This window comes from Streptomyces sp. NBC_01092, assembly GCF_045039535.1.
In the GTDB taxonomy this organism is placed as follows: Bacteria; Actinomycetota; Actinomycetes; order Streptomycetales; family Streptomycetaceae; genus Streptomyces.
On record NZ_CP108659.1, the window covers coordinates 7,801,830 to 7,859,500 of the forward strand.

41 protein-coding genes (2 of these 41 cut by a window edge) are annotated in these 57,671 nt (G+C 70.1%); 29 read left to right on the forward strand and 12 right to left on the reverse strand.

The window, feature by feature from the left end:
• On the reverse strand, positions 1 to 113 hold the start of the coding sequence (locus tag OG254_RS35505) for a hypothetical protein (RefSeq protein WP_405590050.1). Its footprint begins 178 nt before the window's first position; 113 of the gene's 291 nt are visible here — the first part of the coding sequence; its start codon is at positions 111 to 113; its stop codon lies off the left edge, out of view.
• Between the two features lie 182 nt (positions 114 to 295).
• Between OG254_RS35505 and miaA the strand changes: the two genes are divergently transcribed.
• The 6 genes from miaA to hflX all read left to right on the forward strand — a co-directional run bounded on the left by miaA (position 296) and on the right by hflX (position 8,738).
• Complete coding sequence (gene miaA, locus OG254_RS35510; RefSeq protein ID WP_405590053.1) at positions 296 to 1,234, forward strand: tRNA (adenosine(37)-N6)-dimethylallyltransferase MiaA; 939 nt, start codon at positions 296 to 298, stop codon at positions 1,232 to 1,234.
• Between the two features lie 108 nt (positions 1,235 to 1,342).
• Complete coding sequence (locus OG254_RS35515; RefSeq protein WP_405595377.1) at positions 1,343 to 1,846, forward strand: hypothetical protein; 504 nt, start codon at positions 1,343 to 1,345, stop codon at positions 1,844 to 1,846.
• Positions 1,847 to 1,992: 146 nt separating this feature from the next.
• Positions 1,993 to 2,862 (forward strand): diaminopimelate epimerase, encoded by an 870-nt coding sequence (gene dapF / locus OG254_RS35520; protein WP_405590055.1) that lies wholly within the window; start codon positions 1,993 to 1,995, stop codon positions 2,860 to 2,862.
• A 297-nt stretch (positions 2,863 to 3,159) separates the two neighbouring features.
• On the forward strand, positions 3,160 to 5,331 hold the full coding sequence (locus OG254_RS35525; protein WP_405590058.1) for a RelA/SpoT family protein: 2,172 nt from the start codon (positions 3,160 to 3,162) through the stop codon (positions 5,329 to 5,331).
• A 129-nt stretch (positions 5,332 to 5,460) separates the two neighbouring features.
• Entirely contained in the window at positions 5,461 to 7,056 is a 1,596-nt protein-coding gene (locus tag OG254_RS35530) for a M1 family metallopeptidase (protein WP_405590061.1), read from the forward strand.
• A 188-nt stretch (positions 7,057 to 7,244) separates the two neighbouring features.
• Positions 7,245 to 8,738, forward strand: coding sequence for a GTPase HflX (hflX, locus tag OG254_RS35535; protein ID WP_351200415.1), 1,494 nt, complete (start codon positions 7,245 to 7,247; stop codon positions 8,736 to 8,738).
• A gap of 120 nt (positions 8,739 to 8,858) precedes the next feature.
• On the opposite strand, the gene OG254_RS35540 is transcribed toward hflX, so the two are convergent.
• The 3 genes from OG254_RS35540 to OG254_RS35550 form a co-directional block, all read right to left on the reverse strand.
• Positions 8,859 to 10,082: a trypsin-like serine peptidase gene (locus OG254_RS35540; RefSeq protein ID WP_405590064.1), complete on the reverse strand. Its 1,224-nt coding sequence runs from the start codon at positions 10,080 to 10,082 to the stop codon at positions 8,859 to 8,861.
• A 229-nt stretch (positions 10,083 to 10,311) separates the two neighbouring features.
• Entirely contained in the window at positions 10,312 to 11,532 is a 1,221-nt protein-coding gene (locus tag OG254_RS35545; RefSeq protein ID WP_405590066.1) for a trypsin-like serine peptidase, read from the reverse strand.
• Between the two features lie 342 nt (positions 11,533 to 11,874).
• Positions 11,875 to 12,888 (reverse strand): GlxA family transcriptional regulator, encoded by a 1,014-nt coding sequence (locus OG254_RS35550; protein ID WP_405590069.1) that lies wholly within the window; start codon positions 12,886 to 12,888, stop codon positions 11,875 to 11,877.
• Between the two features lie 73 nt (positions 12,889 to 12,961).
• On the opposite strand from OG254_RS35550, the gene OG254_RS35555 reads away from it, so the two are divergent.
• The 5 genes from OG254_RS35555 (at position 12,962) to OG254_RS35575 (ending at position 22,582) form a co-directional block, all read left to right on the forward strand.
• A complete protein-coding gene (locus OG254_RS35555; protein ID WP_405590072.1) occupies positions 12,962 to 14,341 on the forward strand; it encodes an APC family permease in 1,380 nt (459 codons plus the stop codon).
• A gap of 737 nt (positions 14,342 to 15,078) precedes the next feature.
• Complete coding sequence (locus OG254_RS35560) at positions 15,079 to 16,815, forward strand: diaminobutyrate--2-oxoglutarate transaminase family protein (protein WP_405590074.1); 1,737 nt, start codon at positions 15,079 to 15,081, stop codon at positions 16,813 to 16,815.
• A gap of 266 nt (positions 16,816 to 17,081) precedes the next feature.
• A complete protein-coding gene (locus OG254_RS35565; protein ID WP_405590077.1) occupies positions 17,082 to 19,175 on the forward strand; it encodes an IucA/IucC family protein in 2,094 nt (697 codons plus the stop codon).
• A 39-nt stretch (positions 19,176 to 19,214) separates the two neighbouring features.
• The gene (locus OG254_RS35570; protein WP_405590080.1) at positions 19,215 to 20,087 is read left to right on the forward strand and encodes a GNAT family N-acetyltransferase; all 873 of its coding nucleotides are present in this window, start codon (positions 19,215 to 19,217) and stop codon (positions 20,085 to 20,087) included.
• A gap of 512 nt (positions 20,088 to 20,599) precedes the next feature.
• Entirely contained in the window at positions 20,600 to 22,582 is a 1,983-nt protein-coding gene (locus tag OG254_RS35575; RefSeq protein WP_405590083.1) for an ATP-dependent DNA helicase, read from the forward strand.
• A gap of 200 nt (positions 22,583 to 22,782) precedes the next feature.
• On the opposite strand, the gene lexA is transcribed toward OG254_RS35575, so the two are convergent.
• Entirely contained in the window at positions 22,783 to 23,562 is a 780-nt protein-coding gene (lexA, locus tag OG254_RS35580; protein ID WP_093911680.1) for a transcriptional repressor LexA, read from the reverse strand.
• 564 nt (positions 23,563 to 24,126) lie between these two features.
• On the opposite strand from lexA, the gene nrdR reads away from it, so the two are divergent.
• Together nrdR and OG254_RS35590 are read left to right on the forward strand one after the other, a co-directional pair.
• Positions 24,127 to 24,696, forward strand: coding sequence for a transcriptional regulator NrdR (gene nrdR / locus OG254_RS35585; RefSeq protein ID WP_147994168.1), 570 nt, complete (start codon positions 24,127 to 24,129; stop codon positions 24,694 to 24,696).
• A 166-nt stretch (positions 24,697 to 24,862) separates the two neighbouring features.
• A complete protein-coding gene (locus OG254_RS35590) occupies positions 24,863 to 27,757 on the forward strand; it encodes a vitamin B12-dependent ribonucleotide reductase (protein ID WP_405590087.1) in 2,895 nt (964 codons plus the stop codon).
• A gap of 164 nt (positions 27,758 to 27,921) precedes the next feature.
• Here the strand turns inward: OG254_RS35590 and OG254_RS35595 are convergent, their stop codons facing one another.
• The gene (locus tag OG254_RS35595; RefSeq protein WP_405590090.1) at positions 27,922 to 28,455 is read right to left on the reverse strand and encodes a TerD family protein; all 534 of its coding nucleotides are present in this window, start codon (positions 28,453 to 28,455) and stop codon (positions 27,922 to 27,924) included.
• 156 nt (positions 28,456 to 28,611) lie between these two features.
• On the opposite strand from OG254_RS35595, the gene OG254_RS35600 reads away from it, so the two are divergent.
• From OG254_RS35600 to OG254_RS35610, 3 genes are all read left to right on the forward strand, one after another.
• On the forward strand, positions 28,612 to 29,217 hold the full coding sequence (locus OG254_RS35600) for a YdbC family protein (protein ID WP_405590092.1): 606 nt from the start codon (positions 28,612 to 28,614) through the stop codon (positions 29,215 to 29,217).
• Between the two features lie 119 nt (positions 29,218 to 29,336).
• Positions 29,337 to 29,996 carry a histidine phosphatase family protein gene (locus OG254_RS35605; RefSeq protein WP_405590095.1) on the forward strand — a complete coding sequence of 220 codons (660 nt, stop codon included), beginning with the start codon at positions 29,337 to 29,339 and terminating at the stop codon, positions 29,994 to 29,996.
• A gap of 12 nt (positions 29,997 to 30,008) precedes the next feature.
• A complete protein-coding gene (locus tag OG254_RS35610; protein WP_405590098.1) occupies positions 30,009 to 30,920 on the forward strand; it encodes an ADP-ribosylglycohydrolase family protein in 912 nt (303 codons plus the stop codon).
• A 405-nt stretch (positions 30,921 to 31,325) separates the two neighbouring features.
• Here OG254_RS35610 and OG254_RS35615 read toward each other — a convergent pair whose 3' ends face one another.
• Entirely contained in the window at positions 31,326 to 32,873 is a 1,548-nt protein-coding gene (locus OG254_RS35615; protein ID WP_405590101.1) for an MFS transporter, read from the reverse strand.
• 186 nt (positions 32,874 to 33,059) lie between these two features.
• Between OG254_RS35615 and OG254_RS35620 the strand changes: the two genes are divergently transcribed.
• From OG254_RS35620 to OG254_RS35630, 3 genes are all read left to right on the forward strand, one after another.
• The gene (locus tag OG254_RS35620; protein WP_405590104.1) at positions 33,060 to 33,683 is read left to right on the forward strand and encodes a TetR/AcrR family transcriptional regulator; all 624 of its coding nucleotides are present in this window, start codon (positions 33,060 to 33,062) and stop codon (positions 33,681 to 33,683) included.
• An 82-nt stretch (positions 33,684 to 33,765) separates the two neighbouring features.
• Entirely contained in the window at positions 33,766 to 34,467 is a 702-nt protein-coding gene (locus OG254_RS35625) for a ribonuclease HII (protein ID WP_405590107.1), read from the forward strand.
• 68 nt (positions 34,468 to 34,535) lie between these two features.
• A complete protein-coding gene (locus tag OG254_RS35630; RefSeq protein WP_405590109.1) occupies positions 34,536 to 35,177 on the forward strand; it encodes a hypothetical protein in 642 nt (213 codons plus the stop codon).
• 393 nt (positions 35,178 to 35,570) lie between these two features.
• Here the strand turns inward: OG254_RS35630 and OG254_RS35635 are convergent, their stop codons facing one another.
• Together OG254_RS35635 and OG254_RS35640 are read right to left on the reverse strand one after the other, a co-directional pair.
• A complete protein-coding gene (locus tag OG254_RS35635; RefSeq protein ID WP_405590112.1) occupies positions 35,571 to 36,206 on the reverse strand; it encodes a hypothetical protein in 636 nt (211 codons plus the stop codon).
• Positions 36,207 to 36,519: 313 nt separating this feature from the next.
• Positions 36,520 to 38,685 (reverse strand): RecQ family ATP-dependent DNA helicase, encoded by a 2,166-nt coding sequence (locus OG254_RS35640; RefSeq protein WP_405590115.1) that lies wholly within the window; start codon positions 38,683 to 38,685, stop codon positions 36,520 to 36,522.
• A gap of 152 nt (positions 38,686 to 38,837) precedes the next feature.
• Between OG254_RS35640 and OG254_RS35645 the strand changes: the two genes are divergently transcribed.
• The 7 genes from OG254_RS35645 (at position 38,838) to OG254_RS35675 (ending at position 50,274) form a co-directional block, all read left to right on the forward strand.
• Entirely contained in the window at positions 38,838 to 40,532 is a 1,695-nt protein-coding gene (locus OG254_RS35645; protein ID WP_405590117.1) for a DUF4192 family protein, read from the forward strand.
• 659 nt (positions 40,533 to 41,191) lie between these two features.
• Entirely contained in the window at positions 41,192 to 43,108 is a 1,917-nt protein-coding gene (locus OG254_RS35650; protein ID WP_405595379.1) for a glycogen debranching N-terminal domain-containing protein, read from the forward strand.
• Positions 43,109 to 43,386: 278 nt separating this feature from the next.
• Positions 43,387 to 44,145 carry an NUDIX domain-containing protein gene (locus OG254_RS35655; RefSeq protein ID WP_126395568.1) on the forward strand — a complete coding sequence of 253 codons (759 nt, stop codon included), beginning with the start codon at positions 43,387 to 43,389 and terminating at the stop codon, positions 44,143 to 44,145.
• Between the two features lie 162 nt (positions 44,146 to 44,307).
• A complete protein-coding gene (locus OG254_RS35660; RefSeq protein ID WP_405590120.1) occupies positions 44,308 to 46,290 on the forward strand; it encodes an ATP-binding cassette domain-containing protein in 1,983 nt (660 codons plus the stop codon).
• A gap of 163 nt (positions 46,291 to 46,453) precedes the next feature.
• Entirely contained in the window at positions 46,454 to 47,341 is an 888-nt protein-coding gene (locus OG254_RS35665) for a FadR/GntR family transcriptional regulator (RefSeq protein ID WP_405590123.1), read from the forward strand.
• 424 nt (positions 47,342 to 47,765) lie between these two features.
• On the forward strand, positions 47,766 to 49,307 hold the full coding sequence (locus tag OG254_RS35670; RefSeq protein ID WP_405590125.1) for an RNA polymerase sigma factor: 1,542 nt from the start codon (positions 47,766 to 47,768) through the stop codon (positions 49,305 to 49,307).
• Positions 49,308 to 49,452: 145 nt separating this feature from the next.
• Positions 49,453 to 50,274, forward strand: a complete 822-nt coding sequence (locus tag OG254_RS35675) for a S1 family peptidase (RefSeq protein WP_405590128.1) — start codon at positions 49,453 to 49,455, stop codon at positions 50,272 to 50,274.
• A 136-nt stretch (positions 50,275 to 50,410) separates the two neighbouring features.
• On the opposite strand, the gene OG254_RS35680 is transcribed toward OG254_RS35675, so the two are convergent.
• Positions 50,411 to 50,641: a hypothetical protein gene (locus OG254_RS35680; protein ID WP_351186805.1), complete on the reverse strand. Its 231-nt coding sequence runs from the start codon at positions 50,639 to 50,641 to the stop codon at positions 50,411 to 50,413.
• Positions 50,642 to 51,084: 443 nt separating this feature from the next.
• Between OG254_RS35680 and OG254_RS35685 the strand changes: the two genes are divergently transcribed.
• From OG254_RS35685 to OG254_RS35695, 3 genes are all read left to right on the forward strand, one after another.
• Entirely contained in the window at positions 51,085 to 53,208 is a 2,124-nt protein-coding gene (locus OG254_RS35685; protein WP_405590130.1) for a type IIA DNA topoisomerase subunit B, read from the forward strand.
• A 230-nt stretch (positions 53,209 to 53,438) separates the two neighbouring features.
• Positions 53,439 to 53,900, forward strand: a complete 462-nt coding sequence (locus tag OG254_RS35690; RefSeq protein WP_405590136.1) for a DUF485 domain-containing protein — start codon at positions 53,439 to 53,441, stop codon at positions 53,898 to 53,900.
• Positions 53,897 to 55,489, forward strand: a complete 1,593-nt coding sequence (locus OG254_RS35695) for a cation acetate symporter (protein WP_405590139.1) — start codon at positions 53,897 to 53,899, stop codon at positions 55,487 to 55,489. The genes OG254_RS35690 and OG254_RS35695 overlap by 4 nt, the downstream gene beginning before the upstream one ends.
• A 134-nt stretch (positions 55,490 to 55,623) precedes the next feature.
• Here OG254_RS35695 and OG254_RS35700 read toward each other — a convergent pair whose 3' ends face one another.
• Both OG254_RS35700 and OG254_RS35705 read right to left on the reverse strand, forming a co-directional pair.
• Entirely contained in the window at positions 55,624 to 56,304 is a 681-nt protein-coding gene (locus OG254_RS35700) for a response regulator (protein ID WP_147994188.1), read from the reverse strand.
• A protein-coding gene (locus OG254_RS35705; protein ID WP_405590142.1) for an ATP-binding protein crosses the window boundary here: on the reverse strand, positions 56,301 to 57,671 show its 3' portion. The gene runs 306 nt beyond the window's last position; 1,371 of the gene's 1,677 nt are visible here — the last part of the coding sequence; its start codon lies off the right edge, out of view; its stop codon occupies positions 56,301 to 56,303. The genes OG254_RS35700 and OG254_RS35705 overlap by 4 nt, the downstream gene beginning before the upstream one ends.

Below are 57,671 nucleotides of genomic sequence, written 5' to 3' on the forward strand. Positions count from 1 at the left end.
GCCGCCGCTTCCTCCGCTGCCGGCTCGGCCGTTTGTGTGTCGGCCTGGGCCTCGACAGTTGACGCCTCCTCCGTGGTCTTCGACCGCCGGAAAAGCCGTGCGAAAACGCCCATATCCACTCCATACGTTACTAGTGCGGGTGAAATCCCGCGTCGTCCGGTGCGTCCGTTCGCGCCCCCGGATGGCCGCCTCCGTGAAACCGGCGGCGAAAACCTCGCAACACGCAACGACCCCGCGCGCGTGCCGTCACGTAACTCGTTCGAGACCACCGCGTGAGGTTTGCGAGACTGGGGCGGTGAGCAGTGCACCCCCCTCCCCGCGCGTCATCGCCGTAGTCGGACCCACCGCGGCCGGAAAGTCCGATCTGGGCGTCTTCCTGGCCCGGCAACTCGACGGCGAGGTCGTCAACGCCGACTCCATGCAGCTCTACCGAGGGATGGACATCGGCACCGCCAAGCTGACGCCCGAGGAGCGCGCGGGAGTCCCGCACCACCTCCTGGACATCTGGGACGTCACCGTCACGGCCTCCGTCGCCGAGTACCAGCGGCTCGCGCGTGAACGCATCGACGCGCTGCTCGCCGAGGGACGCTGGCCGATCCTGGTCGGCGGCTCGGGGCTGTATGTCCGCGGGGCCGTCGACAACCTGGAGTTCCCCGGCACCGATCCCGAGGTCAGGGCCCGGCTGGAGGAGGAGCTCGCGCTACGCGGCTCCGGGGCGCTGCACGCCCGCCTGGCCGCCGCCGACCCCGGGGCCGGACAGGCGATCCTGCCCAGCAACGGCCGTCGTATCGTCCGGGCCCTCGAAGTGATCGAGATCACCGGCCAGCCCTTCACGGCCAACCTCCCCGGCCATGACTCGGTCTACGACACCGTCCAGATCGGCGTCGACGTGGCGCGCCCCGAGCTGGACGAGCGGATCACGCGCCGGGTGGACCGGATGTGGGACGCCGGGCTCGTGGAGGAGGTCCGCGCACTGGAGGCGCAGGGGCTGCGCGAGGGGCGTACGGCCTCGCGCGCGCTCGGTTACCAGCAGGTGCTCACGGCGCTCGCCGGGGAGTGCACCCTCGAAGAGGCGCGGGCCGAGACCGTACGGGCCACCAAGCGCTTCGCGCGCCGCCAGGATTCATGGTTCAGGCGCGACCCGCGGGTGCACTGGCTCAGTGGGGCTGCGGCAGATCTCACAGAACTTCCGCATCTCGCACTGGCGTTGGTCGAACGACCGGTTACAGCCTGATCACGTGATGGCATCGGGACGCTCCGGCCGCCGTCCGGGCCTCCGGCGCCATGCCATCATCGAGCTTCGATCGACCAAGTGGAGTCCGAGTTGGGAGGGCGCGTGGCGATGGAGGCCGGCCCTCGCGACACCGCACAAGGCACCGAGAACGTCACCACTGACACGGGTGAGCGGAATCCGGACGGCGACCGTCCGATCCCGGACGGGCTCGACGAGACCGAGGTCGGCGTCACCGACGACGGTCCCGAGCCCGAGGAGATGTACGCCGGCGGCCCGGAGGTCGAGGTCGAGCTGCGCCCGCAGCGCCGACTGCGCATCTGGCAGCTCGCGCCCATCGTCGGCCTGGCCGCGGTCGGCTCCCTGATGTTCGCCTTCCCGCTGGCCTTCGACTTCGGAGACAGCGGCGCCGTGATCGCCATGCTGGGGCTCCTCATCTGCTCCTGCGCGGCCGGCTGGGGCATGATGGCCGCCCGCCGGGTCGGCTACACCTGGCCGGGGCTGCCGCAGCGGGGCGCCGGGCGCAGGCCGGACTGGCGGGTCGTGATCGGCTACGTCGTGGTGGTGGCCGCAGTCGTCGCCCTGGCCGTGTGGCGCGTGGCAAGGCTGCGCTGAGGCGTCCGCCAGGGGCGCGTGGCTGTGTCGACATGCGGCTTCGCCGCGTGGGCGTGATCAGCCCCATCCGACCCGCGCAGACCCACCGTCCCGCACCCTCCCTCTCCCTCGGCCCCACCGGCGGAGCGCTCCCGTACGATCGAGGAATGAGCACGCGGATCGCCTTCCTCAAGGGTCACGGCACGGAGAACGACTTCGTGATCGTCCCGGACCCGGAGAACGTCATCGACCTGCCCCCGGCCGCCGTCGCCGCCCTGTGCGACCGCCGCGCGGGCATCGGCGGTGACGGACTGCTGCACGTCGTGCGGTCCGCGGCCCACCCCGAGGCCAAGGACATGGCGGCCGAGGCCGAGTGGTTCATGGACTACCGCAACGGCGACGGCTCGGTCGCGGAAATGTGCGGCAACGGCGTACGCGTCTTCGCCCGCTACCTCCAGCGCACTGGTCACGCGACCGAGGGTGACCTCAAGATCGCCACCCGCGGCGGCGTGAAGAGCGTGCACATCGCCAAGGACGGTGAGGTCACCGTCGGCATGGGCAAGGCCCGCCTCCCCGAAGGCGACGTGACGGTCGGCGTCGGCGAGCGCAGCTGGCCCGCACGGAACGTGAACATGGGCAATCCGCACGCGGTCGCCTTCGTGGACGACCTCGAGCACGCCGGCGATCTGTACTCCCCGCCGCCGTTCAGCCCGGCCTCGGCCTACCCGGACGGGGTCAACGTCGAGTTCGTGGTCGACCGCGGCCCGCGCCATGTCGCCCTGCGCGTGCACGAGCGCGGCGCCGGAGAGACCCGGTCGTGCGGCACGGGCGCGTGTGCCGTCGCTGTGGCCACCGCGCGCCGGGACGGCGTCGACCCGTCGGTGACCGGTACCCCCGCGACGTACACCGTGGATGTGCCCGGCGGCGCCCTCGTGATCACCGAGCGGCCGGACGGCGAGATCGAGATGACCGGTCCCGCGGTGATCGTGGCCGAAGGTGAGCTCGATGCGGAGTGGCTGGAAACCATCGCTCGTTGAGTGTGCGGGGGCTGGGAAGCGCGGCCCTGAGGCGTCCATGGCTGGGGAGTAGGGGTTCTGACGCCCTGCAGGCGTTGGAAATCGCGAACCGCGGCTGGTCGCGTGGCGCAAAACCGTAAACCTGCAAACCCTCGCTCGAATGGGTGATCCGTTTCACGCTCGGCGAGAGGCGGTCAGTCGCACGTGATGGGCTCGGTAGCATCAAGCACCGGCCCGGACGGGGGACAAGTCACCATCCCCTGAGCCGTGTCCGCCATGGGGTACCCCGTCCGCCGGTCCACGTAGCCGGAGGTGCCCATGAGTGCGGAGGCCGCGAATTCCGCGACGCCAGGCCCGGTAGCAGGCGCTGTGCCGCCTGTCGTGCCGCGCAGGAAGACCCGCGCCCGCATCGATCTGCGCCGCCTCGGCCGGGCGGCGCTGCTCGGCCCCGCCTCACGCGACCGGCTGCCCGACGCGATCGGCCATGTCGGCGACGCCCATCGCGCACACCATCCCGACGCGGACCTCGAACCCCTGCGCCGCGCCTACGTGCTGGCGGAGTCCTCGCACCGCGGCCAGATGCGCAAGAGCGGTGAGCCGTACATCACACACCCCCTCGCGGTGACCCTGATCCTCGCCGAACTCGGTGCCGAGACCACGACCTTGACGGCGTCCTTGCTGCACGACACCGTCGAGGACACCGATGTGACGCTCGATCAGGTCGGTGAGGAGTTCGGCGCGGAGGTGCGCTTCCTCGTCGACGGCGTGACCAAGCTGGAGAAGGTCGACTACGGCGCCGCGGCCGAGCCCGAGACCTTCCGCAAGATGCTCGTCGCCACCGGCAACGACGTCCGCGTGATGTCGATCAAACTCGCCGACCGGCTGCACAACATGCGCACGCTCGGTGTGATGCGTCCCGAGAAACAGGCCCGCATCGCCAAGGTGACCCGGGACGTGCTCATTCCGCTCGCGGAGCGGCTCGGCGTGCAGGCGCTCAAGACGGAGCTGGAGGACCTGGTCTTCGCGATCCTGCATCCCGAGGAGTACGAGCACACACGGGAGTTGATCGTCGAGAACGCCTCCCGCGCGGACGATCCGCTCGCGGAGATGGCCGAGCAGATGCGCGGGGTCCTGCGCGAAGCCGACATCCCGGCCGAAGTTCTCATCCGGCCACGGCACTTCGTCTCCGTGCACCGCGTGTCCCGTAAGCGCGGGCGGCTGCGCGGGGCCGACTTCGGGCGGCTGCTGGTGCTGGTGAACGAGGACGCTGACTGCTACGGCGTGCTGGGCGAGCTGCACACCTGTATGACGCCCGTCGTCTCGGAGTTCAAGGACTTCATCGCGGTTCCCAAGTTCAACCTCTACCAGTCGCTGCACACCGCCGTCGCCCGTGAGGACGGTCAGGTCACCGAAGTCCTCATCCGTACCCACCAGATGCACAAGGCCGCCGAGGCCGGTGTCGTCGCGCTCGGCAATCCCTACACCCCCTCCGCCGAGGAGCAGGCCCTGGCCGGTGACGGCGAGCGCGCCGACCCCACGCGTCCCGGCTGGCTGTCGCGGCTCCTCGACTGGCAGGAGGCGGCCCCGGATCCGGACACCTTCTGGTCCACGCTGCGTGAGGACCTCGCCCAGGACCGCGAGATCACCGTCTTCCGACCCGACGGCGGCACGCTCGGGCTGCCCGAGGGCGCGACCTGTGTGGACGCCGCGTACGCGCAGTACGGGGAGGACGCGCACGCGTGCATCGGGGCGCGTGTCAACGGGCGGTTGGCGACGCTCAGCACGGTGCTGCGGGACGGCGACACCGTGCAGCTGCTCATGGGGCAGGACCCGGCCTCGGAGCCGTCCAGGGAGTGGCTGGAGCACGCCCACACGCCTGCCGCCCGGATCGCCATCCAGCGGTGGCTGGCCGCGCATCCCGCGCAGGGAGCCGTGGAGGCGAAGGACGCTCGGGTGGCCTTCCGGGGTGAGGCGGAGGGGCCCACGAGCTCGGCGGCCGCCGGGGAGGGGTCGGTCGTGCGGCAGGGAGGCCGGTCCGCCGCCAACGTTCTCGTCGACCGGGCCGGTGCGAGTGTGCGTCTCGCCGGCTGCTGTACGCCCGTGCCGCCCGATGAGGTCACCGGATTCTCCGTGCGCGGGGGAGTGGTGACGGTTCATCGCGTCGAGTGCGCCGCGGTGGCACGTATGAAGGGCGCGGGGCGCGCGGAGGTCGGCGTGCGCTGGGGGGACACCGCCGAGTGCCGGGTCACGCTGGTCGCCGAATCGTTCGTTCGCCCGCATCTCCTGGCCGACCTCACGGAAGCGATGGCTCAGGAGGGCGCCGAAATCGTCTCGGCGACGGTCGAGCCGCCGACCCAGCAGCGGGTGCGCCACACCTACACGGTCCAACTCCCGGACGCGGCCATGCTTCCGGGACTGATGCGGGCCATGCGGAACGTGGCCGGTGTGTACGACGTGACCAGGGCTCAGCCGCAGACGCAGGGGGCGTGAGGGCGCGGCCGCGCGACGCGCACCTGCCTTGCACAACCGCTCGGGCGTGCACCCACCTGATATACCCGTTCGAGTGTGGCGGGCGCGCGTCGTCGACGTCCTGTGCTTGTGCGCTGATAGCCCTGGTTCATGCTGCTCAACCCCCCCAACGAGGCTCAGCGCGCCCCGCGTTCCCGTCGGCGCCGCAAGGTGCCCGCGATGCTCGCCACCGCCGTCTCCCTCTGCCTGCTCGCCGCCGGCGCTCCCGCCACGCCCCTGGGCATCGGTGACCGTCTCTACCCGCAGCTGGGCAACCCCGGCTACGACGTGGCGTCGTACGATCTCGCCTTCACCTACCCCGGCGCCAACGACAAGCCCCTCCAGGCCGTCACCACCATCGACGCGTGGACGACCGAGGATCTGGAGCGGGTCAATCTGGACTTCGCCCACGGCAAGGTCGAGTCCGTGGAGGTCGACGGGGAGCCCGCGTCGTTCCGCAGCGCCGGTGAGGACCTGGTGGTCACGCCCGGGGAGACGCTGCCCGACGGCAGCTGGATGCGGATCACCGTGCGGCACACCAGCGACCCCGTCTACGGCAAGGAACGCGAGGGGGGCTGGGTGCGGACCGCGGACGGGCTGGCCATGGCCAACCAGGCCGACGCCGCGCACGTCGTGTTCCCGTGCAACGACCACCCCTCCGACAAGGCGCTGTTCACCATCCGGGTCACCGCGCCCAACGGCTACACCGCGGTCGCCAACGGCCTCCCGACCGACGTGGACCGCGCGGGCGGCTCGACGACCTGGACGTACCGGACACGGCACCCCATGGCCACCGAGCTCGCCCAGGTGTCCATCGGCCGCTCCAAGGTGGTGCACCGCAAGGGTCCGCACGGGCTGCCCGTGCGGGACGTCGTGGCCGCCGAGGACCGCGAGCGGCTCGAACCGTGGCTGAAGAAGACCCCCGGGCAGATCGCCTGGATGGAGAAGAAGGTCGGGCAGTACCCGTTCGAGACGTACGGCCTGCTCATGGCCCATGCCTCCACGGGCTTCGAGCTGGAGACACAGACGCTGTCCCTGTTCGAGCGGGAGCTCTTCACCCAGCCCGCCTTCCCGAAGTGGTACGTCGAGTCGATCATGGTGCATGAGTTGGCGCACCAGTGGTTCGGCGACAGCGTCAGCCCGCGCACCTGGTCCGATCTGTGGCTCAGCGAGGGGCACGCCACCTGGTACGAAGCCCTGTACGCGGCGGAGACGGCGGGCCGGCCGTTCGAGGCGCGGATGAAGGCCGCGTACGCCGCGTCCGACCGTTGGCGCGCGGCCGGCGGACCGCCCGCGGCGCCCAAGGCGCCCTCGCCGGGCAAGAAGAACGGGATCTTCCGGCCCAACGTCTACGACGGTGCGGCCCTGGTGCTCTACGCCCTGCGCCAGGAGATCGGCCGAGCGGCCTTCGAAAGTCTGGAACGCACCTGGGTGAGCCGTCACCGCGACGGTGCCGCCTCGACCGCGGACTTCGTCGCGCTGGCGGAGGAGGTCTCCGGACGCAACCTCGACGGGTTCCTGCAGGCCTGGCTGTACGGCGAGAAGACCCCGCCGATGCCCGGTCAGCCGGAGTGGAAGTCGGTGGACGCCACGAAGGCGGTCAAGAAGGCACCCACGAAGACGACCGGGAAGCCTGTCGGGAAGTCGACCGGGAAGTCAGCCGGGAAGTCGAGCGGGAAGTCGGCTGGGAAATCAGCGAGGAAATAAGGCGATGACGAGACGGGCCGTGCCGTGCGACCATCTTTTGGTCGGCGCGGCACGGCCCGCGGGGAATCTCCCGGGGCGCTCGTGCGTTGTGAGCATTGACGGACCAGGTTTCGAGGTGCCGCGGATGCGTTCCGCAGCGCCGCTGCCACCGCCGCCACCAGTGGATTCCCGATCGACGTAAGGACCCAATGACCTCCTCTTCTTCCTTTTCCCAGGACGCGCAGAGCTTCACGCAGACCTATGCCGACGGCCGCCGGGCCGATGCCCTGATGGAAGAGGACGTCGCCTGGAGCCACGAGATCGACGGAGAGCGGGACGGCCATCAGTTCGACCGCTCCGAGCGTGCGGCTCTGCGCCGTGTGGCGGGCCTCTCCACCGAGCTCGAGGACGTCACCGAGGTCGAGTACCGCCAGCTCCGTCTGGAGCGGGTCGTGCTCGTCGGTGTCTGGACCTCGGGGACCTCGCAGGACGCGGAGAACTCGCTGGCGGAGCTCGCCGCCCTCGCGGAGACCGCGGGCGCTCTCGTGCTCGACGGCGTGATCCAGCGCCGCGACAAGCCCGACGCGGCCACCTACATCGGCTCCGGCAAGGCCGACGAGCTCAGGGACATCGTCCTGGAGTCCGGCGCCGACACCGTCATCTGCGACGGTGAGCTCAGCCCGGGCCAGCTCATCCACCTCGAGGACGTCGTCAAGGTCAAGGTCATCGACCGTACGGCGCTGATCCTCGACATCTTCGCCCAGCACGCCAAGTCCCGAGAGGGCAAGGCGCAGGTCGCGCTCGCGCAGATGCAGTACATGCTGCCGAGGCTGCGAGGCTGGGGTCAGTCGCTGTCCCGGCAGATGGGCGGCGGCAAGGGCGGCGGCCTCGCCACCCGTGGTCCCGGTGAGACCAAGATCGAGACGGACCGGCGGCGGATCCGCGAGAAGATGGCGAAGATGCGCCGGGAGATCGCGGACATGAAGACCGGCCGCGAGATCAAGCGCCAGGAGCGCAAGCGCCACAAGGTGCCCTCGGTCGCCATCGCGGGCTACACGAACGCCGGCAAGTCCTCCCTGCTCAACCGCCTCACCGGCGCGGGGGTGCTGGTCGAGAACGCCCTGTTCGCGACCCTGGACCCGACCGTGCGCCGGGCCGAGACGCCGAGCGGCCGTCTGTACACGCTGGCCGACACCGTCGGTTTCGTCCGGCACCTGCCGCACCACCTGGTCGAGGCGTTCCGCTCCACCATGGAGGAGGTCGGCGAGTCCGACCTGATCCTGCACGTGGTGGACGGCTCGCACCCGAACCCGGAGGAGCAGCTGGCCGCCGTGCGCGAGGTGATCCGGGACGTCGGCGCGATCGCCGTACCGGAGGTCGTCGTGATCAACAAGGCGGACGCGGCCGACCCGCTGACGCTTCAGCGGCTGATGCGGATCGAGCCGCGCTCCATCGCGGTCTCCGCCCGCACCGGCCAGGGCATCGCCGAGCTGCGCGCCCTGATCGACAACGAGCTGCCGCGGCCGTCCGTCGAGATCGAGGCGCTGGTGCCGTACACCCACGGCAAGCTGGTCGCCCGCGCCCACACCGAGGGCGAGGTGATCTCCGAGGAGCACACCCCGGAGGGCACGCTGCTCAAGGTGCGGGTGCACGAGGAGCTGGCGGCGGATCTCGCGCCGTACGTTCCGACGCCGACCGCCTGAGGCGTCGTATGCCGGCTGCCTGAGCCGTCGTATGCCGACTGCTTAGGGCGTCGTAGAACTGCTGAAGGCCCGCTCCCTGTCGCAGGGGAGCGGGCCTTCCGTGCTGTCTGCGCGCGGTGGTCAGCGGCCGCCGTACGTCTTGCTCATGTACTGGTACACCGACTCGGCACCCGTGCCCAGCTGTGGGCCTGCCAGCCAGGTGTTGTCCTCCGGGCCGATCGACGTGTTGGACACGAGCGTGGTGTTGCCGTTCAGCACCCGGAACCAGCCGCCGCCCGACGAACCGCCGGTCATGGTGCAGCCGATGCGGTACATCGTCGGCAGGGCCGGGCTCAGCGAGAGACGGCCCGGTCGGTCGGCGCACTTGAACATCTGCAGGCCGTTGAACGGCGGCGCCGCCGGGTAGCCCCAGGCGCCCATCGTGGCTACCTCCGTCGCGGACGGGGCGGAGAAGTCGACGTCCAGCGCGCCGGTGGTCTCCTCCAGGGACTTCGCGCCGGCCTCCGGCTGCACATGCAGCACCGAGTAGTCGTACGCGGCACCCGCGCCGCCCGTCTCCGAGCCGCCCTGGATCCACTCGTTCGAGGTCGAGACCCAGTCGGCCCACCAGTTGCCGTAGGGCGCGATCTCGGTGGGCGTGGCGTTGCCCAGCTCCGCCTGGGACTTGCCGAGGTCGTTGTAGGCCGGGACGAAGGCGATGTTGCGGTACCAGCCGCCGCCCTGGCCGGCGTGCACACAGTGGCCGGCCGTCCAGACGAGGTTGGACTTGCCGGGGTGGTTGACGTCCTTGACGACCGTGCCGGAGCAGACCGCCGGGCCGTCGGGGGTGTCGAAGAAGACCTTGCCGACGGGCGCGGCGTTCTCGTGGTACGGCGTCTTCTCGGCCGTGGCCTGGACGGGCGCCGGCTCCGGGTCGCTCACGCCCTGGTCGGCCGAGGCGTCCTGCGTGGTGACCGTCTTGTTGGCCTCCTTCGCGGACTGCATCCGGTCAGGCTTCCACAGGCCCTCGATGACCGGGTTGACGAAGTCCTTGGCCTCGCTGAGCCACTTGTCCTTGTCCCAGTCCTTCCAGGCGCCGTCCTTCCACTTGTCGAGGTCGATCCCGTGTTCTTTGAGCTTGTCCGCGATCTCGGCCGGGATCTGGATCTTGCCGTCGCCGGCCTCCGCGGCCTCCGCGGCCTCCGCGGCCTTCGAGGCGGCGGCGTCGGCCCGGGCGCCGGCCGAGTCGGCCGCGCCGTCACAGGCGGTCGCGGTCAGCGCCAGCGCGGCGAAGAGGCCGGTGGCGGCGGTGAGGCCGAAGCGCCGCCTGCGGCATGGAGTTGCGGGCGTAGGTGTGGAACGCATGGTGCGGAAACCCCCGTTGAAGCGTGCTGCTGCTTGGCACCTTGATGGCATGTGCGCGGCGCGCGGGGGCATCCATGGCGGGGCCGGGTGCGGCCTCTCCCGTGCGGCCCCTCGGACGCGACAACCCACTATGCCCGTGGAGTTGAGAGCGAACGGCGGTGAGGCGGTGAAGGTTTCTCCCCACCGTCCCACCGCCGTCGGTGCTGTCAACTCCGGGCTTTGGTGATCGTCACTGAGTGGCGAACTTCTCGCCCATCCCGTCGAAGACCGCCTTGGCCTCCTTGCCCAGCCGCGGACCGGCCAGCCAGCCCGAATCCACCGGACCGATGGAGGTGTTGGACACGAGCGCGGGCTTGCCGTCCGAGCCCGCCGCGATCCAGCCACCACCGGACGAACCGCCGGTCATGGTGCAGCCGATGCGGTACATGGTCGGGTCCGACGCGGTGAGCGACAGCCGGCCGGGCTTGTCCTCGCACTGGTACAGCTTCTCGCCGTCGAACGGCGCCGCGGCCGGGTAGCCGACCGCCTTCATGCTCTCCACGTCCGGGACGGCCGGCGCGTTGAACTCCACCGGGAGGGCCGAACCGACCATCTCCTCCAGGGACTTGCCGTCGCCGCCGGCCTCCGGCTTCACATGCAGCACGGCGAAGTCGTACGGCGCGCCGTCCCCGCCCGTCGGACCGCCCTGCTTGATCCACTGGTCCGAGGTCTGCACCCAGTCGGCCCACCAGACGCCGTAGGGGGCGACCTGCTCCCTGGTGGCGCCCTTCATCGCGGCCGCCCCCATGGCCTTGTCGTTGTACGACGGGACAAACGCGATGTTGCGGTACCAGCCGCCGCTCTTGCCGGCGTGCACGCAGTGGCCGGCCGTCCACACCATGTTGGACTTGCCGGGGTTGGCCGGGTCCTTTACGACCGTCGCCGAGCAGACCATCGTGCCTTCGGGGGAGTCGAAGAACACCTTGCCCGCCTCGGGGGCGTTGGCGTGGTACGTGGGCGACACGGCCTGCGCGTCCACCGGCTGCGGCGTCGGGTCGGTCACGCCCTGGTCACCGGCGAGGTCGCTTTCGTCGACGCCCCGGTCCGGATCCTCCGCCTCACGCATGCGGTCCGGGTCCCACAGGCCCTCGATGATCGGGTTGATGTAGTCCTTCGCCTCGCGCAGCCAGTCGTCGCGGTCCCAGTTCTTCCAGGCGCCGTCCTTCCACTTGTCGAGGTCGATCCCGTGTTCCTTGAGCTTGTCCTTGATGTCGTCCGGGATCGTGATCTCGCCCTCGCCCCCGGCCGCGGCGGACGCACTGGCCTCGCCGCCCGCCTCGGCGTCGCCCGAGTCGCAGGCGGTGACGGTGAGCGCCAGCGCCGCGGCGAGCGCGACCAGGGGCAGCGGGGAGGTTCTGCGGCGCGCGCTCCTCCCCCGACGGGCGGTGAACGACGGCCGTATCGATCGCATGATCTGTCTCCCCCTGAGGTGACGTGTGTGGTGCCGCGGCCGTGAGGCTTGCTGGTCGCTCGCTGGTCCGGCGTGCTGTCACGGCGCGTTGGGACGGCACCACACACTATGCGCTCGCTGTGGGGGAGTTCCGACGGAACGGCAACGGTTTCGCTACGGGGCGTCTGAACTGGCAACTTGTGTGAGGGGACGCCGAATCGGGGGCTTGGGGGACGGGATTGCGGCTGTCACGGAGTCACGGAGTTACGGATTCACGGGGCGCCGCAGTCGTGGCTCGGCGTCGTAGTCGGAGCCGGTCGCCATTCCGCATTCCGCGTCGCTCGCGCGCGGGCACGGCTCACCTCATCCGGTGCGCGCCCCCGATGAGGATGCGGACGGCCCGCGTCGCTGCTGTGCCGTCCGGTGGCGGAAGACGTGGCGGTATGTCTGCGGTGAGACGCCGGTGAGCCGGCCGAAGTGGTAGCGGAGGTTGGTCGCGCTGCCGAAGCCGGTGCGTTGCGCGACGCTCTCGACGGCGTCGTCGGTCGTCTCCAGCAACTCCTGGGCGAGCCGGACGCGTTCCTGGAGGATCCACTGCAGGGGCGTCGTGCCGAGGGCCTCACGGAACCGGCGGGCGAAGGTGCGCTCGCTCAGTGCCGCCTCGCGGGCGAGCTGCGGCACCGTCAGCTGCTCGTGCAGATGGTGGCGGGCCCACTCCAGAACGGGCGCGAGGGTGTCGCTCGTCCTGCGCACCCGGACCGGCGGCCGCGCGTACTGGGCTTGGCCGCCCTCGCGGTGCGGCGGTACGACCATGCGCCGGGCCACCTCGTTGGCCACCGCGGAGCCGAAGTCCTGACGGACCAGGTGAAGGCAGAGGTCGATGCCGGATCCGGTGCCGGCCGAGGTGAGGATCGTGCCGTCCTCGATGTAGAGGGACGTCGGGTCGAACTCGACATCGGGGAAACGGTGGCTGAAGTCCATCGCGTGCATCCAGTGCGCCGTCGCCCGCCGCCCGTCGAGCAGCCCCGCCGCGGCCAGCACATAGACGCCGGAGCAGATGGACACGATGCGCCGGCCCAGCTCATGGGCCCTGCGTACGGCTTGCAGCAGCTCGGCGGGGGGATCGAGCTGCACGGCCCGCGGACACGCGGCCACGACCACCGTGTCGGCCTCGGCCAGCTGGTCAAGGCCGTGCGAGGTGGGCACGACGAGTCCGGTCGCCGTACGCAGCGGGCCGGGCTGCGCCGCAGTCAGCCGCATCTCGTACCAGGGGTCGACCAGGTCGCTGCGGTCGATGCCGAACACCTCGCACGGAACGGCGAGTTCGAACGTCGGGGCACCGTCGGTCACGGCGACGGCCACAACATGTCGCTCCATGGCAGAAATTTAGCGCACCATGTCATTTCTGCCGCTTGTGCCCGCTGATCACGCTCGGGAACCCTTTCTTCTCATGGGCTCCGAGACGATCGAAACGAAGGCGAGCCGGCCGACGGGCCGCCTCACCGCAGTCCAGGGCACGGCGATGTACGTGGGCGCGGTCCTCGGCACCGGCGTCATCGCCCTGCCCGCACTCGCCGCCGAGGCCGCCGGCCCCGCCTCGCTGCTCGCGTGGCTCGCGCTCGTGCTGCTGTCGGCCCCGCTGGCGGCGACCTTCGCGGCACTGGGCGCACGGCACCCGGACGCCGGCGGGGTGTCCCACTACGCACGCCTGGCGTTCGGCGACCGCACGGCCGCCGTGGTCGGCTGGTGCTTCTACCTCGCGGTCCCTCCGGGAGCGAGCGCGGCGGCCCTGTTCGGCGGCGCCTACGTGTCCGCGGCGCTCGGCGGCGGACGCACCACCACCACGGTGACGGCGGTCGGGCTGATGATCGTCGTCACCGCTTCCAACGCGGTGGGCGTGCGCGTGACCGGACGGTTCCAATTCGCCCTGGCCGGGCTGCTCGTCGCGTTGCTGCTGGTGGCGGTGGCTCTGTCGCTGCCGCACGCGAGCGCCGACAACCTGCGGCCCTTCGCACCGCACGGCTGGACGGCGATCGCGCCCGCCGCGGCCCTGCTGGTGTGGAGCTTCGCCGGCTGGGAGGCGATCACCCACCTTGCGGGCGAGTTCCGCACCCCGAGCCGTGACCTGCCGCGGGCGACGACCGCCGCGGTCGTGATCGTCGGCGTGCTGTACCTGGCGGTGGCCTTCGCGGTCATCGCCGTGCTCGGGCCCGATGCCGCCCGGGCCAAAGCGCCGCTCGGCGAACTCATGGCCCAGGGGATCGGCGGCAACGCCCGCCTGCTCGCCGCGGTCGCGGCACTCCTGCTCACCCTCGGCGCGATGAACGCCTACTTCGCGGGCGCCGCCAAGCTCGGCGCCGCGCTCGGCCGGGACGGGGCGCTGCCGGCCTGGCTCACCCGCGGCAGCACGGCCGGCGAAGTGCCGCGCCGCAGCCTCAGCGTCGTCTCGTCGCTCGCTCTGCTGTCGCTGGGCGCCGTGACCCTGGCCGACGTGGGGGCCCGCCCGTTGGTGCTCCTGACGACGGGCTCGTTCGTGACGGTGTACGCGGTCGGTGTGGCCGCCGCCCTGCGGCTGCTGCCGAAGCGGGGCAAGGCCCGTGCGTCCGCGAACGTCGCCCTCGTGGCCGTGGTGATCATGCTGCTCATGTCGGGCCGGTACCTCCTGTGGCCCCTCGCGGTCACCGGCGCCGCCCTGCTCTACCTCAGGCTCGGCGACCGACGCGCCGACCGGGCGGCATCCGTCGCGCCGGCACCGGACGGCCTGCCTCCGGCTGTGGTCGCCGCCCCCTCGGTCGAGGCGTCCTCGGACGTCACGGAGAGAAACTCGTGACCGACAGACCTTTGACCAGCGTGCTCGTGGGGTCCTACGCGCCCGATCTGGAGCGGCTCCGGGCTGCCCGTCAATTTCTTCCGCCCTGCCATCGATGGTGCGGAGTTCACGCTCTCTCGTGGATGGGCTCACGGGGGCGTGACGGCATGCGGCGCTTGGCAGTGGGCTGTCCGGACCAGGGCCGTCCGGAGCCAGGATGGTCGGCGCCGGTTCGGGCCAACGCCGTATCGATCTGAGGTGTCGACGCCGCACGGGGGGTGATGACATCGCATCAGGCTGCCCATGCGGGAATGGGTGACCTTATTCGCGCAGCCTATGAACTCCGCGCTACCTCGCGGGACGGCGGGGCGCTGTCGCCGCTGAACTCGCCGGGGCGGCGGGCGACCCGCCGTCCGCAACCCCAATGGCCGCGAGGCGACCCGGTCGCGGCGGCGACGCTCGGAGCGGAACCGCCTCCGCGACAACCGCACAGCCGCCGAACCGTGCACATCGGGCGCCCCAACGACCGCGGTTGTGCCCTGACCGCCGACGGTTTCGACTCGGCAATGATCTCGAAGCAACCCGTAACCCGGTGACCGGTCCGGGGTTGGTAGCCGTGGGGGGCCTGCCGTCCGTGAGCGGCCCCCTGTGCCCAGTTCCCCGGAGTTTCGAGTGGACACTCGCGGGGCTTCGTATGTCGGGTCGGGCGAGGATGCGAAACACCTGCTCGCCCCTGGACAGCGGGAGGACAGGGAGCCATGGCCGTGACCGAATCTGTGCGCGAGGGTACGTCCGAGTCGGCGGGGGTGGGCGCCGTACACGAGGGGATCCTGCGACGGCAGTCGGCCCGCGAGTCGGCGGCGCGAACCTACGCCCGTGCCCTGCCCATCGTGCCGGTGCGTGCACGTGGGCTGACCATCGAGGGCGCGGACGGCAGCCGCTACCTGGACTGCCTCTCCGGCGCCGGGACGCTGGCGCTCGGACACAACCATCCAGTGGTCCTGGAAGCCATCCGCAAGGTCCTCGACTCGGGTGCGCCCTTGCACGTCCTCGACCTGGCGACGCCCGTCAAGGACGCCTTCATCACCGAGCTGTTCCGCACCCTGCCACCCGGCCTCGCCGACAACGCTCGCGTGCAGTTCTGCGGACCGGCCGGCACCGACGCCGTGGAGGCCGCCTTCAAGCTCGTCCGGGCCGCGACGGGACGCACCGGCATCCTCGCCTTCAGCGGCGCCTACCACGGGATGACCGCAGGCGCGCTCGAGGCATCCGGGGGCGCCTTCGACGTACGGGTCGCGCGCCTGCCCTACCCGCAGGACTACCGCTGCCCCTTCGGCGTCGGTGGCGAACACGGCGCCGAACTCGCCGCCCGCTGGACCGAGTCCGTCCTCGACGACCCCAAGTCGGGCGTCCGCCGCCCCGCCGGGATGATCCTCGAACCCGTCCAGGGCGAGGGCGGAGTGATCCCAGCCCCGGACGAGTGGATGAGGCGCATGCGGCAGATCACGGCCGACCGGTCCATTCCCCTGATCGCCGACGAGGTCCAGACGGGAGTCGGGCGCACCGGCTCCTTCTGGGCGGTGGAGCACAGCGGCGTCACCCCCGACGTGATGGTCCTCTCCAAGGCCATCGGAGGCAGCCTGCCCCTGGCCGTCATCGTCTACCGCGACGACCTCGACGCCTGGCAGCCCGGCGCCCACGCCGGCACCTTCCGCGGCAACCAACTCGCCATGGCCGCCGGCATGGCAACCCTCGCCTACGTCCGCGAGAACCGCCTCGCCGAGCGCGCGGCCGACCTGGGCACGCGGATGCTGCACCAACTCCGCGGCCTCGCCGCAGAGTTCGATTGCATGGGGGATGTGCGCGGGAGGGGGTTGATGATCGGGGTCGAGGTGGTGGAGCCAGAGGCCGAACCCGAGCGTGACGTGGAGCGGGCGGCGGCTCTGGCGGGTGAGGGCGAGAGGCTTGCCGCTCCGGACTGGCGTGGAGGAGCGGTTGACCAGGCGATGCCGGGCGCTTCGGCTGATCCCGGGCGGGCTGGGGGCCTCATGGACCTCGACCCTGTCCACACTGCGGGCGGTTCGCCGGCCGGCGTCGCCCACGTCGGCCGGACGGCAGGGACCGCACCGACGGCAGCGACGTCGATGCAAGGCCCGGATCGCCACCCTCGTCCTGCCGCCCCCGAACTCGCGGCCGCCATCCAGCGCGAGTGCCTGCGACGCGGCCTGATCATCGAACTCGGCGGCCGCCACTCCAGCGTCGTACGGCTCCTCCCACCCCTGACCATCAGCGACGAGCAGGCGACCGCGGTACTCGACCGACTCGCCGACGCGGTGGACGCGGTATCCCGCGGCCAGATCGGTCACGGCCGGTTGCAACGCCCGAACGCAGGACAGCGCCGACATGTCGACCTGGCCGGCGGCGCGGACCGGGCTGACGTCGCGGACCGAGCCGATCGCGCTGATCGGGCCGGCCAGGCCGACCGGGCGGGATAGCGCGCCCGTCGTCGTGGGCGCGTCGGCGCGTACACCGATCTGTTCTCTCGCGCCGTCGCCTGTCAGCTCCGCCTGCCTCTGACGACCGCTCGCTACAAAGCGAAGCATCACGCCCCTCGCAACCTCGCCTCCAACTGAGACACCCCCTCCACCCGTACCTCCGGAACGCGGCTCTCCAGTCCGCGCCCCCCACGCACAGCGCACCCAGCCGCTGTCGGCGCGCGAGTCAGGACCACCGCAAGAGGACCATCGCAAGAGGACCAGCTTTGAACAGCACCCCCACAACTGCCGTCCGCCGTCCCGCCGCCCCGCCGCGAGGAGACGCCCCGCAGACAGGAGACGCGCCGCAGGACCCTGCGTCGGTTGATGGAGCCGCTCCCGTGCAGGCACCGTCCCGCACGCAGACGCAAGCAGGCGCCCCACCCATCGAGCGGCTGTACGGCGCCTCCTCCGACCTCCTGGAGCACCCCGACCCGCACACCGCAGCCCAGGCCGCCGCCGTGGAGAACCTGATCCGCTGCTGGGTACGCGAGACGAACGTCCCGCCACCCGACGACGGAATCCTCCGCATCCCGCTGCCTGCCACAGGCACGGCCCTGCTTACCCCGGTCCACTACTGGTCCCCGACGGGATGGCACCGCTTCGGCCTCCCACACCTGGCCGACGCCCCGAACCAGTCCCCGCCGATCGACGCAGTCACCCTCGCCGCGCTCCTCACCAGGGAGACGCTGCCCTCTCACTCCGAGTCCACCGTCTGCGACTCCACCACCTCCCTCGCCTCAATCGACGCTCCCGCTCCATCCATCTCGGTGCCCGACGGCGTGCCCCGGGTCTCCTCCTCCGCATCGACACCCACAGCCCTCGCAATCCCCCCGACATCCGCCGCCACCGACCTCGTCGCCCGCGTAGCCGACTCCACCCAGCGAACCGTCACCTTCATCAGGGATCGCCGGGACAACCCGGCCAACAGCCCCGACCTGTTCCTCGCAGCCGAGCAAGCGCTCCTGCTCGGACACCCGCACCACCCGACGCCGAAGAGTCGCGAAGGCCTCTCCGAGACTGAAGCCCGCCTGTACTCACCCGAGTTGCGCGGCTCCTTCCCATTGCACTGGCTGGCTGTCGCCCCCTCCCTGCTCGCCACCGACTCGGCATGGACCGAACGCGGTCGCCCCGTCCCCGCGCCCCAGCTCACTGTGCGACTTGCCGGCCCTGACCTGCCGCTGCCCGCCGACTACGCAGCCCTGCCGCTCCATCCCTGGCAACTGCGCGAGGTCAGGAACCGCCCCGCAACCGCCGCCCTGCTCGATGCCGGACTGCTTGTCGACCTCGGCGACCATGGCATGCCCTGGCATCCCACCTCCTCCGTACGCACCGTCCACCGGCCCGGCGCCCCGGCCATGCTCAAGCTGTCGCTGGGCCTGCGCATCACCAACTCCCGTCGCGAGAACCTCCGCAAGGAACTGCACCGCGGGGTGGAGGTCCACCGACTCCTGCGTACCGGTCTCTCGACGCAGTGGCAGGCCGCGCACCCCGCATTCGACATCGTTCGCGACCCGGCCTGGCTTGCCGTCGACGGGCTGGACGGAGCCCCGGTGCCAGGTCTGGACGTGATGATCCGGCACAACCCCTTCCGGCCTTCCAACGATGTGTCCTGCGTATCCGGACTCGTCTCACCTCTCCCTCACTTTCCTCACTCGCAATTCGGCATCACAGCCCGACGCCCGATGGACAGGCAGCCTCATCGGTCCCGTCTTGCCGAGCTGGTCACCCGTCTCGCTGCCCAAACCGGTCGCCCCCGAGGGGCCGTTGCCGCCGAGTGGTTCCTGCGTTACCTCGAACATGTCGTTCGCCCAGTGCTGTGGCTTGACGCCGAGGCCGGCGTCGCCCTGGAGGCGCACCAGCAGAACACCCTGCTCCTACTGGACGGTGACGGTTGGCCTTCGGGCGGCCGATACCGCGACAACCAGGGTTACTACTTCCGCGAGTCACGGCGCGCAGAGCTGGTGGCCCGGCTGCCCGGCATCGGCGAGCACAGCGACACGTTCGTCTCGGACGAGGTCGCTGACGAGCGTTTCGCGTACTACCTCGCGATCAACAACGTGCTCGGTCTCATCGGCGCCTTCGGCTCCCAGCGCCTCGTCGACGAACAGCTGCTACTCGCCGCCTTCCGCCGCTTCCTCGGCGAAGTGGCCTCCGGTCCTACCCGGCTGCGGACGTCGCTGCCTGCCCGGCTGCTCGACTCACCGGTCTTGCGCTGCAAGGCCAATCTCCTGACCCGTATGCACGGCCTCGATGAACTCGTAGGCCCGGTCGACACCCAGTCCGTCTACGTCACCATCGCCAACCCCCTTCATTCCTGAGGAACATGCCCCATCCCGCTTCCTGAGAGGAGCGTCCCTGTGCCTCCCACCGACGCGAGTGCCCACGCAGGTACCGCCCCGGCCTTCGACCACGGCATCGCCACGAGCCCGACCACTCGTGAGAGCCGTATCGGCCCAGCTGCCGACGCGGGTGCAGACACTGAGGACACGCTGGACCTGCACCTGCCCCACGAATTCGTGGCGCTCTTCATGGAAGACGCCGGTGTCGGCGGGAGACGAAGCCTTGGCGCTGGCGCTGGCGCTGGCGTAGGCGCAGGCGAAGGACCAGGCCTGTGCGCGACTCGGACTACATCTCCGTCCACCTTCCCGAAGACTGACGACCTGCTCGGCACCGTCGCCGACTGGGGACCGGTCAGCACACCGGCAGGGGTGTTGCACCTCGTCCCCGTGCGGATCGAGCGAGACCTTCCGATCGTCAGCCGGTGGATGAACGACCCCGCCGTCACGGCGTTCTGGGGCCTCGCCGGACCGGAGAACGCCATCGAGGAGCATCTGCGGTCCCAGCTGTTCGGCGACGACGGACGCAGCGTCCCGTGCATGGGCCTGCTGGAGGGAACGCCGATGAGCTACTGGGAGATCTACCGAGCCGACCTCGACCCGCTGGCCCGCCACTACCCGGCCAGGCCCCATGACACAGGTGTCCATCTTCTTATCGGTGCCGTGGGCGATCGAGGGCGGGGCCTCGGCGGGACCCTTCTCCGAGCCGTCGCCGATCTCGCACTCGACAAGCGGCCCGCCTGCGCTCGCGTCGTCGCCGAACCGGACATTCGCAACACCCCTTCCGTCGCCGCCTTCTTGACCGCCGGATTCCGGTTCTCTGCCGAGATCGACCTGCCCGCCAAGCGGGCCGCCCTCATGATCCGAGACCGGAGCCTGCGTCATCTGATGTGACGCCGCGTCGCAACGTCGTCACAATTGGTACACCGCTCGCGTCGACCCGGTTCCCACTTCTGGCGAACCGAATTCAGGCCGAGTCGATCTCTCCCGAGACCGGGTCGGTTTGCTCGAATCGGCGGTGCACAGGGCGGACTCCACGGTGCAACGGTGCTCGCCACAGGCTCCCGAATCGATCTGGCCGGAGCTGACCGACCTTGATCGCAATTGGCGCCCATCCGACCGCACCGAACCGCACCCACACCCACCCCCAAGCCGACCCGGCCACCCACCCCTAAGCCGACCCGCCCAGCCACCCTCAAGCCGACCCCACACCGACCCGAACTGTTCCTGACCCCGACCGAACCATCCCTGACCTCGAACAGATCCCTCTCTGACCTCGACCGAACCAATCCCGCATCCACCCGAACCGCCCCGATCCCCGCCCGAGGCCTCCCCGGTCTTGATCCAGCCCCCGTCCCCACCGTGGTCGCTCATTTGTCAGTGCCGGGCCGTAGGGTGGTCGCGCTATGACAAAGCCCTCACTCCCCGAACTCCTGCATGCCGCCGTCACCGCCGTAGGCGGCACGGAGCGCCCCGGCCAGGTGACCATGGCCGAATCCGTCGCGGAGGCGATCGACGGCGGTACCCATCTGCTGGCCCAGGCCGGCACCGGCACCGGAAAGTCTCTGGGCTACCTCGTGCCCGCGCTCGCGCACGGGGAGCGTGTCGTCGTCGCGACCGCCACCCTGGCCCTTCAGCGCCAGCTCGTGGAGCGGGACCTGCCCCGCACCGTCGACGCGCTGCATCCGCTGCTGCGCCGCCGCCCCGACTTCGCGATGCTCAAGGGCAGGTCGAACTACCTGTGTCTGCACCGCCTGCACGAGGGAGTCCCGCAGGACGAGGAGGAGGGCCTCTTCGACCAGTTCGAGGCCGCCGCACCCACCAGCAAGCTGGGCCAGGACCTGCTGCGGATGCGTGACTGGGCGGACGAGACGGAGACGGGCGACCGCGACGATCTGGCGCCCGGCGTCTCCGATCGCGCCTGGGCGCAGGTGTCGGTGTCGTCGCGTGAGTGCCTCGGTGCTACGAAGTGCGCGTACGGCGCGGAATGCTTCGCCGAGATGGCCCGTGAGCGGGCCAAGCTGTCGGAGGTCGTCGTCACCAACCACGCGCTGCTCGCGATCGACGCCATCGAGGGCGCCCCGGTCCTCCCGCAGCACGAGGTCCTGATCGTCGACGAGGCGCACGAACTGGTCTCCCGTGTCACCGGAGTCGCCACCGGCGAACTCACCCCGGGTCAGGTCAACCGCGCCGTGCGTCGCGCCGCGAAGCTGGCGAACGAGAAGGCTGCCGACCAGCTCCAGACCGCCGCCGAGGGCTTCGAACGGCTGATGGAGCTGGCCCTGCCGGGCCGCCTGGAGGAGATCCCGGAAGATCTCGCCTACGCCCTCATGGCGCTGCGTGACGCCTGCCGCACTGTGATCTCCGCGATCGGCGCGACCCGCGACAAGTCCGTGCAGGACGAGGACGCGGTCCGCAAGCAGGCCCTGGCCTCGGTCGAGTCCGTGCACGACGTGGCGGAGCGGATCACCAACGGCTCCGAGTGGGACGTCGTCTGGTACGAGCGTCACGACCGCTTCGGGGCGTCCCTTCGCGTGGCTCCCATGTCGGTGTCGGGCCTTCTGAGAGAGAAGCTCTTCACGGACCGCTCCGTCGTCCTGACCTCTGCGACTCTGAAGCTCGGTGGCGACTTCAACGGCGTCGGTGCTTCCCTGGGGCTCGCTCCGGAGGGCACGGAGGGCGACGACGTCCCGCAGTGGAAGGGAGTCGATGTCGGCTCGCCCTTCGAGTACCCGAAGCAGGGCATCCTCTATGTCGCCAAACACCTGTCGCGCCCTGCGCGGGACGGCGACCGTGTGGACATGCTCGACGAGCTGACCGAACTGATCCAGGCGGCCGGCGGCCGCACGCTCGGCCTGTTCTCGTCGATGCGGGCCGCCCAGCTGGCCGCGGAGGAGCTCCGCTCCCGCATCCCCGAGTTCCCGATCCTCCTCCAGGGCGAGGAGACGCTCGGTGAGCTGATCAAGAACTTCGCGGCCGACCCGAAGACCTGCCTGTTCGGCACGCTCTCGCTCTGGCAGGGCGTCGATGTGCCCGGCCCCAGCTGCCAGCTGGTCGTCATGGACAAGATCCCGTTCCCGCGCCCGGACGATCCGCTCATGAGCGCCCGCCAGAAGGCGGTGGAGGATGCCGGCGGCAACGGCTTCATGGCGGTCGCCGCCACCCACGCCGCGCTGCTCATGGCCCAGGGCGCCGGCCGCCTCGTACGGGCATCGGGGGACCGCGGTGTGGTTGCCGTACTGGACCAGCGGCTGGCTACCGCGCGATACGGGAGCTATCTGAAGGCGTCACTGCCCGACTTCTGGTACACGACGGACCGTAACCAGGTCCGCAAGTCGCTGACCGCGATCGACGCGTCGGCGAAGCTGGCGGAGGCGGAGGCAGAGTAGCCACGGGCATCGGTGGTTAGCCTGTCGCGGCGCCGCGACAGGCTAACCACCGATGCAAAGACCGCCGACGCCGGGTCCCCGCGACCCTGATGCGCCCGGAACGGCACAAGCCTCGAGACAGCACAGGGCCCCGGAACCGGCGCAGGGGTCCCGGGGCCCGGTCAGAGGGCGACGCCTTTCGGGTTCGCCCGCCGCAGCCGTCACACGCGCCGCAGCACCGCCACCACCTTGCCCAGGATGGTCGCGTCGTCGCCGGGGATCGGCTCGTACGCGGAGTTGTGCGGGAGGAGCCAGACGTGGCCGTCCTCGCGCTTGAAGCGCTTCACGGTGGCCTCACCGTCGAGCATCGCGGCCACGATGTCGCCGTTCTCGGCGACCGGCTGACGGCGGACCGTGACCCAGTCGCCGTCGCAGATCGCGGCCTCGATCATCGAGTCACCGACAACCTTGAGCACGAACAGCTCGCCGTCGCCCACCAGCTGGCGGGGGAGAGGGAAGACGTCCTCGACCGACTCCTCGGCGAGGATCGGGCCACCGGCGGCGATGCGGCCGACCAACGGGACGTACGACGCGGCGGGCTTGCCGGCGGTGTCGGTGGGCTGCACGGAGGCGGCCTGGTCGGAGCCGCGCACCTCGTACGCGCGCGGGCGGTGCGGGTCGCGGCGCAGGAAGCCCTTGCGCTCCAGTGCCATCAGCTGGTGCGCGACCGAGGACGTGCTGGACAGGCCGACCGCCTGGCCGATCTCCCGCATCGACGGCGGGTAGCCACGGCGCTGCACGGAATCCCTGATGACTTCGATCACGCGGCGCTGCCTGTCGGTGAGCCCTGAGCTGTCCGCCCGGATACCGGGAGGTCGACCCGGCAGGGAGCGCTTGTGTCCCTCGGGATTCATGGCTTCGTTCATCGCATGCACCGGCTCGAGTCGGCCCTGGGAGCGGTCCTGGGCAGTGATGGTGGCACTGTCTGCGGTGGTGGTCACGTCGGCCCCTCTCGATGGTCTCCCTGCTGCACAACGGTAGTTGCTTTCGAAAGGTTGCGCCAAACACACGTTCGAGTGAAAAATCGCGGATCGGCTTACGTGATCGCGTGTCGGGGTGTATGGCTGACGAGCTGTCCGGCGGGCAAAAGGGCCCATTGTTGTACTCTTCACCGCCGGGGTGACGACCTCGTGGGTTGTTGCCCCAGTCTGCCATCCGAGATCAGCTCAACCGGGAACCGACCCCCAGTCTGTGCGGGAGTCCTACGTCCCCTCCGTGCGGCGCTCACGCTATCTCCGTATGTGCTGCAGCGATACGGCTGTGCAAAGGAGTGTGCGGCGAGCAGGTGTGGCCGTACGACACATGCCATGCCTGTGCGACACGCGCGAACGGCTTGGATGTATGAGCCAATCCCCACATCTAGTGGTTGGATTGCAGCAGCAGCCCAGAAGTTGTGGTCCCCCCGGTCTTCGGACCCTCGGAGATCGCCTATGCTTGGGGCTGCTTCGCGGGGCCCATGAGGCCCAGCGAGGCTATTGAGTCTGCTGTGAGGAGGGTTGGGAGTTATGCACTGTCCCTTCTGCAGGCACCCCGACAGCCGTGTCGTCGACAGCCGTACTACCGACGACGGCACGTCGATCCGCAGGCGCCGCCAGTGTCCTGACTGCTCCCGTCGTTTTACGACGGTGGAGACATGCTCGCTGATGGTGATCAAGCGGTCCGGAGTCACCGAGCCGTTCAGCCGTACCAAGGTCATCAACGGTGTGCGCAAGGCATGCCAGGGACGGCCTGTCACCGAGGACGCGCTCGCCCAGCTCGGCCAACGGGTCGAGGAGGCGGTGCGGGCCACCGGAAGCGCCGAGCTGACCACCCACGACGTGGGGCTGGCCATACTCGGCCCGTTGCAGGAGCTCGACCTCGTCGCCTATCTGCGATTCGCCTCGGTCTACCGGGCCTTCGACTCGCTCGAGGACTTCGAGGCCGCGATCGCGGAACTCAGGGAGACGACGGGACACCCCGCCGCGGACGACGAAGACCGCGAAGACGACGTGGACGCAGCCACGGGGGGCCAGGAGAACGACCGCGGGTCCGGAGGGACTGCACAGGTCCCCGTGCCCGCCAACGCCGCCGACTGAGGACGGGCCGGATCCGGACGTCAGACCCCGGAATCCGGTCGCGAGGGCGGCGACAGAAGACCTGCTGCGGGCGGCGATCAGAGGGTGCCCGCAGCACCAGACACAACACGTGCCACGGGGAACATCGGGGCACTTCAGGGCGTTTTAGCCCGTACAGGGAGGCGGCATGACAGAGACGGCGAGCGGTCCGGCACGGAGTTCCCGCGCCAAGGGCCCCAAGGCGGCCAAGGGACTGCGTATCGAGCGCATCCACACCACCCCCGGCGTGCACCCGTACGACGAGGTGGCCTGGGAGCGCCGTGACGTCGTCATGACCAACTGGCGCGACGGCTCGGTCAACTTCGAGCAGCGCGGCGTCGAGTTCCCCGACTTCTGGTCGGTGAACGCGGTCAACATCGTCACCAGCAAGTACTTCCGGGGCGCCGTCGGCACCCCGCAGCGCGAGGTGAGCCTGAAGCAGCTCATCGACCGCATCGTGAAGACGTATCGGAAGGCCGGCGAGGACTACAAGTACTTCGCCTCGCCCGCCGACGCCGAGATCTTCGAGCACGAGCTGGCGTACGCCCTCCTGCACCAGATCTTCAGCTTCAACAGCCCCGTTTGGTTCAACGTGGGCACCCCGCAGCCCCAGCAGGTCTCCGCCTGCTTCATCCTGTCCGTCGACGACTCCATGGAGTCGATCCTCGACTGGTACAAGGAAGAGGGCATGATCTTCAAGGGCGGCTCCGGTGCCGGCCTGAACCTCTCCCGCATCCGCTCCTCCAAGGAGCTGCTGTCCTCCGGTGGCAATGCCTCCGGTCCGGTCTCCTTCATGCGCGGTGCGGACGCCTCCGCAGGAACGATCAAGTCGGGTGGCGCCACCCGCCGCGCCGCCAAGATGGTCATCCTCGACGTCGACCACCCGGACATCGAGGACTTCATCGAGACCAAGGTGAAGGAAGAGGAGAAGATCCGCGCTCTGCGTGACGCGGGCTTCGACATGGACCTGGGCGGCGACGACATCACGTCCGTCCAGTACCAGAACGCCAACAACTCGGTCCGCGTGAACGACACGTTCATGAAGGCTGTCGAGGCGGGCGGCAAGTTCGGCCTGACGTCACGCATGACCGGCGAGGTCATCGAAGAGGTCGACGCCAAGGCCCTGTTCCGCAAGATGGCCGAGGCTGCCTGGGCCTGCGCCGACCCCGGCATTCAGTACGACGACACCATCAACCACTGGCACACCTGTCCGGAGTCCGGCCGCATCAACGGCTCGAACCCGTGCAGCGAGTACATGCACCTGGACAACACGTCCTGCAACCTCGCCTCGTTGAACCTGATGAAGTTCCTCAAGGACGACGGCAAGGGCAAGCAGTCGTTCGAGGTCGAGCGCTTCGCGAAGGTCGTCGAGCTCGTCATCACCGCGATGGACATCTCCATCTGCTTCGCCGACTTCCCGACGCAGAAGATCGGTGAGAACACGCGCGCGTTCCGCCAGCTCGGCATCGGCTACGCCAACCTCGGCGCCCTGCTGATGGCGACCGGCCACGCGTACGACTCGGACGGCGGCCGTGCCCTCGCCGGTGCCATCACCTCGCTGATGACCGGCACCTCGTACAAGCGCTCCGCCGAACTCGCCGCGGTTGTCGGCGCGTACGACGGATACGCGCGCAACGCGGCTCCGCACCTGCGCGTCATGAAGCAGCACGCCGACGCCAACACCGTGGCCGTCCGCGTGGACGACCTCGACACGCCGATCTGGGCCGCCGCCACGGAGGCCTGGCAGGACGTGCAGCGCCTTGGTGAGAAGAACGGTTTCCGTAACTCCCAGGCGTCCGTCATCGCCCCGACCGGCACCATCGGTCTGGCGATGTCCTGCGACACCACCGGTCTTGAGCCCGACCTCGCGCTGGTCAAGTTCAAGAAGCTGGTCGGCGGCGGCTCGATGCAGATCGTCAACGGCACCGTCCCGCAGGCCCTGCGCCGCCTGGGCTACCAGGAGGAGCAGATCGAGGCGATCGTCGCCCACATCGCCGAGAACGGCAATGTCGTCGACGCCCCCGGCCTCAAGCACGAGCACTACGAGGTGTTCGACTGCGCCATGGGCGAGCGCTCCATCTCCGCGATGGGCCACGTCCGCATGATGGCCGCGATCCAGCCCTGGATCTCCGGCGCGCTCTCCAAGACGGTCAACATGCCGGAGTCGGCAACCGTCGAGGAGGTCGAGGAGATCTACTTCGAGGCCTGGAAGATGGGCGTCAAGGCGCTCGCCATCTACCGCGACAACTGCAAGGTCGGCCAGCCCCTCTCCGCCAAGACCAAGGAGAAGGAGAAGGCCGAGGTCACCGCGAAGGCCGAGGAGACCATCCGTACCGCGGTCGAGAAGGTCGTCGAGTACCGCCCGGTCCGCAAGCGCCTGCCCAAGGGCCGTCCCGGCATCACCACGTCCTTCACCGTCGGCGGCGCCGAGGGCTACATGACCGCCAACTCCTACCCGGACGACGGTCTCGGCGAGGTCTTCCTGAAGATGTCCAAGCAGGGCTCCACCCTCGCGGGCATGATGGACGCCTTCTCGATCGCGGTCTCCGTCGGCCTCCAGTACGGCGTGCCGCTGGAGACGTACGTCTCGAAGTTCACGAACATGCGCTTCGAGCCGGCCGGCATGACGGACGACCCGGACGTGCGGATGGCGCAGTCGATCGTCGACTACATCTTCCGCCGCCTGGCGCTCGACTTCCTGCCCTTCGAGACGCGCTCCGCGCTCGGCATTCACTCCGCCGAGGAGCGTCAGCGTCACCTGGAGACCGGTTCGTACGAGCCCTCCGATGACGAGATGGACGTCGAGGGACTGGCCCAGTCGGCGCCGCGCGCACAGGAGCTGAGGGCTGTCGCCGCCCCCAAGGCCGAGGCTTCGGCGGCCAAGCCCGCTCCGCAGCAGGCTCACACCAGCGCCGAGCTGGTGGAGATGCAGCTGGGCATCCAGGCCGACGCCCCGCTGTGCTTCTCCTGCGGCACGAAGATGCAGCGGGCCGGCTCCTGCTACATCTGCGAGGGCTGCGGCTCGACCAGCGGCTGCAGCTGACACCGCGCGGGGCTTCGCCCCGACCGTCGAATAGCCCCTGAAGGGCACTGACGGCAAGTTGCGCACAAGAGGGGCGCCGACGACATGTCGGCGCCCCTCTTCGCTGTACGTCCGCTGGAGTCCCGCGTGTTGGCGCCACGACCACGCGCGCGTGCGGGCGACTCTCAGGCCTGACGAGTCCTGCCCATGACCGCTGTGAACGTCGCCGGGTCGTCCTCGAAACCGTGGATGCCCGGGTGGAACGCCCAACTGCTCGATCCTTCGCGCACGAACTCCGCGATCGTGGCCGCCGTAGAACCCAGCACTCCGCCGAAGTCGTCCTCGGCCATGACGGTGTAGCCCTCGCGGATCCGCAGAGCCGGCTTGACGACGCTGACGAAGGTGCGCTCAGCAGGGCGCTGCTGGATCACGACGCCGACCATCACGCGCGCGTACCGGCCGTCGAGCCGGTCGAGCTCCACGGTCATCACCTCGTCCCAGCCGAAGCCCTTGCCGTCCTTGCTGTCCCGGTTGAGATAGATGGTGCCGTCGGGAGAACGGCTGTCGAAGTGCACCACGTAGGCGGGATCGCCGTAAGGATCGCTGGTCAGATAGGTCGCAGCGACTATGTCCAGATCGGTGGGCGGCTGCCCGGCCGGACTCGGATCCCACTTGAGCGAGATCTCGACTTTCCGGATTCCCTTGTTGATGGCGTTCACCAGGCTTCCCCTTCCCCGTAACGCGAATGCTGCCGGCCCGAACTGCCCCGTGGACAAGGCCGGTTGTCCATCCTGCCACGCGCGCGGGTTCGCGCGCCGGGTACCTGTCGGGCCGACCGTGACCGGCGCCACGCTGAGTGGCCTTACCATGGCGCGGTGCTGGTCAAGTGGATTCGCTGCACCGTGGTGGACCGCCGCGGCTTCGAGCGGGGGCAGCGAAAATGGGCGGGGCTTCTGGGGGAGCCGGGATTTCGGGGGCAGGGGGGTGGCTGGAGCCGGGGGCGGCAGGGGGTGGCGCACACCTTCTCGTTCTGGGAGAGCCGTTCCTTCTACGACTCCTTCATGGCCCGCTCCCATGACCGGCTGGCAGCTGCCCAGTCGGGCACCTACAAGGACATGCAGGTCAAACTCTTCGACTACCGCTTCGACGTGAAGACCGGCTTCGAGCCGCGCTTCACCGACGCGGACCTCGTCCGGGTGGCCCACTGCCGTGTCCACGAGGAACGCGCCGAGCACTTCATGCTGATGCAGGAGAAGGTCTGGAACCCCGCCATGGCCGGCTCCCCGGGCATGGTCCGCGGACTCTTCGGCGAGGCTCCGGGCTCTGAGTTCCTGGTGCTGTCGATGTGGCGGTCGGCCGCGGAACACGGCAAATACCGCACCGAGCGCGTGGAGCGACTGGCGCTGCGAGCCCAGACCGAGGCGGATGTCGCGGCCCTTACGGGTGACATTGTGGAGCTCGAAGCGACCTGGACAGTTTGAAATCCGGACCCGCTACTCGTGCGCCTCACTGTGGCTGGTGGTGCAGGAAATGTGTGACCTACGCCGTATGGAGCCCGTACGAGTGCTCGATCGGGCGTCGGCCGATCTAGGGTTTCGGCATGGCACGACCACGGCGCATCGTCCTTGTCCGGCACGGGGAGTCAACGGGCAATGTTGATGACACCGTTTACGAGCGTGAGCCCGACCACGCGCTGGCCCTTACCGAGCGGGGCTGGAGGCAGGCGGAGGAGACGGGCAAACGGCTGCGCGAAGTGTTCGGCCGCGAGCGCGTCAGCGTGTATGTCTCGCCCTACCGCCGGACGCACGAGACGCTGCGGGCCTTCCACCTGGACCCGGAGCTCATACGGGTGCGCGAGGAGCCCCGCCTGCGGGAGCAGGACTGGGGGAACTGGCAGGACCGCGACGACGTACGACTCCAGAAGTCCTACCGGGACGCCTACGGCCACTTCTTCTACCGCTTCGCCCAGGGTGAGTCCGGAGCCGACGTGTACGACCGGGTCGGCAACTTCCTGGAGAGCCTGTACCGCAGCTTCGAGGCACCTGACCACCCGCCGAACGTGCTGCTCGTGACCCATGGACTGGCGATGCGGCTGTTCTGCATGCGCTGGTTCCACTGGACGGTCGCCGACTTCGAGTCGCTGTCGAATCCGGGGAACGCGGAGATGCGGATGCTCGTTCTCGGGGACGACGGCAAGTACACGATTGACCGGCCGTTCGAACGCTGGCGTGATCCGGAACCGTACGGGATCACCGGATAGAGTGGCAGGGCGATGACCGCTGACTCCTCTCCCGAAGGGCGCCTGGACCGCGCCCTCGCCAGTCTGCGCGCACTGGCGGTGGGTGACGCCCTGGGCTCGCAGTTCTTCGTCCCGGTGAACCATCCACTGCTGAAGCGTCGCGAGATCCCGTCCGGCCCTTGGCAGTGGACGGACGACACGGAGATGGCCTGCTCGGTGGTCGCTGTGCTGGCCGCCCACCATCGCATCGACCAGGACGCTCTCGCCCGCTCCTTCGCCGAGCGCCACGATTTCGACCGGGGCTACGGTCCCGCGGTCAACCGGCTGCTGCGCCTGGTCAGGGAGGGCGGGGACTGGCGCGAGCTGTCGGCCGCGCTCTTCAACGGTCGGGGCTCCTGGGGCAACGGCGCTGCGATGCGGATCGCACCCCTCGGGGCTTGGTACGCGGACGACCCCGAGCAGGCGACCCACCAGGCCGAGATCTCCGCCTATCCCACGCATCAGCACCGCGAGGCCGTGGTCGGCGCCATGGCGGTCGCCGCTGCTGCCGCGCTGGCCGCCGCCCCCGGCGGTCCGCCCAGCCCTGAAGCGCTCCTCGACGACGTCGTTGCACTCGTTCCGAAGAGCGCAGTCGGGGCGGGTCTGCGGCGTGCCCGGGACATGCTCGACTACGGCGACGCCGCCACGGTCGCGGCGGTGCTGGGCTGCGGGCGGCGTACGACGGCCCACGACACCGTGCCCTTCGCGCTCTGGTCGGCTGCCCGGGCCCTGGGCGACTACGAGCGGGCCTTCTGGACGACCGCGCAGGTGGGCGGTGACGTGGACACCACGTGCGCCATCGTGGGCGGCGTGATCGGCTCGGGGAAGGCCGGGTCGGTGCCGGCCGAGTGGGTGGAGCGGACCGAGGCCCTGCCCGAGTGGGTGTCGACGCCGACGTCGGCGTAGCGCGGTTCTGCTGCCCTGCCGGGTAGCTCGGGTTCTACCGCTCTGCCGGACCCCTCGATAACTTTCCGTGCAAGCCGGGAACTCTGCGTGACCGTCGGTCCGTTGTCGTGGCAGTTGGTGTGCGACCGCTGGGGCCGCATGCGCACGTGACACACGAGGGGCGCAGGGGGTGGAGTCATGGGGTTCATGTCGGTGCTGGGCGCGTTGATCGTCGCGGCAGTTGCCGCGTGGAGCGGGCTGTGGCTTTCCCGCCTCATCGGGTCCCGCCCGAGGGCGGTCGCCTTGAGGCCGGTTGCCTTGATGGCGGTCGCCTTGAGGATGGTGCGGATGGCCGGCTCGTCGTCCTCGCCGTTGGTCCCCCGGACTCGATCCGGCCATCCGCGGCCCTTCGCGGGCCCGGCCGTGTCAGCCGGCCACCGGACCCGCCGTCCCGGAGAGGGCTTCCAGATCGCTCTTGCGGACCCGGATCACCAACCACGCGGTGGCCAGGGCGAGTACCGCCATCGCGGCTGCCGCCACGAAGCCCATCGAGATGCCCTGGGTGAGCACTTCGTGTCCCCATCGGCCGGGCAGCTGGTGCGTCTGGGCGAACTCCGCCTTCTGCTCGGCCGACCCCTCCGCCATGAACTTCGGCAGCTGCTTCTCCGCCTCGTCCCTGCTGGCCGAGCCGAACACCGTCGTCAGGATGGACAGGCCGAGCGAACCCCCCACCTGCTGTGTGGCGTTGAGGAGCCCGGACGCGGCACCGGCCTCGTGCTGGGCGACCCCCGAAACCGCAGTGATCGTCAGCGTCACGAAGTTCAGACCCATGCCGAAGCCGAACAGCAGCATCGGGCCGAGCACCCCACCGACATACGAGCTGTCGGAGCTGAGGAGGGTCTGCCAGGCCAGCCCGATCGCCACGAGCGCCGACCCCACGAGCATGAACGGCTTGGGTCCGAGCACCGGCAGGAAGCGCTGCGACAGGCCCGCGCCGAGCGCGATCACGACGGTCACGGGCAGGAATGCGAGACCCGCCTCGATCGGGCTGTACTCCAGCACGTTCTGCACGAAGAGCACGATGTAGAAGAACATGCCGAACATCGCCGCAGCGAGGCTGAGCATGATCACATACGTGCCCGAACGGTTTCGGTCGGCGAACATCCGGAGCGGGGTGATGGGCTCCTTGGCCCGCGACTCAATGAACGCGAAGGCCAGCAGAAGGACCACCGCGGCGCCGAAGGACCCGATGGTCAGGCTGTCCCGCCAGCCCTCGTCCGCCGCGCGGATGAAGCCGTAGACCAGGGACGCCATGCCCGCCGTCGAGGTCACCGCGCCCGCTATGTCGAAACGGCCGGTGTGCCGTTCGGACTCGCTGATGTACAGGGGCGCGAGCACGGCTATCGCGATGCCTATGGGCACGTTGACGAAGAGCACCCATCGCCAGTCGAGCCACTCGGTGAGCATGCCGCCCGCGAGCAGGCCGATGGCGCCACCACCCGCGGAGACGGCGGCGAAGACACCGAACGCGCGGTTGCGCTCCGGTCCTTCGGGAAACGTGGTGGTGATGAGTGCCAACGAGGTCGGCGACGCGATCGCGCCACCCATGCCCTGAAGTACACGCGCGGCCAGCAACTGCCAGGGCTCCTGAGCGAGTCCGCCGAGCAGCGAGGCGAGCGTGAACAGCAGGATGCCGGTCATGAAGACCCGGCGGCGCCCCAGGATGTCACCGGCGCGGCCGCCCAGAAGCAGCAGACCGCCGAAGGTGAGCGTGTAGGAGCTGACGACCCAGGTGAGGTCGGTCGTGCTGAACTTGAGAGCGTCTTGAATGTGCGGGAGCGCGATGTTCACAATCGTCGCGTCGAGTACCACCATGAGTTGGCAGGCCGCGATGACGGTGAGCGCGATGCCGGGATGTCCCTGCCGGCGGGCCGCACCTGGTTTCTGATCTTTGATCAACTGAGAGGTTGTCACTATGGGTCCCCCACAAGTGCCTTAGTGAACGCTCGCGTTCACTGTCGCGTCAACCGTAGTGAGTCCCCAGTAGTGAACGCAAGCGTTCACTCGTATTGTCGTCACGCGGCATGTCCCCCGCAGTTGCCGTGTGGTGAGTCCCGTGTCCCCGGAATCCCCGCTTCCCCTGTTGTTGGAGACGCTCAGATGGTTACCTCGCGCTGGACGGCCGCCCCCGCTCAGGCGGCCTCCCTCCGTCGGCGCGGCGCCGTGCTCGAACGCGCGATCCTCGATGCCGCACTGGAACAACTCAGCACCGTCGGCTGGAACGGCCTCACGATGGAGGGTGTTGCCGCCGGCGCGCAGACCGGCAAGGCCGCCGTCTATCGCCGCTGGGCGTCCAAGGAGGACCTGGTCGCCGACGCGCTGCGTGCGGGACTGCCCCGTTTCGAGTCGGCCCCCGACCTGGGGAGCGTGCGCGAGGATCTGCTGGCGCTGTGCCGGCAAGCGCGTGAGGCGATGTTCTCGCGTCCAGGATTCGCCTTGCGGTCGGTGATTCACGAATGCGACACCATCCAAGCCGAGCGCTTTCATGGAGTGATCTTCGAGGGGGTCGTCGAGCCGACGATTGCACTGCTCCGCGAGGTCATCACCCGTGGCATTGAGCGTGGAGAGGTGCGAAAAGACGCGGCGAACGGCTATGTCTTCGACGCCATTCCGGCGATGATGATGTACCGCTCAAAGATGTGCGGGAGCGAATGGGGGGATCGGGATCTGGAGGAGATGATCGACCAGTTCATGCTTCCCCTGCTCCGCCCGACAAGCGTCTGACGCATCGCGGCTCCGGTGCGGAGATCACTTCGGTGAACCAGGGTGTCGAAGCGGGTTCCGGGCGGCGTAGGCTAAGGGCGCCATGCCGTACGAACCGCCTACTCACAGCGTCGAGCGCTCCCTTCGAGCCACGACCGGAGCGAAGATCATTGCCGGTGTCGACGAGGTAGGGCGCGGCGCGTGGGCCGGGCCTGTCACCGTCTGCGCAGCAGTCACCGGACTGCGTCGTCCTCCGGAAGGTCTCACGGACTCCAAGCTGCTCACCGTCAAGCGACGCACCGAGCTCGCCGCGAAGCTGAGGACGTGGGTCACGTCGTACGCCCTCGGGCACGCCTCTGCGGAGGAGATCGACAAGCTGGGGATGACTGCCTCGCTGCGGCTCGCAGCAGTGCGTGCCCTGGAAGCCCTTCCGGCCCGCCCCGACGCCGTGATCCTGGACGGGAAACACGACTACCTCGGGGCTCCCTGGAAGGTCCGTACGGTGATCAAGGGCGACCAGTCGTGCGTGGCGGTCGCGGCGGCCTCGGTGATTGCCAAGGTTCAGCGCGACAAAATGATGGCCGAACTGGGTATCGACCATGCAGACTTCGGTTTTGCGGACAACGCCGGGTATCCGTCGCCCGTGCACAAGGCCGCACTGGCGGAGCGGGGACCCACCCCGTACCACCGGTTGTCGTGGGCGTATCTTGATGCGCTGCCCCAGTGGCAACACCTCAAGAAGGTCCGCACCTGGGTGGACGGAAGGGTTCCGGAGATCGAGGGCCAGCTCGGCTTCGACTTCTGACGATTCCGCTCGCACTCTTGTGCCACCCGCCGACGCGAGCCGTACCAGCGTTTGATAGACATCAGCTCATGCCTCTCATTCCCGAGGAGCCTCAGATTCACGAGAGTGCCCAGGGTCCCCGCGCCACGCCGGCCAGCGGCCGCACCGCGCCGACCCCTCGTCCCGTACCCGGCCCGCGCCCCGCGGCTCCGTCGCGTCCCGGCCGACCCGGGCCCGTGCGGCCCGCGCCGCCGGTGCAACGTGCACCGCGGGATGCGGCCGTAGCCAAGCCCGGACAGCCGGGCCCCGCTGCTTCCACCGCCTCCGCTCCGGCGACTGCGGCCCCGCAGATCCAGTTGATCCCGGCCTCGCCCGAGGGAGCGCTCGACGCTGCCGAGGAAGCCGTCGACCTGCTGCTGGACTCGGGTCGCTCTCCCGGCGAGGTGCTGGTGATCACCACCGGCGAACAGCACCCGTGGGCCACCCACGAGCTGTCCTTCGGTGAAGCCTCCTACTGGGCGCAGCACGACGCCGGCGACGACGTGTTCTACGCCGACGCCTCCATCGTGAGCCGTGCCGCGGCGCGCCCCGTGGTCGTCGTGGCCGTCAACGGCGGTCCTGACACCGTTGCCGCCGACGCCCTGCCCTTGGCTCTCGGCCGGGCCGGTGCCCTGCTGATCGTCTGCGGTGACCCGCAGCGGATCAACTCGGTGCTGGGCGCGGGCGTCTGATCCGGTCCCCGGTTCGTCCGGGGGACATTCCGCAGGACGCCGGGGGGATGGGGCGCCGCTGATGCGGCGTCTCTGCACGGCGGGGTTCTTGCCATGCGCGGACGAGTGAAGAGCTCGCCGTGCTCAGGCCCCGTCGGTTCGGGGGAGTGGGTCCATGTACGGCTGAGCCGTCGTGGACCGTCTTCCGAGCCCAGTCGAACGGAGCCCGTCGCGTGGCCGTTCACGGTGCTCGGACAACTGGGCCGTAGGCCGCTCCGGTCAGCTCCGGTCGTCTCGTGTCTCTGCCGTCGAATCGACTGCGTCGTTCGGCGCGACCTGTGCCGACGGTGCAATGCGTACGGCGCGACCACACTGTCGGCCGAGCGCTTGCCCCCTGAACGGGCCTGCGCGTCCTCAGCGGGCAGCCGCGCGCCGAAGGACCTCGGAGGCCGCGCCGCCGGTGCGGGGCAGGGGGACCGGTGACTCGGACGTCGCGAAGGGCTCGGGCATCGAGTCGACGTTGGGGCGGCGGCCGCCGCGACCCTCGCCGAGGACCTGCCAGCCGTCATGGGTCAGCGTGATGTACGCCCCGCAGCGCAGGCCGTGCAGGGTGCAGGCGTCACGCAGACCCCACATCCAGGCGCCGTCCTCCTCCGTCCAACGGGCATCGCCGTCACGGCAGTAGAGCAGCACAGCGGTACGGACCGGGGTGCGGCGCCGCAGGTCGTGCGGGATGACCCGGCGCAACTGGGCGAGCAGCGCGTTGCGGAACATCCAGCCGTCGGCCGGGGCCGCTCGGCGGGTGAACGAGGCACTTGCCCGCAACCGCTCCTCAGCGTCGAGCACCGCGACGATCGCCGTCGCCGGTCTGGGCTGGTGCCGGGACTGCAGACCGCTGACTATCTCGCGAGGGTTGCGCAGCAGCGGAATGCCCGCGGCGGCCCATTCCGCAGGTTCGAGCATGCGGGCCAGGGAGTTGGCGGATGCGGCGGACAAGTCGGCTGACGTCGACATGGATGCTGCGGAGGACGGAGCGAATCCGAAGGCCACGGTCCTCCCTTCGGCTACGCGCCCACACTGCGGGCGAGGTCGGATTCGGGGGAGCGCACACCGCAGCAGAGCCCTTCCGGATCACGGACGAGCCGCGCGGGGAGCGGACCCCAATTCTTCCTGTCGAACCGGAATGCGGCAACGAGCAATTGGGGCCACCGACCGATATCTGATGGTGCGCGGGTTATATCCCTACCCAATGCATGACTGTGAGACTCATGGGGCGACCGTGAGCAACCAGGTCGTACCGCCTGATGGGGGTGTACGCCCTGGATGCGCTGGACTTGGCGGCCGAGGTTCGTGCCGGTCGTGATCACCCCTGGACGGCCAGAACCAATGGCATCACCCCCTGAGCACCCGCGCGGCGCAGCATGCGCGCCGCGACGGCGAGGGTCCAGCCCGTTTCCGTGAAGTCGTCGACCAGCAGCACAGGACCCGGGGTTTCGGAGAGAGCCGAGGCCAGGGCGGCTGGCACGGTCAGCGTGCCGTCGAGTGCCTTCAGCCGCTGCGCGCTGTTGCTCCGCGACATCGGGGATGCCTCTCCGATGTACTCCAGGGAACCCAGCAGCGGGAGTCTGCCGATCTCGGCGATACGCGCGCCCAGTGAGTTGATCAGCTGCGGCCGGGTGCGTGAGGCGATGGTGACCACGCCGACCGGGCGCGGTGCGGCGTCCTGTGCCCCGGAGGCCCAGCCGCCCGGTCCCTTGGCCCAGTCGACCAGGACGCCCACGACTGCTTTCGCCACGTCGTCGGGGACGGGTCCGTCCGGGGCGTGCGGCGCGAACATCGGTCGCAGACGGTTGCCCCAGCCGATGTCCGACAGTCGCCCCAAGGCCCTGCCCGGTGCGGCCTGTTCGCCGGCCGGGATACGTCCCTTGAGGTCGACGCCGATCGCCGGGAGACCGGTCGGCCACATACGGCGCGGCTCCACCTCGACTCCCGCTCGGCCGAGGTCGACCCGCGCGGCGTCCAGAGCGACGGTGGACGTATCGGCGGTGAAGCGCGCGCCCGCGCAGTTGTCGCAGCGGCCGCAGGGCTTGGCTCCCTCGTCGTCGAGCTGACGTTGGAGAAACTCCATGCGACAGCCCGTCGTCGAGGCGTACTCGCGCATCGCCTGCTGCTCGGCCTTGCGCTGTCGGGCGACCCACTCGTACCGCTCGGCCTCGTACACCCAGGGCTGTCCGGTGGCGATCCAGCCGCCCTTGACCCGGTGGACCGCGCCGTCCACGTCCAGGACCTTGAGCATGGTCTCCAGGCGGGAGCGGCGCAGCTCGACCAGGGGCTCCAGGGCGGGCAGCGACAGGGGCTTGTCCGACCGCGCGAGGACGTCGAGCGTGCGGTGCACGAGGTCCTCCGAGGGGAAGGCGAGCGAGGCGAAGTACTGCCAGATCGCCTCGTCCTCCTGTCCCGGAAGGAGGAGCACCTCGGCGTGCTTGACGCCACGGCCGGCGCGGCCGACCTGCTGGTAATAGGCGATGGGGGAGGACGGCGAACCGAGATGCACCACGAAGCCCAGGTCGGGCTTGTCGAAGCCCATGCCGAGCGCGGAGGTGGCGATCAAGGCCTTGACCCTGTTGCCGAGCAGGTCGTCCTCGGCCTGCTGGCGGTCGGCGTTCTCCGTCTTGCCGGTGTAGGAGGCGACCGTGTGTCCGCGTTGCCGCAGGAAGGCCGTGACCTCCTCGGCGGCGGCCACCGTGAGCGTGTAGATGATCCCCGAGCCCGGCAGCTCATCGAGGTGGTCGGCGAGCCAGGCCATCCGGTGGGCGGCGTCCGGCAGACGCAGCACACTCAGGCTCAGGCTGTCCCGGTCCAGTGGACCGCGCAGCACCAGGGCGTCCGAGGTGCCCCCGGTTCCGAGCTGTTCGGCGACATCGGCGGTCACGCGCGCGTTGGCGGTGGCAGTGGTCGCCAGCACGGGCACTCCGGGCGGGAGATCCGACAGCATGGTGCGCAGCCGCCGGTAGTCCGGCCGGAAGTCGTGGCCCCAGTCCGAGATGCAGTGCGCCTCGTCCACCACGAGAAGGCCGGTCGCCGAAGCCAGCTTGGGCAGTACCTGGTCGCGGAAATCCGGGTTGTTGAGGCGCTCGGGGGAGACGAGCAGCACGTCGACGTCGCCCGCGGCGATCTCGCTCTGAATCGTGTCCCACTCCTCGGTGTTCGAGGAGTTGATCGTCCGTGCATGGATACCGGCCCGCGCGGCGGCATCGACCTGGTTGCGCATGAGCGCGAGCAGAGGGGAGACGATCACGGTGGGGCCGCTGCCCTGTGACCGCAGCAGAGACGTGGCCACGAAGTAGACCGCGGACTTGCCCCACCCGGTCCGCTGCACCACGAGTGCCCGGCGTCTGTCGGCGACCAGTGCCTCGATCGCCCGCCACTGGTCCTCGCGCAGCCGGGCCGTGCCGGTGTCGTCCCCGACGAGGCGGGCGAGGACCGCGTCGGCGGCGGCCCGGAGATCCGCGTTGCTCATGTGCTCCATGGGTTCCATACAACAGGACTGCACTGACATCGGCGGCCGGTCGGTCGGGGCGGCGGCGTGGGCCGTCTCCACCGCACCCGGGTTGTCGTGTCCCTGGTCGGAGTTATCCACAGGGCAAAGCGGAGTCTCAAGATCCGCGAGATCGTCTCCGCATGACGAACCACAGCGAAGCGACCGGATCTCCCGAAAGCGACGGCACCACGGGCCAGGAGGAGCATCCCGCCCCTGGCGCAACCGACCCGAACGACGCGGATGACATCAGGGCGCTGCCCGCCGTACCCGCCGGACACGACGAGAACCGAGGAAGCGCGCCACATCAGAACCCACTCGACTGCACGGCCTACGAAGGGCAGCTGCCCGAGCACCAGGTCACCTTGCGCACCCCGGCGGAACTCGCCGACGCCCTGCCCTATCTCCTCGGCTACCGCCCCGAGGACAGCATCGTGCTCGCCGCCCTGCACGACAGGGACGGCCGCGGCCGGTTCGGCGGCCGGGCACGGCTCGGCATTCCCGCGAGCATGGACGACTGGGACTCCGCGGCCACACAGCTGGCCCACGGACTGGTGACGGGCAGCGAGCGCAGGGGAGCCCGGCCGGAACAGATCGTCGTCTTCCTCTGCCAGGAACCGGCCCAGGGCGAGACGGGTCGGCAGGTGATGGAGCGACTGCGACCGCTGGCCCAGAGGACGCGGCTGGCGTGCGGCAGCCTGGACGTGCCGGTGGTCGAGGCGCTGTGCATCTCGGGCGGTCGGTTCTGGTCGTACTGCTGCGACAGGACGGAGTGCTGTCCGGCGGAGGGACGGCCGATGGGCCTGCCCGGTACGTCAGTGCTGGCGGCCGCGGCGGCCTATGCCGGAGTTCAGGTGCGGGGCACGCTGAGCGAGTTGCGGGCCAGGCTGCTGCCTTGGGAGACCGCCGCCGCCCTTGAGCAGGAGCGCGCTCTGGACAACGCCGGGATGGCGCTGGTCCCCAGGATCCTCGACGACGAGGAACGCGCGGGCGTGGCGGAGGAGACGCTGGAATTGGCCGAGAGCCTCTGGGCTCGGTTCGCCGCGACGCCGGCCGCGTCCGGAACGCTCACCGCGGATCGCCGTGACGACGAACTGCTCGGTCACGAGGAAGCCGCGAGGCTGATTCTGGGCCTGCAGGACCGAGCGACACGCGACCGCTTGGCCGAGTGGATGGAGGGCGACGAGGCTGCTCCCGCCCTACGGCTCTGGCGAGCACTTGCCCGCCGCTGCGTCGGGCCGTACCGGGAGCACGGAGCGGCGCCCCTCACCCTGGCCGGCTGGGTCGCCTGGTCCACCGGCGATGAGCTGGAGGCCCGAGAAGCCTTTGCCATGGCGCTCGGCGCCGACGCCGACTACCTCTTCGCCCGTCTGCTGCACCAGGCCTGCAATGAAGGGCTGGACGCCGAGTCGATCCGCCGCTGCCTGCGTTCCGAGCGCGTCGGGCGTGAGACGACGGATGCGGGTCGGCCGGGCAGGCCGGGAGATGTGGAGGAGCCGGTGCGGGATGACGTGACGAAGCGTGCGTCGGAGTCTGACGCGGGGGACCATCGCCGGCCCCGGCACTCCACGGGTTCGACCAGCGGTCTCCACCGGGTCACGAGGGCCCTCGGGCGAAAGCGTGGGACGAGTGCTCCGCGCCCGAGTCGGCGTCCGGCGTCCGGTGCACATCCGGGTGGCCTGCGGCCTGGCGGCAACGCGCCAGGAATCTCGAAGCGCGCTGATGAGCGCACGGCGAAGAACACTCCGCGCCCTTCGAAGAAGGGAGCCGTGCGTCGGACCGGGCCCGGCCCCGACGGCGTGCGCCCCGGGCACGCGGGCGTGGAGGGGGAAACGTGAGCCGTCGCGTGCAGAGCCCTGAAGAGCGTCATCGAGCTGAACGAGCCCCCGCCTCGACCGGGTTACCCCATGCCGGGCGTGACCTGGAGGGATCCCACCCCGTTCACCTGAGTGGCGGAACGCCTGGGCCGGCCGTGCCGTCGAACCGCCCCTGTCACTCCGGATCCCCCAGCCGGCGCCGCACTGACCCGCGGCGCGATGAGCGCAGAGGAAGCCGCACGATGCCACAGCCGACTCCGACCTCCCCGGCCGCCGCCGATCGTTCGACAGCCAGTGGGCCGGTGCCGTCCCAACGGCAGGACACCGGACCGCCTCGTGGCTGGATTCCACGACCTACCTGGTGGCGCACACCGGATAAAGCCGGTCCCCCTGACCCACAGGAACAGCAGGCCCGACTCCTACAGCAGCCCACAAGGCCGACAAGGCCGAGCCCCTCACCCGCGTCGACCACGATCCAGGCCCCGACGTCATCGCCAGACGCCGACCACGCACGACTGCGACCGTATCCGTCCCGGAGCGCCCTCTCCGGACCACAGGTCACAGCCCCTCCAGATCAATCCAAGTCCACTCCGGTCCAACCAGCTCAACGCACCGGCTCCCCCACCCAGCCACCAACCGCCCGCCACTCCGCCGCATTACCCCCCACCCACAACGCCCTTATCTGCGTCGCCCTCCCGGGCCTCGCAATCTCCACGGAGCAGGGCCAGTTGACCGGCCGAGGTCTCGACGGGTTCTACCGCGCAGGGCGGCGCATGCTCTCGCGATGCCAGGTTCGCGTCGCCGGACGTGAACCGCTCGCGGTCCAGGCCCGGATGACCGCGGCCGACTGTGTCCGCTTCGTGGGCACGCTGCGCACCTCCCCGCAGGACGGCCCCGACCCGGACGTCGTCGTCGAGCGCACTCGTCACGCGGACGGCACCGAGCGGATCACCCTGCGCAGTGCGGCCGTCCGCCCCCTGCGTCTGCCGGTCGAAGTCGCGCTGGCCACGGACCTTGCCGACCTCGGTGCCATCGCGTGCGGCAACACCGGACCGGAACTGCCGGCCAGCGTTCACGACTCCGGCCTGCGCTGGTCGTCAGCCAGAGGGAACTCGACGGTCACGGCCGACCCGCCGCCCACCGACGCGCTGGCCTCGGCAGGGCTGCTGCGCTGGGAGTTCGAGCTGCCCCCTGGAGGCACCGCGAACATCGAGCTGCGGGTGCGACCGGACGGAGCCGGACCCGTGCGTGCCGTGGGCCGGGTGGCGACCAGCCCGCTGGCTCCCGCGCGGGCGGCGGGCGACGATCCCAGAGTCGAGGCGTTACTGCGGACGAGCATCGACGACCTTCAGGGTCTCCTCCTGCGCGACCCCGCCCACCCTTCGGACACTCACCTGGCCGCCGGGGCGCCCTGGCGCTGTGGACTGGCCCCGGCCGAGGCCCTAGCCGCCGCCCGGATGACCCTGCCCCTGGGCACCCGGCTCGCCGCGGGCACTCTGCGCACACTCGCCCGCACCCAACTCCGCGACAAGGGACCGCAGTCCGGCATGATCCCCGGACCGAGACGGGACGCGGGCACGCATCTGCCACCGGGATGCACCGGCACGGAGGCCACGTTGCTCTTCCCCGCGCTGCTTGCGGAGGCCAGACGCTGGGGGTTGCCCGAACCCGAGACCGAGGAACTCCTGCCGACGGCTGAGCGGTGCCTGAGCTGGCTGCGGACCACCGTGGGCGACGGCACGTATCTGCCCGACCCGCATCCCGGCGGTCCCGTCCGTTGCGAGACCCAGGCTCATGCCCACCGTGCGGCTCTGCTCGGCGCCGATCTGCTCGACTCCTGCGGCAGACCGGGAGGTGCCGAGCTGCGGCACTGGGCCGGGGCACTTCGGACGGCGTTCCGAGCGGACTTCTGGCTCGACGACTTGGGCGGTGGCAGGCCCGCCGCTGCCCGGACACCGGACGGACGCCCCGTGCCGTACCTGGGGGCCGCTGCCGCCCACCTCCTCGACACCGGCCTGCTGGGCGGGGGAGAACTAGCCCCCGGTCTGCTCGACAAGGTGCAGACCGAGCAACTCGCCCGGCTGCTCGGCGGTCCGGCTATGGACTCGGGCTGGGGACTGCGTGGACTGAGCGCGAAGGAGGCTGGGCACAACCCCTTCGGTCACCGCAGCGGCGCCGTGAGGGTCCATGAGACGGCCGTCGCCGTGGCCGGCCTCGCCGCGGCCGACTACGAGAAAGAGGCGAGCGCACTGCTGCGGGGCGTACTGGCGGCCGCAGAGGCGTTCGGCCACCGGCTCCCGGACATGTACGCGGGGGAGGCGCGCAGCGAAGGAGGCGCTCCTCTCCCGCACCCGGCAGCCTGCCGCCCGGCGGCCACGTCCGCGGCAGCCGGGGTGCTGCTGCTCGCCACGCTCGCCGGCATACGCCCGGACGCCCCGGCGGGGACGGTCACTCTGCGGCCCATGCGCGCTGCGCCGCTGGGCGAGATCGTCCTGACCGGCCTTCGGGTCGCCGGAGCACCCTTCGCCGTACGCGTCAGCCGGCTCGGTCTCGCCATGGTCGAGGAGGCGGCCGCTGGGCTGCAGCTGCGAGTGTGAAGAGGTGGTGCGGCACATGGCGTGACCCGGCACGACACGTGACCTGACCCGGCACGACACGTGGCTTGACCTGGCACGAGAACATGACCCGACCTCGCACGATGCACGACGGGACCGCGTACGACGCGTGACGTGACCGCGCGCGACACACGCGCCGCACGACCGGACAAAGCCACCTCCGAGGCCGGTGACGCTCACACCGGACCCGAATTGGATCAACAGGCGATGGGCTGGACGAAGGGAGTGTTTATCGTCAGGCAGACGACTATGATCGCCGCATGCCCTACGACCCGTCAGCCTTCCCGCCCTTTGCCGTCACCGTGGACCTGGTCGTGCTGACCGTGCGCCGCCATGCCCTGTGCGCGCTGGCGGTGCGCAGGGGGGAACCGCCGTTTCAAGGGCGTTGGGCATTGCCAGGCGGGTTCGTGCGGGCCGACGAGGACTTGGCGCAGGCCGCCGCGCGTGAACTGGCCGAGGAGACCGGGCTGCGGGCCCACGACCCCGCCGTCCCCGTCCAGGACAACGGCGCTCACCTGGAGCAGCTCGCGACCTACGGTGACCCCAAGCGGGATCCGCGGATGCGGGTGGTGAGTGTTGCCCACCTGGCGCTGGCCCCGGATCTGCCGGCGCCCCGCGCGGGCGGCGACGCCAGCAACGCCCGCTGGGCCCCGGTCGACGAGCTGTTGCAGCAGGGCGGATACGGCCGTGACGGCGAACCGGTCGCGCCGCTCGCCTTCGACCACGCGCAGATCCTGGCCGACGGTGTGGAGCGTGCCCGGTCGAAGATCGAGTACTCGTCGCTGGCCACGGCGTTCTGCCCGACCGAGTTCACCGTCGGGGAGCTGCGCCGCGTCTATGAGGCGGTGTGGGGCGTGGCGCTGGACCCGCGCAACTTCCACCGCAAGGTGACGGGCACGCCGGGCTTCCTCGTCCCCACCGGCGGTACCACCACCCGTCAGGGCGGCCGCCCCGCCCAGCTCTTCCGGGCAGGCGGAGCCACGCTGCTCAACCCGCCGATGCTGCGCCCCGAGGTCTGACGCGGGAGTCGGAGGCGCAACACAACACCGGTCCGGGGGTGGGTTCGACGTGTCCCGGTCCGGGGCCGAAGGGCGAACCGTGCCCGACCGGGCGGATTACCGTCGGCGTAGAGGGCCTTGCCCTACCGGAAAAAACGGACATAGCGCGCTATCTTGCTGCGGGTGATCCAGGCGATCGGACTGACCAGCAACCCTCGCAAGGAGTTTCCCCCCGCCCTCGACGACGTGTCATTCGAGGCTCGTGCGGGACGTGTCACCGCGCTGCTCGGAGTGGCGGGAGCGGGCAAGACGACGGCGCTCAGACTCATGCTCGAACTCCAACAGGGCCGTGGCATCACCTTCTTCAGGGGCCGCCCCCTGCACCGCATGGCGCATCCCTCGCGGGAGGTCGGCGTGCTCCTCGGCGATGTCCCCGGGCATCCGGCGCGCTCGGTGCGCGGTCATCTGCGCATGCTGTGCGCCGCGGCGGGTGTGCCGGCCCGGCGTGCCGACGAGGTCCTGGAGGTGGTCGGCCTCGTCAGCCTGCGCGACGAACGCCTCGGCACCCTCTCGCGCGGCATGGACCGCCGCCTCGGTCTGGCCTGCACGCTCCTTGCCGATCCGCACACGCTCGTCCTCGACGATCCCGCGGACGGGCTCACGACCCGCGAGCGCCGTTGGCTGCACGGCGCGCTGCGCGCACACGCGGCCCAGGGTGGCACGGTCCTGCTGACCACGGCCGACTCCAAGGAGGCCGCACGCACCGCCGACCACGTCGTCACGCTGGAGCGGGGCAGGCTCATCGCCGACCAGGACGCCGCCGAGTTCGCGCGCACCCGCCTGCGCCCCCGCGTCGCCGTCCGCACACCCCACGCCTCGCGCCTCGCCGCCCTGCTCACCAAGCAGGCGCGCACCGCCCACCGCTCCGTCGAGGTCGTACGAGAGAGCGGCAACCGCCTCTCGGTGTACGGCAGTAACTGCGCCGACGTCGGCGAGATCGCCTTCCGCAACGGCATCCTCGTACATCAACTCGCCGACGAGATCGGGGACATGGGGCCGGACACCGAGCCGGACCCCGACTCGATCGAGCCGCGGGCCGACGAGGCGCCGCAGGATACGTACGGCAACGCGGCCGCAGTCGGCGATCGCAGGCGCAGGGCCCCCCGCGCGCCGAAGCGGGGCGACGGGCAGGCCGCGGCCGGTGATCTCGCGGCGCGGTCCGAGATGCCGCGGACGGCCGACGGGGAGCGGGCCGGGACCGCAGTGCGCGAGGACTTTGCCGCGGGTCCGGAGGAGGCTGAGGACGAGCCTTCGTCGAAGGCCGACGGGTCGCGCTCGTCCGCCTCGCCCGTCGACGACCTGCCCGACCTCCCGCCCCCCATCTCCGTCCGCCCCGCCCCCAGCCCCCTGCGTCCCCTTCGCTACGAGTTGCGTCGGGCAGCCGGTGTCGGCACGGGTTTCGTCACCGTGGGCGTGGTCCTTGTGGTGTCCGCCCTCACCGCCGTCATGCTCGCCCGCATCGGGCACACGCCGCACGCGCGCCTGCTGGTCGCGTGGCCGCGGGAGCTTCCGCTGCCGCCCGCGGCGCTCGGTGCCGGGCTGCTCGGGGCGATCGCGTTCGGCGACGAGTTCCGCCACCCCGCCCTGGCCGCGGATCGCGGCACCGTCCCCCGTCGGCTGGGGTTGCTGGCCGCGAAGCTCCTCGTCGCCTCCGCCACCGCCCTGGCGCTCGCCGTCTTCACCGTGGGCTGCGACATCGAGGTGCTCTATCTCGTCTACGGACGGGAACTCGCGGAAGTTCCCGCCGACTGGCTTTCGCTGAGTGCGAGTTGGATCGGGCTCGTCGTCGGCTGCGCCTGGGCCGGCGTGCTCGCCGCGGGCCTCTTCCGCTCCACCACGGCCGGGCTCGCCGCGGTGGTCACCGTGCCCATCGTCGTCGTACCCCTCGTGCAGAAGGTCGTCGTGGGACCGTCCGTGCGATCGGCGGCCGGGTTTCCGCTGCGACTGCGGGAGGTGCTCCTGTCGCAGTGGCCGTTCGGGGGAGAGCGGTATCTGGCGGGTGTCGCGCGGGTCATCGGTCAACCTGTGGGCGGCGCAATGACGTTGTCGCTGACCGCTCTGCTCTGCGCCTATCTGTTCACGACCCTACGAGGCAGGGTCCGATGACGACCGTCCGTGCCGTTCCCCGATCTGTCGTGCTCACAACTCCCCGGGGAAAGCCCATTTCTTTCCGATAAGGCGTCAATTGCGACGGGGTGAGCGATCACCCTTTCGTGTGCTTTTCACCAAAGACCTCAAGGGAGTTGAGAAGGGCGCCGACAAAGGATCCGTGAGTACCCTTGCGCACACCATGATGACCGCCGCCCGCTCCACCGACTCCGGTCTGGCCGGCCCGGGCGAACTCGACCGCTACCCCTACGCCGAGGCCCCTGTCGCCGAGCGCGTCGGAGCCCCCGCGTGGGACGGCGCGGACCCGGAACTGGGCCGTGTCGGCCGGCGCGCCGCGGGCAGCCGCGGACGCGGGCTGCACGGCCAACTCGTTCAACAGCTGGGCCAGATGATCGTTTCCGGGGACCTGGGCGCCGACCGCCCGCTCGTGCCCGAGGAGATCGGCCAGCGTTTCGAGGTCTCCCGCACCGTAGTCCGCGAGTCGCTCCGCGTTCTGGAGGCCAAGGGCCTGGTCAGCGCCCGCCCGAACGTCGGCACGCGCGTGCGCCCCGTCAGTGACTGGAACCTCCTCGACCCGGACATCATCGAGTGGCGGGCCTTCGGGCCGCAGCGCGACGACCAGCGCCGGGAGCTCAGCGAGCTGCGCTGGACGATCGAGCCCCTCGCCGCCCGCCTCGCCGCCGGGCACGGGCGTGACGACGTCCAGCAGCGGCTCGCCGACATGGTCGAGATCATGGGCCACGCGATGGGGCAGGGTGATGTCCTCACCTTCTCCCGCGCCGACGCCGAGTTCCACAACCTGCTCATCCAGGTCGCCGGCAACCGCATGCTGGAGCACCTCTCGGGGATCGTCTCGGCCGCCCTCCAGGTCTCCGGCGGCCCCGTGACCGGCTGTGACCGGCCGAACGAGACCTCGCTGGTGCAGCACAGCAGGATCGTCGACGCCCTCGCCACCGGCGACGGCGCGGCTGCCGAGACGGCCATGCGTCAGCTGCTCACCGTCCACCCTGAGGTGGAGCGCGTGGTGCCCGCACCCCGCGAGCACTGATCGCGCACCACGGTGGCGCGGCCAGGGACGCCTCCCCCCTCCTGTGGCGTTCCCGGCCTGTGCACCCCCTCCCGTCGGACCCGCAGGATCCCCACGGATCCTGCGGGTCCGACGGTGCGACTGGGTGGCGGAATCGCCGTACAGTGCGTAGTTCAGGCGGCTGGCGACCACTTCTGTCCGTGTCTGCGCGCTTTTGACCGGTTATGGGATGTGACTCGGGCCACGCAGATTGGGCGTAACACTCGGGGAAACAGCGCGATGACCTAAGAGGTGACTGCCGAGGAGGGAATACGGACGCCGTTCAAGGCGCTGTGTATCTTCCCGGCCCCCGCCCGCACCGTCGGTCCTCCCCAGGCCGGTGGTCGGCTCCTGTCCGCTGTGGACGGGGCCGGAAGCCGCTTTCCAACGTTCCGAGAGGTTGTTCGTGTCGGCCAGCACATCCCGTACGCTCCCGCCGGAGATCGCCGAGTCCGTCTCTGTCATGGCTCTTATCGAGCGGGGAAAGGCTGAGGGGCAGATCGCCGGCGACGATGTGCGTCGGGCCTTCGAAGCCGACCAGATTCCGGCCACTCAGTGGAAGAACGTACTGCGCAGCCTCAACCAGATCCTCGAGGAAGAGGGTGTGACGCTGATGGTCAGTGCCGCGGAGCCCAAGCGCACCCGAAAGAGCGTCGCAGCGAAGAGTCCGGCCAAGCGCACCGCCACCAAGACGGTCGCGGCGAAGACGGTGACCGCCAAGAAGGCCACCGCAACCGCCACGCCCGAGGCGCCCGCGGCCGAATCCGCCGTCGAGGACGAGTCCCCCGCGAAGAAGACCGCTGCCAAGAAGACGACCGCCAAGAAGACGGTCGCGAAGAAGACGACGGCCGCCGCCAAGAAGACGGCTGCCAAGAAGACCACCGCCAAGAAGGACGACGCCGAGGTTCCCGAGGACGAGGCTCTCGAGGAGACCCCCGGCAAGACCGGCGACGAGCCCGAGGGCGCCGAGAGCGCCGGCTTCGTACTCTCCGACGAGGACGAGGACGACGCGCCCGCCCAGCAGGTCGCCGCAGCCGGTGCCACCGCCGACCCGGTCAAGGACTACCTCAAGCAGATCGGCAAGGTCCCGCTGCTCAACGCCGAGCAGGAGGTCGAGCTCGCCAAGCGCATCGAGGCCGGTCTGTTCGCCGAGGACAAGCTGGCCAACGCCGACAAGCTCGCCCCCAAGCTCAAGCGCGAGCTGGAGATCATCGCCGAGGACGGCCGCCGCGCCAAGAACCACCTGCTGGAGGCCAACCTCCGACTCGTGGTCTCCCTGGCCAAGCGCTACACCGGCCGTGGCATGCTCTTCCTGGACCTGATCCAGGAGGGCAACCTCGGTCTGATCCGCGCGGTCGAGAAGTTCGACTACACCAAGGGCTACAAGTTCTCCACGTACGCCACCTGGTGGATCCGTCAGGCGATCACCCGCGCCATGGCCGACCAGGCCCGCACCATCCGTATCCCGGTGCACATGGTCGAGGTCATCAACAAGCTCGCGCGCGTGCAGCGCCAGATGCTCCAGGACCTGGGCCGCGAGCCCACCCCGGAGGAGCTGGCCAAGGAACTCGACATGACCCCCGAGAAGGTCATCGAGGTCCAGAAGTACGGCCGTGAGCCCATCTCCCTGCACACCCCGCTGGGCGAGGACGGCGACAGCGAGTTCGGTGACCTGATCGAGGACTCCGAGGCCGTCGTCCCGGCCGACGCGGTCAGCTTCACGCTCCTCCAGGAGCAGCTGCACTCGGTCCTCGACACCCTGTCCGAGCGCGAGGCGGGCGTCGTCTCCATGCGCTTCGGTCTCACCGACGGTCAGCCGAAGACCCTCGACGAGATCGGCAAGGTCTACGGCGTGACGCGTGAGCGCATCCGCCAGATCGAGTCGAAGACCATGTCGAAGCTGCGCCACCCGTCGCGGTCCCAGGTGCTGCGCGACTACCTCGACTAGGTCGCCCTCGCACGACGCGTCTTCGTACGACGCGCAAGGCCCGGTCCCCGAGTGGGGCCGGGCCTTCGTCTTGGCGTGCGGGTGCGGGGTGCGGCGGCCTGACTCACTCTGGGTTTCCCATGACCACCCGAGAGTGAGGAGCGCCATGCGTCGTCCCTTTGCCCGGGCGCTGGCCCGGCCGCTGGTTCTGGCAGCCGTGGCGACAGCCATGCCGCTGGTGTCCGCCGCCCCTGCGGCCGCTGACAGTGTCGTCGTCGGTGGGTTCCCGGTCGATGTGTCCGGCAGTCCCTGGACCGTGGCGCTGTCCAGCCGTGACCGGTTCGGGGGTACGCGGGCCGGTCAGTTCTGCGTCGGTGTGGCGATCGGGCGGTCCAGCGTGCTGACCGCGGCCCACTGTCTGGGCGAGGACGTCCTGGGATCGTCGCCGGAACAGGTACGCGACCTCAAGGTCATCTCCGGCCGTACCGACCTGCTGTCCGGCCGGGGCCAGGAGACCGCCGTCCGTGGCGCCTGGGTGAACCCGGACTACGACGAGGACAGCAACAGCGGCGACTTCGCCGTCGTCACTCTTGCCCGGCCCCTTCCCGCCAGTGCGGTGATCAGGATGGCCGGTGCCGGCGATCCCGCCTACCTGCCCGGGACGCAGGCCCTGGTCTACGGGTGGGGGGACGTCACGGGTGCGGGCGACTATCCGCGGGGCCTGCGCGCGGCGCGGGTGCGCGTACTGCCCGATGCCCTGTGCAGGCAGGCGTATCCGGGCGGCGGCGACGGCAGGTACTTGGCCGACAGCATGCTCTGCGCGGGGGAGCCGGCGGGGGGCCGGGACGCCTGTCAGGGGGACAGCGGAGGGCCGCTCGTCGCCCAGGGGAAGCTGATCGGGCTCGTGTCCTGGGGGAACGGGTGCGGTCGTGCGGGCAGTCCCGGCGTGTACACGCGGGTGTCCGAGGTCGTACGGGCCATGGATTAGCGGGCCGCTGTGCGGGAGCGTCAGGCGGGCGGCTGAGGGCTCGCGGGACACGAGCGCGGGCGGCCGCCCCTGTTGTCAGGGGCAGCCGCCCGTCGACCGGCCTGTGCCGGAGCTGGCTCGTCGTTAATGCGAGGTGTCAGCGCTCATCTTCGGACGCCGTTTCGGGAACGGACGTCAGCCGCTCCGTCTCGTCCTGTATCTCAGCGGCGATCTTCTTGAGTTCCGGCTCGAACTTGCGGCCGTGGTGGGCGCAGAAGAGCAGCTCTCCGCCGCTGAGCAGGACGACGCGCACGTACGCCTGGGCGCCGCAACGGTCGCAGCGGTCAGCGGCCGTCAGCGGGCTCGCGGGGGTCAGAACAGTAGTCACGTCGCCTCTTCTCTAGCTCGACGAGCTGTCGTACCAGGGTCAACATCCAACCAGCCCCAAAACGTTCCCGCTCGCGGCTTCTCCCAGAGAGAAATTTTTCCGGGGCGGCTGGCTGCTGCCAGGTGGCGGCGAATGTGCCGTATTGCGTATCTGTCGTGCTTACGGTTTCGCGCTGTCGGTCAAGGTCGGTCCTCCCGGCTGGCTTGCCGGTTTGTTCATGAGGACGTGCCCGGAGCCTAAATGGTTCATGCCTGGAAGGGAACGTGATATGTACTTCACCCCATCGAGGGATCGAACATGCATGCGACCCTGGACTAGTCTGTGTTTCGTACGAGGGTGGCGTTACAACGGCTCTACCAGGCCTCGGTACCCTCTTGACGGCGACCGAAGCCGCGCCCTTACCCATCAGGGCGCCACCTGAAATTCAGCGAGGAGCGAACCGCGTGACCGCCGAGACGTCCGTGCCGTCCACAGCGCTGCTGGCAGGAGCAGACCGGGACGGTTCCAACTACACCGCGCGGCACCTGCTCGTCCTTGAGGGGCTCGAGGCCGTGCGCAAGCGCCCGGGCATGTACATCGGGTCGACCGACAGCCGCGGTCTGATGCACTGCCTGTGGGAGATCATCGACAACTCCGTCGACGAGGCCCTCGGCGGATACTGCGACCACATCGACGTGATCCTCCACGACGACGGGTCCGTGGAGGTCCGGGACAACGGCCGGGGCATCCCGGTCGACGTCGAGCCCAAGACCGGCCTGTCCGGCATCGAGGTCGTCATGACCAAGCTGCACGCCGGTGGCAAGTTCGGCGGCGGCTCCTACGCCGCCTCCGGCGGTCTGCACGGCGTGGGCGCCTCCGTGGTGAACGCCCTGTCCGCGCGGCTGGACGTCGAGGTGGACCGCAGCGGCCACACCCACGCCATCAGCTTCCGGCGCGGTGTCCCCGGAGCCTTCGCGACCGACGGCCCGGACTCCAAGTTCGAGTCCAAGGGCGGCCTGCGCAAGGGCAGGAAGATCCCCAAGACCCGCACCGGTACGCGCGTGCGGTACTGGGCCGACCGCCAGATCTTCCTCAAGGACGCCAAGCTCTCCCTGGAGCATCTGCACCAGCGCGCCCGCCAGACCGCGTTCCTGGTGCCCGGCCTGACCATCGTCGTCCGTGACGAGTTCGGCCTCGGCGAGGGCGGCAGCAAGGGCGAGGAGTCCTTCCGCTTCGACGGCGGCATCAGCGAGTTCTGTGAGTACCTGGCCACCGACAAGCCGGTGTGCGACGTCCTCCGCTTCTCGGGTCAGGGCACCTTCAAGGAGACCGTCCCCGTGCTTGACGAGCACGGCCAGATGACGCCCACCCAGGTCACCCGCGAGCTCGATGTGGATGTCGCGATGCGCTGGGGCACGGGCTACGACACGACCCTGAAGTCGTTCGTGAACATCATCGCCACCCCCAAGGGCGGTACCCACGTCGCGGGCTTCGAGACGGCCGTGGCCGGCACCATGAACGAGGTGCTGCGCACCAAGAAGATGCTGCGCGTGGCCGAGGACGACATCGTCAAGGACGACGCCCTGGAGGGGCTGACCGCGGTCGTCACCGTCCGGCTCGCCGAGCCGCAGTTCGAGGGCCAGACCAAGGAGGTCCTCGGCACCTCGGCGGCCCGGCGCATCGTGAACACGGTGATCGCCAGGGAGCTCAAGGCGTTCCTGACGTCCACCAAGCGGGACGCCGCGGCACAGGCGCGCGTGGTCCTCGAGAAGGCCGTCGCCGCCGCCCGTACGCGCATCGCGGCCCGCCAGCACAAGGACGCGCAGCGCCGCAAGACGGCCCTGGAGTCCTCGTCGCTGCCCGCCAAGCTCGCCGACTGCCGCAGTGACGACGTCGACCGCAGCGAGCTGTTCATCGTCGAGGGAGACTCCGCGCTCGGCACCGCCAAGCTCGCCCGGAACTCCGAGTTCCAGGCGCTGCTGCCGATCCGCGGCAAGATCCTCAACGTCCAGAAGTCGTCCGTGACCGACATGCTCAAGAACGCCGAGTGCGGCGCGATCATCCAGGTCATAGGAGCGGGCTCCGGCCGGACCTTCGATATCGACGCCGCCCGCTACGGCAAGATCATCATGATGACCGACGCCGACGTCGACGGCTCCCACATCCGCACGCTGCTGCTGACGCTGTTCCAGCGCTACATGCGGCCGATGATCGAGGCGGGCCGGGTGTTCGCCGCGGTTCCCCCGCTGCACCGGATCGAGCTCATCCAGCCCAAGAAGGGGCAGGACAAGTACGTCTACACGTACTCGGACCGTGAGCTGCGCGACAAGCTCATGGAGTTCCAGAGCAAGGGCGTGCGCTACAAGGACACCATCCAGCGGTACAAGGGTCTCGGTGAGATGGACGCCGACCAGCTGGCCGAGACGACCATGGACCCGCGTCATCGCACCCTGCGGCGGATCAGCCTCACGGACCTGGAGGCCGCCGAGCGCGTCTTCGATCTGCTGATGGGCAACGACGTGGCGCCGCGCAAGGAGTTCATCTCCAGCTCGGCGGCCACGTTGGACCGGTCGCGTATCGACGCGTAGCCGCTGCGCTGGGCTTGGGCCGGGAAGACGGCCTCGGCTCCGCCTTCGGTCGTTTTTGGGTTCCCACCCGCACCGCCCGCGGCAATCGTCGTCGGGTGCGGGTGGCCCCTGCGGTGGTTTGTCGCCGTTGGCGGCTGCGGGTTTTCGCAACGGCTGCGCGAATCACCTGATGGGGTGAAGCGTGTGAAGAAGCCGAGTCGGCGATCTTTCCGTTCTGTCCATGCTTGGGCATGCACTCAAGCGACGGTCGCCCCCGCGAAAGCACAGGTGCGCGGTACGACGACCCCTGGTACGACGCCCTCGCCTCCGGGTGGGGGGAGCTGGACGGTACGGACGCTCCCGAGGTCGCCGCGCCCGTCGCGGGTGATGTGTATCTGGAGGTGCAGCGCAGCGCGGCCTTCCGGGAAGTGCGCAGCCGCTACCGGCGGTTCGTGGTGCCGGCGGTTGCCGTGTTCCTGTCCTGGTACGTGGCGTACATCGTGGCCGCCACGACCGCGCCGGCGCTGATGGCCCGGCCCGTCGTGGGCGCCGTGAACGTCGCTCTGCTCGCCGGACTCGGGCAGTTCCTCAGCACCTTCCTGCTCACCTGGGCCTACGCCCGTCACGCGCGGCTGCGCAGGGACCGGGCCGCGCTCGAACTGCGCTGGGACACGCAGGAGTTGACGCGCGTCGCGAAGGGCGGTGCCGCGTGACGGACGATCACCAGACGCTGTCGCTGCTGCTGTTCAGCGTGTTCGTCGCGATCACGCTGGCGATCACGACGTGGGTGAGCCGCAACCGGCGTGGTTCCGCGGAGGAGTTCTACGCCGGCGGCCGGCTCTTCACGCCCATGGAGAATGGTTTTGCCATCGCCGGGGACTACATGTCCGCCGCCTCCTTCCTCGGCATCTCCGGGCTCATCGCCCTCTTCGGCTACGACGGGCTGCTGTACTCGGTGGGCTTCCTCGTGGCCTGGCTGGTGGTGCTGTTCCTGGTCGCCGAACTGGTCCGCAACTGCGGGCGGTTCACGCTCGCCGACGTGGTCGCCGCGCGGATGAGGGAGCGTCCCGTGCGGATCGCGGCGGGAACTTCCTCGGTCACCGTGTCCGTTCTGTATCTGGTGGCGCAGATGGTGGGCGCGGGCACCCTGGTCGCGCTGCTGCTCGGGGGCGAGGGCGAGGCGGCGCGGTCCTGGACCGTCATCGGCGTCGGCGCGCTCATGGTGATCTATGTGTCGTTGGGAGGGATGCGGGCCACCACCTGGATTCAGATCGTCAAGTCGGTCCTGTTGCTCGGCGGCACCATCGCGTTGACGGTGCTCGTCCTGCTGCGCTTCCACGGCGACTTCGACCAACTGCTGCTCACGGCGGCAGAGCGCAGTGGCCACGGCGATGCGTTCCTGGCGCCCGGTCTGAAGTACGGCGGGGACTGGACGGCCCGCTTCGACTTCATCAGCCTGGGCCTCGCCCTGGTGCTGGGCACGGCGGGGCTGCCGCACATCCTGTCCCGCTTCTACACCGTGCCCACCGCCCGCGCGGCACGGCGCTCGGTGGTCTGGGCGATCGGGCTCATCGGCGGCTTCTATCTGATGACGATCGTCCTGGGCTTCGGCGCGGCCGCGATCGTCGGACCGGAGGCCGTACGTGGGTCGAACACGGCCGGGAACACGGCGGTTCCGCTGCTCGCCCTCGATCTCGGCGGCGGTGCGGATTCCACCGGCGGAACGGTTCTCTTCGCCGTCGTCGCCGCGATCGCCTTCGCCACGATCCTCGCCGTGGTCGCCGGCATCACGCTCTCCTCCTCGGCGTCCGTGGCCCACGACCTGTACGCCTCACTACGGCGTCGGCACGCGGGGCCCCGCAGCGAGGTGGCCGTCGCCCGCGTGGCCGCCGTCGGTATCGGCATGGTCGCGATCGGCCTCGGGCTGCTGGCCAGGGACCTGAACGTCGCATTCCTCGTGGGCCTCGCCTTCGCCGTCGCCGCGTCCGCCAACCTGCCGGTGCTGCTGTACTCGCTGTTCTGGCGGGGCTTCACCACACGGGGCGCCGTCTGGTCCGTGTACGGCGGCCTGGTCCCGGCCGTGGCGCTCGTGGTGCTGTCGCCGGTCGTGTCCGGCAGCCCCGAATCGCTGTTCCCCGGGGTCGACTTCCAGTACTTCCCCCTCCAGAACCCCGGCCTCGTCTCGATCCCCCTGGGGTTCGCGGCAGGCTGGCTCGGCACCGTCACCTCGGCCGAGGAACCCGACGAGGCCAAGCACGCGGAGACCGAGGTGCGGTCGCTGACGGGGGCGGGGGCTGTCTAGGGCGGCGCCATCGTCGTCGTACGACCGCTGATAGATCGGGGCCCCTGATAGATCGGGGACCGCTGATAGATCGGGGACCGCTGTCCGTATGAAGAGAAGGCACGGTTCCTTCCCCCGCCCCCACGGGCCGTGCCTCAGGCGCGGGTCGCCCACACGTAACGGTGTTCCGGGCGGCCCGCGTCCCCGTACTTGAGGGTGAGGCGGGCGCGTCCGGTACGTTCCAGGAGCTTGAGATAGCGCTGGGCGGTCTGTCGGCTCACTCCGGTCCGCTCGGCGATCTCCTGGGCCGACAGGGGGCCTTCGGCGTTCATCAGGGCGCGGCGTACGAGTTCCGCGGTGGTGGGGGAGTGGCCCTTGGGCAGGTCGGGCTCCGTGGGGGCGGACAGGGCGCCGAAGATGCGGTCCACCTCGGCCTGTTCGGCCTCGCCGCCGCCGTCGAGGGTGCGGCGCAGCTCCGCGTACGCCTCCAGCTTTGCGCGCAGGCCCGCGAAGGCGAACGGCTTCACCAGGTACTGGAGCGCCCCTTGTCGCATCGCCGCCTGTACGGTCGTCACGTCCCGCGCCGCCGTCACCATGATCACGTCGGCCTGGTGACCGCGCCGGCGCATCTCCTGGACGACCGCGAGGCCCGTGTCGTCGGGCAGATAGTGATCCATGAGGACCAGGTCCAGCCGGGGCAGCTCCTCCACGCGGCGCAGCGCCTCGGCCGCGCTGTGCGCCTCACCCGCCACATGGAAGCCCGGCACCTTCTCGACGTAGGCGGCGTTGACCCGCGCCACGCGCGTGTCGTCGTCCACGACCAGGACCTCGATCATCGCGACTCCTCCTCGGCGACGGTGTGCGGATCCGATGGCACGGTGAGGACCGGCTCCAGGTCCGGCGCGGCCAGCGCCTCGGGCAGGACGACGACGAACTCGGCGCCTCCGCCGGCCGCCTCGCCCACCGTCGCGCTGCCGCCCTGCCGCTCGGCGAGCCTGCGCACGAGGGAGAGCCCGATGCCGCGCTCGCGGTGGGCCGGGCGCTGCTTGGTGGACCACCCCTCCGTGAAGATCAACTCGCGCTGCTCCTCGGGGATTCCCGGCCCCGTGTCGCGCACCCTGAGGGTCGCGGTGCGCCCCTCGGCCCGCAACTCCACCTCCACGCGCGCGTGCGGCGTCCCCGCGACGGCATCCAGTGCGTTGTCCACCAGATTGCCCACGATCGTGACGAGCCCCCTGGGGTCGATCAGCCGGTCCGGGAGCCCGGTACGGTCCGACAGACGCAGCGCGACACCGCGCTCCGCCGCCACCGTCGCCTTGCCGACCAGCAGCGCGGCGAGCAGCGGGTCCCGGATCTTCTCGGCGACCTGCTCCGCGGTGGCGCGGTGATCACCGACCACCTCCCCGACGAACTCCACGGCGTCGTCGTACATCTCCAGCTCCAGCAGCCCGAGGAGCGTGTGCATACGGTTCGCGTGCTCGTGGTCCTGGGCGCGCAGGGCGTCGATCAGGCCGCGCGTGGAGTCGAGCTCCCGGCCGAGCTGCTCCAGCTCGGTACGGTCGCGCAGGGTGGCGACGGCGCCGCCGTCGTCGGTGGGCATGCGGTTGGTGACCAGGACGCGCTGACCGCGGACCGTGAGCAGGTCGGTGCCCGTCACCCGCCCGGCCAACACGTCGGTCGTACGGCCTTCGCCGAGCGCCTCGTCGAGGGACCGGCCGACCGCCTCGTCGCCGATGCCCAGCAGACGCCGCGCCTCGTCGTTGAGGAGGCGGATACGGCCGCCGCGGTCCAGCGCGACGACGCCTTCCCGGATGCCGTGCAGCATCGCCTCGCGCTCCGCGAGCAGCGCCGAGATGTCGGAGAAGGCCAGGTCGCGGGTCTGCCGCTGGACTCGACGGGAGATGAGCCAGGCGGCCAGCGCGCCGACCGCCAGGGCGCCGCCCGCGTAGGCGAGCAGCTCCGGGATCGAGTGGATCAGCCGGGCCCGCACGCTGTCGTAGGCGATGCCGACCGAGACCGCCCCGACGATCTCGCCAGCGCCGTCGCGCAGCGGCACCTTGCCGCGGGCGGAGCGGCCCAGGGTGCCGTCGTCGATCTCCATGACCTCATGGCCGGCGAGGGCCTGGCCCGGGTCGGTCGAGACGAGCCTGCCGATCTCGCTCGGCGTGGGATGCGACCAGCGCACGCCCCGCCGGTCCATCAC

What these genes read in the sequence shown, in the direction of transcription:
- OG254_RS35515 (WP_405595377.1), top strand. Translation starts at nt 1,343, where the DNA reads ATGGAGGCCGGCCCTCGCGACACCGCACAAGGCACCGAGAACGTCACC.
- dapF (WP_405590055.1), top strand. Translation starts at nt 1,993, where the DNA reads ATGAGCACGCGGATCGCCTTCCTCAAGGGTCACGGCACGGAGAACGAC.
- OG254_RS35525 (WP_405590058.1), top strand. Translation starts at nt 3,160, where the DNA reads ATGAGTGCGGAGGCCGCGAATTCCGCGACGCCAGGCCCGGTAGCAGGC.
- OG254_RS35530 (WP_405590061.1), top strand. Translation starts at nt 5,461, where the DNA reads ATGCTGCTCAACCCCCCCAACGAGGCTCAGCGCGCCCCGCGTTCCCGT.
- hflX (WP_351200415.1), top strand. Translation starts at nt 7,245, where the DNA reads ATGACCTCCTCTTCTTCCTTTTCCCAGGACGCGCAGAGCTTCACGCAG.
- OG254_RS35540 (WP_405590064.1), bottom strand. Translation starts at nt 10,082, where the DNA reads ATGCGTTCCACACCTACGCCCGCAACTCCATGCCGCAGGCGGCGCTTC.
- OG254_RS35545 (WP_405590066.1), bottom strand. Translation starts at nt 11,532, where the DNA reads ATGCGATCGATACGGCCGTCGTTCACCGCCCGTCGGGGGAGGAGCGCG.
- OG254_RS35550 (WP_405590069.1), bottom strand. Translation starts at nt 12,888, where the DNA reads ATGGAGCGACATGTTGTGGCCGTCGCCGTGACCGACGGTGCCCCGACG.
- OG254_RS35555 (WP_405590072.1), top strand. Translation starts at nt 12,962, where the DNA reads ATGGGCTCCGAGACGATCGAAACGAAGGCGAGCCGGCCGACGGGCCGC.
- OG254_RS35560 (WP_405590074.1), top strand. Translation starts at nt 15,079, where the DNA reads ATGGCCGTGACCGAATCTGTGCGCGAGGGTACGTCCGAGTCGGCGGGG.
- OG254_RS35575 (WP_405590083.1), top strand. Translation starts at nt 20,600, where the DNA reads ATGACAAAGCCCTCACTCCCCGAACTCCTGCATGCCGCCGTCACCGCC.
- nrdR (WP_147994168.1), top strand. Translation starts at nt 24,127, where the DNA reads ATGCACTGTCCCTTCTGCAGGCACCCCGACAGCCGTGTCGTCGACAGC.
- OG254_RS35590 (WP_405590087.1), top strand. Translation starts at nt 24,863, where the DNA reads ATGACAGAGACGGCGAGCGGTCCGGCACGGAGTTCCCGCGCCAAGGGC.
- OG254_RS35605 (WP_405590095.1), top strand. Translation starts at nt 29,337, where the DNA reads ATGGCACGACCACGGCGCATCGTCCTTGTCCGGCACGGGGAGTCAACG.
- OG254_RS35610 (WP_405590098.1), top strand. Translation starts at nt 30,009, where the DNA reads ATGACCGCTGACTCCTCTCCCGAAGGGCGCCTGGACCGCGCCCTCGCC.
- OG254_RS35620 (WP_405590104.1), top strand. Translation starts at nt 33,060, where the DNA reads ATGGTTACCTCGCGCTGGACGGCCGCCCCCGCTCAGGCGGCCTCCCTC.
- OG254_RS35625 (WP_405590107.1), top strand. Translation starts at nt 33,766, where the DNA reads ATGCCGTACGAACCGCCTACTCACAGCGTCGAGCGCTCCCTTCGAGCC.
- OG254_RS35630 (WP_405590109.1), top strand. Translation starts at nt 34,536, where the DNA reads ATGCCTCTCATTCCCGAGGAGCCTCAGATTCACGAGAGTGCCCAGGGT.
- OG254_RS35640 (WP_405590115.1), bottom strand. Translation starts at nt 38,685, where the DNA reads ATGGAGCACATGAGCAACGCGGATCTCCGGGCCGCCGCCGACGCGGTC.
- OG254_RS35645 (WP_405590117.1), top strand. Translation starts at nt 38,838, where the DNA reads ATGACGAACCACAGCGAAGCGACCGGATCTCCCGAAAGCGACGGCACC.
- OG254_RS35655 (WP_126395568.1), top strand. Translation starts at nt 43,387, where the DNA reads ATGCCCTACGACCCGTCAGCCTTCCCGCCCTTTGCCGTCACCGTGGAC.
- OG254_RS35675 (WP_405590128.1), top strand. Translation starts at nt 49,453, where the DNA reads ATGCGTCGTCCCTTTGCCCGGGCGCTGGCCCGGCCGCTGGTTCTGGCA.
- OG254_RS35690 (WP_405590136.1), top strand. Translation starts at nt 53,439, where the DNA reads ATGCACTCAAGCGACGGTCGCCCCCGCGAAAGCACAGGTGCGCGGTAC.
- OG254_RS35700 (WP_147994188.1), bottom strand. Translation starts at nt 56,304, where the DNA reads ATGATCGAGGTCCTGGTCGTGGACGACGACACGCGCGTGGCGCGGGTC.